Source organism: Streptomyces sp. NPDC027962 (assembly GCF_055566095.1).
The window spans coordinates 194,246-250,012 of sequence record NZ_JBVHTA010000007.1 but is presented as its reverse complement, the minus strand read 5'-3'; the positions used below and the strand labels follow the sequence as shown (position 1 = coordinate 250,012).

Below are 55,767 nucleotides of genomic sequence, written 5' to 3'. Positions count from 1 at the left end.
GCCAGGACGGTGGCATACGGGCGCGGCAGCCCCGCGTAGACGATGGCCGCCCGGCGGAACAGGTCCGCCGCCGTGCGATGGTCGCCCTGCGCCTCCGCGAGCAGTGCGCGGCACCAGCTCAGCGCTGCCGACGACGCGGGTGCCTGGCGTCCCTCGAGACCCGCCGCGTACTCGTCGGTCATCCTCCGCGCCGTGTCGGGCCGGCCCGCGCGCAGTGTCGCGTCGATCGCCCACGGCGCCAGCTCGGCCGCCCACACCCACACGCCCTTGTCACGCACCCGGTCCCAGGCCACCGACGCCTCGGCCACCGCGGACTCGATGTCGTCACGGACCAGCGCCATGCGGATCAGGGCGCCGGAGGCGGCGGCCACATGCGGGACGGCGGAGCCGTCCGTCTCCCGCGAGCCCTCGCCCGCCAGCCAGGCCGTCGCCTGCTGCCACTCGCCCCGGGACAGTGCCATCAGGCCGAGGACCGTACGGCCGTCGAGGCCCTGGCCCGGCATCGTCTCGGCCTCCGCCACGTACGCGCGGGCCCGCGAGGTCAAATCCGACCAGTTGCCCTCCGCCCAGTCGAGGAGCAGCGACGTGCCTCGCGCGCCCTGTTCGACGTACGAGGCGCCACTGCGCGTCGCCAGATCGATGCCCTCCGCGAGCAGCCCGCGGGCGGGGCCCAGCTGCCCCAGCCACAGCGCGCCGTCCGCCGCGTTGCACAGACCGCGGGCGACATGCTGACGGCAGGCGGGATCGTCGGTGTCCCTCGGCAGTTGCTCCAGCACCTGCCAGGCGGCCGGATCGCCGATGTACATCAGTGTTCCCGCGCGGTTGGCGGCGACCGCCGTGCAGGCCTCCTCGTCGCCGCTGTCCGCGCCTGCCTTCTCCGCGCGCTCCAGCCAGTACAGGTTCCGTTCCAGGGGGACCGTCGACAGCAGCGGCATCGCGAGTGCCGCCATGGCCCTGGCCGCCAGGAGCGGCCGCTCCTGAAGCTCCTCCACCGCCTGCTGGATCTCCAGCCAGCCCTGCATGCCGGCGACCGCCTGGTTGCAGAGCAACAGCCCCAGGTCGAGCCGGATCTGACCGCGCACGGCGGCTGGCAGGGCCTGCTCGGCGAGGATCTGCCGCAGCACCGACACCGTCTGGTCGCTGCGCAGCCCCAGCACCGCACTGTGCGCCAGCAGCGGCGCGAGTCGCGCGCGGGCGGCCGGCGGCACGGTCGGCCGGGACAGGGTGTGTTCCAGCAGGTCGACCGCGGCCTGATGGTCACCCGCCTCGGCGCACTGGAGCGCGCCCTGCTCCACCGCCCGCAGCCACGCCTTGACCTGGCCCCCATGGCGGCGGTGGCGGGCGAGCGGCACCCATGGCACCGGGTGCCGTCGGCCCAGAGCGGTCGCGGCCCGGCGGTGCATCTCGCGGCGCACCGGGCCGGGGACCTCCGCGTAGACCGCTGTCGCGGCCATGGGCACGAAGAATCCGTACCGGCCCTCGTCGACCTCCCGCAGGACACCCGTACGCAGCGCCTCCACCAGGGACCGGGTGCCCTCATCACCGTCCAGACCGGCCACTGCCGACAACTCCTCGGCCTCCACCGGCTCGTCGAGTACGGCGGCCGCCCACACGACGGGCCGCACGCGCTCCTTGAGCGCCGCGGTACGGGCGAGGGCCAGCTCGGCGAGACGAGGCGGTACGCCCGCCGCGTCCAGGTCCCTCAGCGAGTAGTGCTCCCGTCCGTTGCCGCACTCGCGCAACAGCCGCACCACATCGGTGACCACCTGAGGGACGCCACCGGAACGGACGACGAGCCGGGATATCAGCTCGGACGGACAGCTGCTCTCGCCCAGCCCCTCCTCCACGACACGGCGGACCTGCTGCGCGTCCAACGGGCCGAGCCGCACGCGGAGTACGGACAGGCAGGAGGGGAAGTGCGCGCCCCGGCCCAGCACGAGACCAGGTTCGCGCAGCTCCTCGGGGCAATACGTCAGAACGGCGGCGAGGCCGGCCGGCGGCCGGTCCAGGAGCCTGCGCAGCAGATCGAGAGCGGCGCGATCGGCGCGGTGCACGTCCTCCGCGACGAGCAGGAAGCGTTCTCCCCTTGCCAGGAGGGACGACACGGCACCGGGCAGATCGGCCTGGCCCGACGGCGGTGGCGGCGGCTCCGGCTTCGGCGGGGGCGTCGCGGGTGTCTGCGGCCTGCTGACGAACGTCCCGAACGCCGAGAACGAGACGATCATGCAACGTATCGATTCGGCGACCGCGGCGTCGGCGAGCCGCTTCGCGAGCCGGGTCTTCCCTGTTCCGGCCGGCCCCTCGAGCAACAGCAGAGAAGGGCGATCCGCCCGGAATCCATCGACGTCGGCCCCGGTGGACGCGTCCGAGACCACGCGTCCCAGCCATTGACCCGCTGTCGCGTCACTCAGCGTGTCCACCGAATCACACTCCTCGGTGTTTCCAGGGCATTTCGATTCTTTACGTATACGGGTTTCAGTGTCCCTGATTGAACACCAAGTGTCCGGATACGAGTGTTGAGGTGCCGCAGAACTTCTGCATGGCTTTCGACGGCCCGGTGAGGGAAGGACTCTCCCGGCCGCTGGACCTGAGTCAGGGCGACGCCGCCCGACCGAACAGGAGCCCAAGTGATCGCCATAGAACGTGCCCCGAGTCCTGCCCCGTATCGGGCCGGACCCACCTCCGATCTGCGAAGCCTGGCACACTGTGCCATGCCCGCTACGCCGGAGGCCGCGCGCACACTGCGGCGCTTCGCCCGCGCAGTCGCCCGCCGATGGCAACTGGCCGATCACTTCGACGAGGCGCTGTCGGTCATCGTCACCGAACTGGTCACCAACGTGATCCTGCACAGCGGGAGCCCCTGGGTGTCCACGGTGATCAGCGTCCGGGGCGAGGCGCTGACGGTCGAGGTCATGGACGGCGGCTGCTGGAAACACCGCGTGAACCGCAGACAGGAACCGCTGGACGCGGACGTGTCCTGCGGGAGGGGTCTACGTCTGGTCGACGCGTACGCGACGCGCACCATGGCGCACCGCATGGAGGTGGGCAGTGTCGTGCTGGCCGAGATGGCGCTGCACGGCACGCCGCCAGTCGTATGCAATCCGCTGCCGGGCTTCGACGCACACCTGTGAGGCCGCGCGTCCGAGGGGCGTGACGGGCCGCGCGTCCGCGGGCGCTCGCAAGCAGGACTCGGCACCCGCGGAGGTGCCCGCCAGGGAGCGAGCCCGATGCGCTTGGCCCGCCCCGCCCGGCGTGCGGACCGTCCTGGCCGAGGGCGGAACGCACGCGGAGAACGGGGGCCAAGAGCGTCCAAGAAGCCTCCGGCAAGCGTCAAGGGCTCAGCGGGCCGCGAGCAGGTGATCCATCGCCAGCTGGTCGAGCCGCTCGAAGGCCATGCCCCGCTCGGCGGCCGCGTCCACATCGAAGTCCTCGAACGCCGCCCGGTCCGCGAGCAGCGCCGCCAGTCCGTCCTCGGCCGTCGGACGTGCCAGCTCGTCCAGGCGTGAAGCCCTCAGCGCCTCCTGGACCTCCGGGTCGGCGCGGAACGCCGCGGCACGCTCCTTCAGGATCAGGTAGTTGCGCATGCAGCCCGCCGCCGACTCCCACACGCCGTCGAAGTCCTCCGTCCGCGGCGGCTTGAAGTCGAAATGCCGCGGGCCCTCGTACCCCGCCGTCTCCAGCAGGTCGACCAGCCAGAACGCCGACCGCAGATCGCCGGCGCCGAAGCGGAGGTCCTGGTCGTACTTGATGCCGTTCTGGCCGTTCAGGTCGATGTGGAAGAGCTTGCCCGCCCACAGGGCCTGTGCGACGGAGTGGGGGAAGTTGAGCCCGGCCATCTGCTCGTGGCCCACCTCCGGGTTCACGCCGTACAGCTCCGGCCGCTCCAGGCGCTCGATGAACGCCAGCGCGTGGCCGACCGTCGGCAGCAGGATGTCGCCGCGCGGCTCGTTCGGCTTGGGCTCGATCGCGAAGCGCAGGTCGTAGCCCTGCTCCGTGACGTACTCGCCCAGCAGGTCGAACGCTTCCTTCATCCGGTCCAGCGCGACGCGTACGTCCTTCGCCGCGCCGGATTCGGCGCCCTCGCGTCCGCCCCACGCGACATACGTCTGTGCCCCGAGCTCGGCGGCCAGGTCCATGTTGCGGATGGTCTTGCGCAGCGCGTAGCGACGCACGTCGCGGTCGTTGGCCGTGAAGCCGCCGTCCTTGAAGACCGGGTGCGTGAAGAGGTTCGTCGTGGCCATGGGGACGACGAGACCGGTGGCGTCGAGCGCCTGCCGGAAACGCTTGATGTGTCCGTCCCGTTCGGTCTCGCTCTCGCCGAAGGGGATCAGGTCGTCGTCGTGGAAGGTCACACCGTACGCGCCGAGTTCCGCGAGCCGCCGGAGGGACTCCGCGGGGTCCAGATGCGGGCGCGTCGCGTCGCCGAACGGGTCCCGGCCCTGCCAGCCGACCGTCCAGAGGCCGAAGCTGAACTTGTGCTCCGGGGTGGGGGTGAAGCGTTCCGTCATGGCCATGCCGCCTTGGATCTCCGTTTGTTTTCTGTCCTTACTAATCATGCATGCTTGCACCCGATCGTAGAAGGCCTCCGGTGTGATGTCCCTTCGATGCCTGTTGTCGCCGAGCGGTGTGGCGTAGCTTTGCCACGGCTCGATTTGTTCCAGGCTCGGCCAAATGGTCGGGACGTACGGACGGAGAGGTGTGGCAATGCCGGCGAACACGGTCGTCATCGGGGTGGACAGCTCCACCCAGTCCACAAAAGCGGCGTTCACCGACGCCGCGACCGGCCGGCTCATCGCCGTCGGCAGGGCGCCCCACCGGGTCACCGGCGAAGGCGGCGCACGGGAGAGCGACCCCGAGATGTGGTGGCACGCGCTGCGGGAGGCCGTCGCCGTCGGCCTCAAGGAACTGGGCGGGCTCGGTATCGGGGCCTCCGCCGTCACCGGCATCGCGGTGGCCGGACAGCAGCACGGGCTCGTCGTCCTCGACCGCACCGGCGCCCCCGTACGCCCTGCGCTGCTGTGGAACGACACCCGCTCCGCGCCCCAGGCCACGGCCCTCACCGAGGCGCTCGGCGGCCCCGACGCCTGGACCGCCCGCACCGGTTCGCTCCCCGTCGCCTCCATGACGGCCGCCAAGTGGCAGTGGCTGCGGGAGAACGACCCGGCGTCCGCAGCCGCCGCCGCAGCCGTGCGCCTCCCGCACGACTTCCTCACCGAACGCCTCGCGGGCGTCGCCGCCACCGACCCCGGGGACGCGTCCGGCACGTGCTGGTACTCCACGGCGACCGGCGCGTACGACCCCGAACTGCTCGACCTCGTCGGCCTGGACGCCGCGCTGCTGCCGCCCGTCGCGCCGACCGGCGGTACCCGCGTCGGCTCCCTCATCGCCTCGGCCGCCGCGGAACTCGGCCTGCCGGCAGGTATCGCGGTCGCGGCCGGAACGGGCGACAACATGGCCGCGGCGGTCGGGCTCGGCCTCGGCGGGGCGGGACTCCTGGACCACCCGGTGCTCAGTCTCGGCACGTCGGGCACCGTGTTCGCCGCGAGCCGCACCCGGCCCGCCACGCCGGCGCTCGCCGGGTTCGCGGCCGCGGACGGCACGTACCTGCCGCTGGCCTGCACCCTCAACTGCACACTCGCCGTCGACAAGGTCGCAACCCTGCTCGGGCTGGACCGGGAGGCTGCGGAAGCGGGTGGCGAGGTGGTCGTCCTGCCGTACCTCGACGGCGAACGCACCCCCGACCTGCCCGCCGCGTCCGGAACGCTGACGGGGCTGCGGCACACGACGACCCGTCAACAGATCCTGGGCGCGGCCTATGAGGGCGCGGTCGTGACCGTGCTGCGCGCCCTCGACGAGGTCATGCGCGCCTGCGGCCAGGACCCGGCCGCGCCGGAGACGGCCGCGCGCCCGCTGAGACTTGTGGGCGGCGGCGCCAAGGGCCGCCACTGGGTGGAGACCGTGCGTCGCCTCTCGGGCCGCCCGCTACTGATCCCGGCCGCCACGGAGCTCGTCGCCCTGGGCGCGTCGGCACTGGCTGCTGCTGCGGCGACGGGGGCGGCCGGGGCGGCAGCGGTGGAGCTGGCGGCCGGTTGGCAGAGCGGCTCCGGGCGCGAACTGGAGCCGGTGGAACGGGACACGGAGACGTGGGCGCGGGTTTCGTCGGTGCTGGCGGAGATGGCGGGGGAGCGGGCGGGGTGACGCGGGGCACCGCTGCGGTTGGGTGGGCGCTGGGGCAGTAGGTTCTGGGACTGGGTCGGGCGTCGCGGTGCCGGGTGAATGAACGCGAACGAACGAGCCAGAGCACTGGATCGCCCGTAGATTGGAAGTCCAGGCAGTCGCGCTCGCGGCCAGGGAGAGCGCGTGATGACAGCGGACATCGATTTCATGGCGTTCTTCGACGCCACACCAAGCCCATACCTGGTGTTGGATGCGGACCTGGTGATCCGCTACGTCAACCCGGCATGCCTGCGGACTGCAGGCCGGACCGAGGACGAGTTGATCGGGAAGTACTTCTTCGACGCCCTGCCGGAGAATCCCGGCTTCCGCGACGACGCGGAACGAAACCTGAAAGCCTCCCTGCACCGGCTTCTGGACACCGGGAAGCCGGAAACCGCGGTGCTCCAGCGGTACGACCTTCCCGCCCCCGATCAGCAGGACGGGTTCGAGGAGCGATGGTGGTCCGTGATCCGCACCCCCCTTTGCGGACCTGACGGCATGGTGAAGTGGATCGTCCAGCAGATGGAGGACGTCACGGCCTTCGTCGACTCACCCCAGGCACGTCAGCTCAGCAAGAAGTCGCCCGAACGAACGGAGGGCATGGCAGCCGAGCTGTACGCACGGGCCTGCGAGCTGCACCGGCTGAACCAGGAACTGCGCCAGGCCCACGCCCGTGAACAGCAGGTCGCCGTCACCCTGCAAGAAGCCATGCTCTCAGTTCCTGACCTTGACCGGCACCGCAACATCGCCGTGCGCTACCTGCCCGCGACTAAGTCACTGAACGTGTGCGGCGACTGGTACGACATCGTCGACCTGCCACCCGACCGCTACGCCGTGGCGGTCGGAGACGTCGTCGGCCACGGCCTGCACGCCGCCGCAGTCATGGGCATGCTCCGCAGCGCCCTGAGCGCCGTCATCCGCGCCATCCCCAGCCCCGCCCAGGCCCTGGAAGTCCTCGGCCTCTATGCCCGCTCAGTGGACGGCGCCATGGCCGCCACCGCGGTCAAGGTACTCATCGACACCCGCAGCAGGCTGATCATCTACAGCAACGCCGGGCACCCACCGCCGATCCTGCTCCACACCGACGGGACCTGCGACCTGCTGGACCAGGCCACCGACCCGCCACTCGGTACGCGCGAGCACCATGTCCCCCGCCCCCAGGCCGGCCTCCCTTACGGGCCGGAAGACACCCTCGTGCTGTACACCGACGGCCTCATCGAGCGCCGCGGCGAGGACATCGACGCCGGCTTGGAACGCCTGACCACTGCCCTGGCCCAGGACCGAACCCTCGCCCCTGACCTGCTGGCCGACGCACTGCTGACCCGGCTCGACGTCGCCGGGGGCGCTTCCGACGACACCGCTCTCGTCATCATCCGCCTATAACCTCGCGCGACTTCTTGATAGCGCCCGGAGATACTCCAGCCCGGATCAGGAACAGGCACGCACGCGGCGGAGTCCACCGCCTGACGCGGCGGACCTCCGGGTGACGGCATCACCCGGAGGTCCACCGGCGGGCCCCGGCCCGCGCGGTGTGCCGGACGGCTCGTCAGCCGGAGACGCGTTCGAAGACCGCGGCCAGGCCCTGCCCGCCGCCGATGCACATGGTTTCCAGCCCGTAGCGGGCTTCGCGGCGGCGCATCTCGTGGGCGAGCGTCGTCAGGATGCGGGCGCCGGTGGCGCCCACCGGGTGGCCGAGGGAGATGCCCGAGCCGTTGACGTTGATCCGCTCGTGGTCGGCGTCGGTCAGGCCGAGTTGCCGGGTGCAGGCCAGGACCTGCGCGGCGAAGGCCTCGTTCATCTCGATCAGGTCCAGGTCCGAGAGTTCGAGGCCCGCGCGTTCCAGGGCCGTGCGGGTGGCCGGGACCGGGCCGATGCCCATCGTCTGGGCCGGGACGCCCGCCCTGGCGAAGGAGATCAGCCGCACCAGCGGTGTCAGCCCCAGCCGGTGCGCCGTCTCCGCGCTCGTCACCAGGCAGACGGCGGCCGCGTCGTTCTGCCCGCTGGCGTTGCCCGCGGTGACCGTCGCGTCCGGATCGGACTTGATCGTCACGGGCCGCAGCGCGGCCAGCTTCTCCGCCGTCGTGTCGGGACGGGGATGTTCGTCCGCCGCGACCAGCGTCTCGCCCGTCTTGGAACGTACGGGCACGGGCACGATCTCCTCGGCGAACAGTCCCGTCTCGATGGCCCGCCCGGCCCGCTGCTGGGAGCGCAGGGCGAGGGCGTCCTGGTCCTGTCGGCTGACCGCGAACTCACGCCGCAGGTTCTCCGCGGTCTCGATCATGCCGCCGGCCACCGGGTGGTTGACGCCGCCCGCCGTCACCCGGCCGCGCGCGAGCGAGTCGTGGAGCTGAAGGCCCGGGCCCTTGATGCCCCAGCGGCCGTCATGGGTGTAGTACGGAGCCGCGCTCATCACCTCGACGCCGCCGGCGATCACCACGTCGCTGAAACCGGCGCGGACCTGCATGGCCGCATCCAGCACCGCCTGGAGCCCCGAGCCGCAGCGGCGGTCGACCTGGACGCCGGTCACGGACACCGGAAGCCCCGCGTCCAGTGCCGCCACCCGGCCGATCGCCGGGGCGTCCGAGGTCGGATAGGCATGGCCGAGGATCACCTCGTCGACCCGCTCGGGGTCGATGCCCGTCCGGCGGACGACCTCCGCGATCACATGCGCGGCAAGAGCGGCGGGCCGAAGACTCGACAGGCCACCGCCGAATCTTCCGATGGGGGTGCGGAGCGGTTCGCAGATGACGACATCGGGCTGACCGGACATGGAGGAGAGCCTTCCTGGGACGGGCGGGTGATGCTCTTCCCGACCTTTCCACCCGCCGACTCGTGCGGTCCAATATCTGATTCCGGATCGATTGAGACGGCGGTGCACTTAATCCCGGTGTGAGTCATCCCGGTGTTCGCCGTTCAGCCCCGCCGGGGTCGGCAGCGCCTCGGCGGCCACCGCCAGCACGCTGCGCAGCGCGGCCGAGGGATTGTCCGTACGCCAGGCGAGCGCGGCCTGGAGTCGGATCGGCGGGCCGGCCAGCGGCCGGTGCACCAGACCCGTCTGCTGGATGTGCAGACAAGAGGAGAGAGTGAGGGTCACGCCGACCCCGGCGGCCACCAGCGCAAGGATGGTGTACGAGTCGGGGGCCTCCTGCACGACCCGTGGATGGAAGCCGGCGTCCTCGCAGACCCGGAAGGTGGCGTCACGCAGCGTGGATCCGGCGTTGGCGGGGAAGCTGACGAACGGCTCGGCGGCCAGGTCCGCCACCGGGATCCGCTCGTTGCTCGCCAGGGGGTGATCCTGCGGCAGCGCGCACAGCAGCTCCTCCTCGCCGATCGCCCTTGTCTCGACACCGGGCCGGCCGGCGGGCAGCCGCACGAAGCCGAGGTCGAGAGAGCCGTCCGCGACCTTGGCGAGGGCGACGTCGGCGTATGTCTGGCCCTGCATCACCAGCTCCAGTCCGGGGTGGGCGGCCCGCACCGCCCGGGTGAGCAGCGGCAGCGTGTGGTGCGAGGAGGCGCCGGCGAAGCCGACGGTGACCCTCCCGTACTCTCCTCGGCCCGCGGCCTTCGCGACCCGTACGGCGATGTCCAGATCGTCCAGCACCCTCTGCACCGGCTCGAGGAACGACTGACCGGCGCTGGTGAGGCGCACGGAGCGGGTGTTGCGCTCGAAGAGCTGCACGCCCAGCTCCTTCTCCAGCTGGCGGATCTGCTGGCTCAGCGGCGGCTGCGCCATCTGGAGCCGCTTGGCGGCACGGCCGAAGTGCAGCTCCTCGGCCACCGCGAGGAAGGAGGTCAGGTAGCGCAGTTCCACGTTCGTCCTCGTCCCGTTCTGCCCGCCGGATGCCGCTGGACGCCGGGTCTTTTTCGTTCAGCGTCTCAATGCGACCTTATTTCGGTGTGGTGCGGTGATCAATGCTGCCGGCGTCCTCGCCCGCGCCGGTACGAGGGAAAACTGTGGCCCTGCCTGGCAAAGGGCATCGCCGCCGATGAATCGGGAGCCCGAGAAGGAAAGTGCCCGGCGGCCGGCGAGAGGACACGGATAGCCTGCGCGAATGGAGCGCATACAGAGGGCCGCCGGCACCGTCATCGGCTCAGCGGTGGGTGACGCCTTGGGCGGCCCCTTCGAGTTCGGCGCCCCGGGGGCGTTCTCCGCGCGGTTTCCGCTGCCGAGTGCCGGGGGCGAGATGTGTGGAGGCGGCGGCTGGGACCCGGGCGAGGCCACGGATGACACACAGATGGCCGTCCTGGTGGCGGAGTCCCTGTTGGAGCGGGGCGGACTGGATCTGCCGGACATCTTCGCGCGCTTCCAGCGGTGGGCGGCATCGGAACCCAAGGACATCGGCTTGCAGACCGAAGACGTCCTCACCAATGGCAGGAGCTGGGACCTCGCCGCCGAGACCCATTTCCAGGTCAACCAGCAAGCTGCTGGAAACGGCTCCTTGATGCGGGCATCATCATCCGCGGTCCACTTCGCTCCCGCCGGCCGAGAAGCCACCATGGGTGCGGCCCGCCGCATCGCTGCCCTCACCCACGGCGACCGGGCGGCATGGGAAGGCACTGCGATCTTCCACGAACTCATCCGCGTCACGTTCGAAGGTACCGACCCCCTCAGCGCCCTCCCGGACATCCTGGCTTTGGTCCACCCCGACCACCGCGGACGCTACGCCACAGTCCTCGCGCCCGACTGGCACCCAGATCGGGCGACCGAGTTCAACGGTGCCGTCTGGCCCTGCCTGGGCTCAGCCGTCTGGGCACTGCGCAGCACCAGCAGCTTCGAAGACGCGATACGCGCGGCGATCGACCTCGGCGGTGACACGGACACCGTCGCCGCGGTGACCGGAGGCCTCGCGGGGGCGTACTACGGGCTGGATGGGATCCCCGCCCGCTGGACCCGGCCGCTCCATGTCCCCCTCCCGGGATTCGACGGACGGGTCCTGCACCTGGCCGATCTGCTCCACCTTGCACACCGCCTCGGAGGATGAACGAGTCCTGCTCGGTACGGCCACGCGGGACCGGTGCGGGCACCGTCGGTGTGCTCATGCCTGCCCCGGGGCTTTCGGCTGGTGATGGCTGGGGCAAGGATGTACGTGCGCTGCGCGCTGCGCCGCAGGTGCGGCAGCGGTCAGTGCGGGGTGCGCGGTGCGTACGCCACCGGGTCGGCGAGGATGTCCTGGACGACGAGCGCCGCCGCGCCGCGGGCGGCGTCCGCGGCGGGGGAGGAGGCCCGCAGGCGGGTACCTGCGGCCCGCCACAGGCCGGAGACCACCCGGGTCCCGAGCTCCGCGTCCGCCGGTGGGGCCAGCCATGTCAGGAGCCGGCGGTAGATGCCGCCCAGTACGACAGCGTCCGGGTCGAAGAGATTCACCGCGCCTGACAGTACGCGGCCGAGCGCGGTGCCCGCCCCGGCGAGCGCCACGAGCGCCGCCTCGTCACCCGCGCGTGCGCGGCGTTCCAGCTCGGCGACGCCCGCGGCGCCGGCGTGTTCGTCGAGGCCGGCGGCGCGCAGCAGCGCCGACTGGCCCGCGTACTGCTCCAGGCAGCCGCGTGAACCACAGCGGCACAGGGGGCCTTCGTCCGAGACGCTGACGTGGCCGATCTCGCCGGCGAACCCGTTGGCCCCGCGCAGCAGTTCGCCGCCCAGCACCAGTGCGCCGCCGACGCCGATCTCGCCCGTCAGGTACAGGAAACTGCGCGCCTCACCGAGGCCGCCGAACCACAGCTCGGCCAGCGCCGCCAGATTCGCCTCGTTCTCCGAGCGGACCGCCAGCGCGGGCAGCCCGGGCCGCAGCGCGGCGAGGGCCTCGGCGAACGGCGCCTCCGCGGCCACCGCGGTCCACCCGAGGTTGGGCGCCTGGCGCACCGTGCCGTCGGCGACGAGACCCGGCAGGGCCAGCGCCGCGCCGACCGGCCGCAGGTCCTGTTCGGCGGCGGACGCGAGCGCCCGCGCGGCGATCCGCGCGGCGCGGCCGAAGACCTCCGCGGGTGCGGAGCCCCGATTGTCCAAGTGCTCCACGAGCCGCGCCCGGTCGGTGCCGGCGAGGTCGACGACGCAGACGGAGACGTAGTCGACGTTGATCTCGACCCCGATGCCGGCGAGGCCGGTGCGAGCGACCTTCAGTACCGTGCCCGGGCGTCCCGCCTGGCCGCTGAAGGTCTTGCCGGACTCGGACAGGAAGCCGCTCTCCAGCAGCTGTTCGACCAGCGAGGAGACGGCGGCGCGGGTGAGCCCCACACGCACGGAGACCCCGGCCCGGGTCGCCTCGCCCTGGTCGCGGACCGCCCGCAGGACCAGGCTGAGATTGTGCCGTCGCACCGTCTCCCGGTCCGCCTTCGGCTCGAGCGGTGTCCGGCGGGCCGTGTGGCCGCCGAGCCCGCGTGATGGATTGCCGTTCATATTGCCGCCGAGCCTAGGCGATGCGGGGGCGCCGCCGCCGGTTGATGCGCCGGAGGCTGCGCCCTCGGGGGCCTCGCGCCTCGAGGCGCCCCCTTGTCGGTGCTCCGTCCCGAGCCTTGCGCCTCGAACTCCCCCTACGGCCGGGCGGCCGTGGGAGGTACCCCCGGCGAGGGCCGGAGGTGCCGAGCCCCTCCGGAGGCCCCGTGCCTGCCTCGCAATGGCCGCCGGGCCGTAATGGAGCGCCCCCAGCTGGGCAGGGATGCGCCCCCTTGTCGGTGCTCCGTCCCGAGCCTTGCGCCTCGAACTCCCCCTACGGCCTGGCGGCCGTGGGAGGTGCCCCCGGCGAGGCCGGAGGTGCCGGGGCAGCCCCTCCGGGGACGTCGCGCGGAGCGCGGTACGCGGTCCGGGGTTTGCCCTCCACTCGGTGGAGCCGTACGTCGGTGCAGCGGGAAGCGGCCGGGCGGGGAAGCACTCCGCGCAGCGGGCCCGCCCACCCGAGCCTCACGCGTCCGCCGGGTCGGCCTCCCGCTCGCCTCGGCGCTCCTTCGTGACCCGCAGTTCGTCGTCGCTCAGCGGCGGACCCTGCAGCGGCGGCAGCTTCGGCCCGCGCAGCACCGCCAGCGCGACCTCCGGTCGCAGCAGCGAACTCGTCGGCGCGGACAGCGTCATCACGTCGAACAGCGCCTTGGCGACAAGGGGCCGGCCCGTCGCCGTCAGCATCAGCCGGTCGACGTAAGTCCTCAGCACCTTCGCCGCCACGCCGGGGTCCTTGCCGATCGCGCCGGGATAGAGGATGTCCTGGCCGGTGGCCAGGTCCCACGCCGTTCCGACCGGCCCTGCCAGCGACCGCTGCACTCGGCGGGCCAGCCCGGGGGAGGCCACGCCGTGCGCGGCCAGTGTCCGGCGCAGCGCGAGGACGCCCTGGGCGGCGACCGACATGCCGTGTCCGTAGACCGGGTTGTAGGTGGCCACCGCGTCGCCGATCGCCACGAAGCCCTCCGGCCAGTCGGCGGCCTTCTCGTAGTAGCGCCGCCGGTTGACGGTGCTGCGGGAGACGACGACGTCGGTCATTGACTCGGCGTGTGTGATGAGTTCGCCGACGACGGGATGCCGGACCGAGCGGGCGAAGTCCTCGAACTCGTCGGCGGCGTTCGTCGGCTGCCCACCGCGCGTGCCGGACAGCGTCACCAGCCAGCGCCGGCCCTCGAGGGGCACGATGGTGGCGGTGCAGCCCGGCCGTGGCTCGCGGGCGTCGGCCTGCACGTTGACGACCGGGTACTCGTCGGAGCCGTCGGGGGCGCGGAAGATCCTGCTCGCGTACGCGAGACCCGAGTCGACCTTCTCCTCGCGCACCTTGGGCAGCCCCAGCGACTGCAGCCATTCCGGGGCACGTGAGCCGCGGCCGCTCGCGTCGATGACGAGGTCCGCGGCGAGCACCCGCTCGTCGCCCGCCTCGCCTCGCACCCGGACGCCGTCGACGAGCCCCGCACTGCCCTGAAGGCCCAGCAGTTCGGTGTGCTCGAGCACGACGACCCGCGGATCGGAGACGACCTGTTCCCGAACGACCCAGTCGAGCAGGTCCCGGCTGCACGCGATGACGAACTGCATCTCCGGGAAGCGCCGGAACCAGCCCTGCGCCGACATCGACACCAGCCCGGTGGGCAGCGGGATCCGGCGGGCGCCCGCAGCGAGCCAGCGGTCGGTGGTGCCCGGCAGGAGCGACTCGATCGCCCGCGCGCCGCCGGACCACAGCAGGTGGGCGTGGTGGGCCTGCGGCAGGCTCCGGCGCGGGCGCGGCCCGTCGGGGAGGGTGTCGCGCTCGACGACCGTGACCTCGTCGACGTACTCGCGCAGCACACCGGCCGCCAGCACGCCGGCAAGGCCGCCGCCGATCACGACGGCTCTGCGGGCCGTGGACCGGCCATTTCTCGAAGGATCGCTGCTCAGAGGATCGCTGGTCATAGGGTGCCGCTCTCCGACCTTGCCGCACGCGTGCGCGCTGCTTCGACGACGGGTGAATGACGCAGCGCGAGGGACATGCGTACGAGATCGCGCGGTCCCTCGGCTGTCGCGGATGTGTAGGACTCTGCCGAATTCATGATCTGTCCTTCGGGGTCGGCGGCCCGGGCCCGCAGGGCGTCGGCGACCATCGCCGCGTCCGCCACCGCCTGGGCGTGCCGCGGGTCGGCTCCGGCGGCGACGGCCCGGTCGTAGGAGCGGGCCCGCAGCTCCCGGTCGAAGTACGGGTCGAGCTGCAGTATCCCGTCGTGGATGTCGGACTCCCGCTGGGTGACGCGCAGTTCGACGGGGGAGAACAGCGAGATCCGCACCGAGGGCGTGCCCTGCGGAGCTGCTGTGCGCAGCTCGTGCCAGAGCGTGCCCAGCCGGCGGTACGAGACCCAGGCGTGCCAGGTGTCCGACATGCGCTGGCCGAGGAGCGGCAGGATGAAGCCGAGGGCGCTCAGCAGCGCGCCGACCGAGGCGAGCGGCGGCGCTGCGAGGGTGGAGAGCGCGTCCCAGTCCAGGCCCGCCCAGCGGGCGAAGACGGCGGAGAACTTGCTCACCCCGTAGGCGAGGTTGAAGAGCGACCCGATGACGATGATCACCAGACCGCCGCGCAGCCAGCTGCTGACCTTCAGGGACCAGCGCCAGCACAGTGCGGTCATCCCCACGGCCGCGACGCTGTGGGCGACGAGGTAGAGCACGATCATCTCGCGGATGTACGGCGTCGTCGCGTAGTACGTGTCCAGGTCGCGCAGCCGCTCGACGGGGGCCTCGCCCAGCATGAACAGGACGAGCAGTGCCACGACCACCGCGCTGTAGGCGCCGACCCAGCGGCGGGAGATCCGCCGGGTCTCCTCCGGCGGCCCACCGCGCCAGTTGACGAGCAGCACCAGGCAGGACGCGCTGAACGCGGTCAGGATGCAGTAGACCAGCGGCGCGGAGAAGTTGGGGACGCCGGTGATGCGGTTGACGGCGGCGATGGTGGGCGGCGCGGCGAAGAAGAAGGTGGACGCGCCGAGGATCAGCAGGGCGCATACGGAGCGGAGCAGCGGGTCGCGCCAGTCGCGCCGCATCCCCGGGATTTTGAACGCGAGTGCGAATCCCAGGGCGGCAGCGGGTATGTAGTAGTCCGGACCTTCCACGCCTCAGCCCTGTGGCCCGCGATATCCCAAGGACGCCTCGATGCGGCCCGCGAGCCCGTCGCGCCGCACCGGCCCACGACCGTTCGAACCGGCGAGCCACGCACGGCACTTGCTGCCCAGCAGCAGCCCGAAACTCTCCGCCTGGTTCTCTTCCTCCTGGTCGAAGCGGGTACGCGCGGCGACCCTGAGGACGGTGGCCTGGAGATCGGCTTCGTCGGACAGCAGCCGTGCGGCGACGGCCGCGCCCTCGACGTGGTGGCTGCAGTGCCCGGCGTTCATGTGCCACAGCTCGTGGCCGAGGATGACCAACTGGTGGTCGGGGGCGGTGCGCTCCTCGATGACGACGAGGTCCTGTTCCGCCATGTCGAGCCACAGACCGCTGGCGGTGCCCGGAGGGAAGGAGGCCATGCGGTAACGGACGGGCCTGCCCCGCCGTTTGCTCATGCCCTCGCACAGGGCGGTGTAGAGGTCGGCCGGATCGGCCGGGGCAGGCAGATCGATTCCGCCGACCAACTCGCCGCACAGCCGGCGCATCTCCTTGCCTATGCTCACCGCTCTCCTCTCCCCGTCAGAACCTGTTGAGACACGTACAAAAGGAAATCTGTCCGGAAATCAGGGCTCTCCGGAGGTGCCCGGCCCCGGCTTCACGCTCTCCAGGAGCATGTCGAGCCACTCGGTCACCTTGTCCCGGTGCTTGTCGGTGGGCAGTTGGGCCGCGCGCCACGCGATCCCGCGCACGCCGTGGTCCTGCAGCAGCCGCTCGAGCGGGTCGCCGTCGCCGGCGAAGTCCTGGAGCATGCTCTGCTCGGTGCGCTGAAGGGCGCTGTCGAGCGCGTCGGCGTCGTCGGCGGTCAGGAAGCCGGCGTGCACCTTGAAGAAGCGCTGAATCGCGTCACAGTGCTCCATCGTCGGCCGGCGATCGCCGTTGATCAGGGCGCCGGCCTGCTGGCGGGACATACCCGCACCGTCGGCGATCTCCTGCTGGGTGTACCGGCGGCCGTTGGGCTTGAGCCGGGTGCTGCGCAGCAGGTCGAAGCGCTGCAGGAAGCGTGCCTGCAGGTCCGGTTCGCCCGCAGTCCGTCCGTCGAGGAGGGCGCGCACGACATCGGTGGGCACGCCCGAGGCCTCGGACAGGTTCTGGACGTCGAAGACCTCGTCATGGCTCATTCCGAGCTTGTCCGCAAGTTCGGCGACCCGGGCAATCGATGCCGCCAGAGGGCCTGTGGCCGTCGGACCCGGAACCGAGAAGCCGTCTGTCACCAGTAGGTCTCCTAGATCACGCGAGGTGGCCCCGCATCCTGAGGGGCTGCCCGGAGGTTAACCCTTTCGGGCCAAGGCAGCCAGGTCTTGCCACAGCTGTGGCGCGAACTGAGCGCTCAGCCGCATTGAATGCCACGATAGTTGACATCTTCTGGTTGGCGGTAGCAGGATCGCCACACGGGGTGAAGATCCAAAGGGCGTCGCCGCGGCGGGACTTGCAAGACTTGCGAGAAGCTTCGAGAAGGGTGGCGTTCTCGATGACACACGAGGCGGGCGTCGAACGCCCAGGTGTTCACGGACGTCTGAGCTGCGCCGGTGGCACACGCGCCGCGGCCCGTACGAAGCGGCTCGGCGACGCGCTCAAACGGCGCCGCGAGGAGCTGGGCCTGAGCCTCGAGGACGTGGCGGCCCGTCTCGGCATCTCCGCCTACGTGTACGCCACTTGGGAGCGCACGCCCGGCAGGGAGTGGTCGGAGGGCACCCTCTGCGCCCTGATCGACGCCCTGGAGTTGAACGACCAGCAGCGCGGGCGCCTGCTACGCCTCGCAGCCGACCGGGACACCCCGGCGGTGCAGCGCAGCGCGTCCGACTGGAACGCTCCCGTCAGGCCGTCCGGGCCGGTGCCGCCGTCGGGCCCGCCCCGTCGGCCCGCCCCCGCCCGGCCCGCCGCGCCCGGCCCGCCGCCGGTGCCCGTACGGCCGCCCGAGCCGCAACAGCCGGCACAGCCTGCCGACCCCGTCGACCCGGCGACGGCTGCCTACCTGCGGGACTACGCCGCGATGATGGACGCGGTGCCGCTGCCGTCCGTGCTCTTCGACCGGCGATGGGACGTCGCCCACACCAACCCGGCGTTCGACGCGCTGTTCCGTGGCATCGGACCGCACGCCACCGCCATGCCGGACCAGAACTTCCTGCGGTTCGCGCTGTTCCACCCCGACGCGCGCACGGTGCTCGTCGAGCACGAGACGAGCTGGTGCCTGCCGCTGATGGCGCAGCTCGCGGCGGCCCTCGACAAGCACGGTGACGACAGCGCGCTTCAAGCCATTCGTGACGACATCGCCGACGATCCGATCATGGACGCCGCCTACCGGTGCGGTCTGCCGCACTGGATGAGTGCGGTGGGCGCCCTCGCGATCCACCACGACGGGGCCGTGCGGCCGGTGAACCATCCCGACCCGCGCTGGGGCCGCACGGACTGCCGGATCATCGACGAGACGCCGACGACCCTGCAGGCCAAGGAATTCACCCGGATGACGCTGGTGCTGCGCGAGAACCACGCGGCCGCGGTGCCGGGCGGCGTCCGCGGCAAGTCCCACCTGCGAGCGGTCTCCAGCGGCTGACGCGGCGACGCGTCCGGTCCGATCCGCCCGGACAAGCCTTGTCCGCTTGGGTGGAACACCCTGGGGCCTGTCGTTTGGATCCTGCCGGGCCCGCGTGTCCTGGCACCGCGCCTCGCTGCGTGTCGTCGGTCGGCATGGCTCCGCCATGCCTGCTCCCCCTACGCCTTCGGCGTGGGAGGTGCCTCACCTCCGCCGTGCGATCCGTCCCCTGGGCCTTGGCGGGCCCGGGGAGCCCCCATGTATGGGCCCTGGCGGGCGCGGGGAGACCCCGTGCCTGGGCCTTGGCGGGCCCGGGGAGACCTCATGCATGGGCCTTGGCCGGCCCGGGGAGACCCCATCACCAGACCCTCCCCCTACGCCCTGCGGGCGTGGTAGGACCCCCGTTCACTGATCCGGCCTGGCCAAACGGCAGCCCCTAGCGCAGCGACGCCACCGCCCACTCCGCCACGACGGCCACCGCGACGCCCGCGCCCAGCACCAGCGTTGCCCACCGTGTGCGTCCCGCTCGGCTGAGGACCAGTGCGCTGCCGGACAGGATCAGCGCGATGCCGTAGAAGCCCACGGTGAGCACCGAGTGGGTACTGCCCAGTCGTAGCACCAGCGTTGCGGCCACAGCGATCATGATCGCGGCCGAGAGGGCTATGCGGACACGGCGGGCCTGGCGCGGTGTGAGGCCCTGCCGCTCGGGGCCCGTATTGGCTTCTGACATGCGCAGAAGCCTATCCGGCGGATCGTCGCGCGGCCCTGCTGACCCCGTGCTTCGACCGCTCACCGACGCGCCGCGCCCCCTGCGCCGGCCGGCCACAGCGGCGCAGTGCCGGTGAGCTGGCAGGCCATCAGATAAAGCGGAATCGGCGGCGTGTAGGGGCTCCGGCCCCCGGGCCGGAGGATGAGCCGGGCATCGCGGGTCGGCACCCGCGCGCCGCGTGCGTAATGGGAGGGGAGTGGCCAGGTCAAATCCATGTCCGAGCCCGCCGGAACGATCCACCACCACCAGTTGCTGTCGGCGAAGACGCAACCGTTGCTCGGCATGCGGCCCAGCAGGCGGAATCCGTAGCGCGCGGGGACGCCGACGGCGTCGAACCCCAGGGCGGCGCTGAGGCCGGCGGGCACGTCGAGCCGGGTGAGCCGGTCGGCGTGGTCGCGGCGTACCCCCCGTGAGAGGAGCGCCGTCATATTCCTCAGCACGGCCATTCCCGGGTCAACGGCCTTTCCTCCAGGCCGGGTCGGGAATCGCAGGGCCAGGGCAGCTCCGCCCAGACGACCCGGCCCGTGCCCGGCGTGGCGTCGTGCGTGCCCCAGGTGCAGCTGACCGCTTCGACGAGCAGCAGCCCGCGTCCGCGTTCGCCCTCCGCCCCGCGGCAGATCTGCGGTCCGGTCGGTGTGGAGCCCTGGTCCTGCACGGTGATGCGCAACCGGTCGGCGCCGGCGAGGAGTTCGCAGGCGACCAGGTGGCCGCCCGTGTGCACGATGGCGTTGGTGAACAACTCGGAGACCACGAGCAGCGCCGTGTCGTGCGGGTCGCCCTCGACGCCCCAGCTCTCCAGTCGTGCGGACACCAGCTTTCTGGCCCGTGAGACCTGTTCGACGCGCGCCGGCAACTCGAAGGCGTACCGGTGGGGTTCGGGCTCCGTGTGGGGGGCCGGGAGCTCGGTGGCGAGCGCGTCACGGTTCACACGACCACTCTCCCGCTGCAACAGCCACATTGGCAAGGCCCACTATGAATAATTCAGAGTGGGCATATTCATCGACCGGGGCCCGTGGCACACTGCTCGCAAACAGCACGTGGGGAGGTCTCGAAGTGAGTGAACCGCGGTCCGCCCCCACCGTGGGGCAGGTCGTCCTCGGCAAACGCCTGCAGCATCTGCGGGAGCAGGCAGGGCTCAAGCGCGAGGAAGCCGCGAAGGTGCTGCGCGTCGCCCCCGGCACCATCCGCAGGATGGAGACGGCCGAGGTCGCGCTGAAAATCCCCTATGTGCAGCTGCTGCTCGGCGCCTACGGGATCGCCGACGCGGAGGCCCGCGGTTTCGTGGAGCTGGCCGAGGAGGCCAACAGGCCCGGCTGGTGGCAGCGTTTCCACGACGTACTGCCGAACTGGTTCAGCATGTACGTCAGCCTGGAGGGTGCCGCAAGCCTCATCCGTGCGTATGAACCGCACTTCGTTCCCGGTCTGCTGCAGACCGAGGACTACGCCCGGGCCATCATGCTCGGCGGAGCCATCGGCCACACCGACCCCGCCGACATCGAACGACACGTGGCGCTGCGCATGGAGCGCCAGTCCCTGCTCACCCGGCCGGACGCCCCCAAGCTCTGGGTGATCATGGACGAGACGGTGCTGCGCCGTCCCGTCGGTGGACCGGGCGTGATGAAGGCCCAGATCGAGAAGCTGCTCGAGGGTGCGCGGCTGCCCAACGTCACCTTGCAGATCGCGGAGTTCGCAACTGGTCACCATCCCGGCACCTACGGGCCGTTCGTGCTCTTCCGGTTCGCCGTGCCCGAGCTTCCGGACATGGTCTACAGCGAGTACCTGACCGGAGCCGTCTATCTCGACGCGCGACCCGAGGTCGCCACGCACCTCGAGGTCATGGACCGCATGGCGGCCCATGCCGCGACGGTGCAACGCACGAAGGAGATCCTCGACGATCTCCGCAAGGAGCTTTGAATGGAACGCATATACAACGGCATGCCGGCCGCCGAGCTGGGTGAGGAGGGCTGGCACAAGCCCTGGAGCGGCGGCAACGGCGGCAACTGCTTCGAAGCCATGAAGCTGGCCGACGGCAGGGTCGCGGTGCGCCAGTCGGCCGACCCCGACGGGCCGGCCCTGATCTACACCTCCGGCGAGATCGAGGCGTTCATACAGGGAGCGAAGTCCGGGAAGGCGGATTTCCTGGTCAACTGACCTGCTACCGCGGGGGCAGCAGCGTCACCAGGAAGCGCTTCGCAGCGGACACGTTCCCTGCGGAGTCGACCGTCCGGTACTCGATCGTGTGGGTGCCGTAGTCCGGCGTCGCATCGTCCCAGGGCACCACCCTGGGCGTGCCGAGCTTGCCGTACACCAGGTCGTCGATCACCGTGCCGCCGGGCGTGAAGCGGTAGGGCGCGTCCGCGTCGGTCGGCCAGCCGTAGTAGGTCTGCCAGCCGTCGCCGTCTACCCGGAACTCGCTCACCACATGACCCTCGAGGTCGTCACGGGCGGTCAGCCTCATCGTGAACGGGCCGTCGTACACGTACTCCACGGGCCTGCCGGGCCGGTGGACCGTGCGCAGCGGCTCGGACAGTTCGTACGTCCCCTTCGCCGGGGAGGCGTCCACGGTCCAGACGAGCGCGGCCTTCGTGCCGGGGATACGTGCGGTCAGTTCATGGGCGCCTGGCCGCAGGTGCAGCGCGCCGAGGTCCAGGTCGCGGTCGTTGCCCGGGTTGGCGACAGGACGGCCGTCGACCGCCCAGCGCACTGCCACGCGGCGGTGGGCGGGATGGGTGGTGTCCGCGTGGACGACCGTGCCGGCGCCGACCGGTGCCCCGGTGTCCGTGTGCCAAGTGAACGCGGGGGCCACGTGGTCCGGGGGAGTGGAGACGGACGTGTCCACCGTCCAGGTCACGCTGCGGGTCAGCGCGGAGGAGGAGCGGATCGCCGGGTCGCGGACGAACGGCGTGGGATCGGTGACGGTCGCCGTCAGTGTGTGCGTGCCGGGCCGCAGCCGGAGCCGGCGCAGATCCACCGTGCGTGCGTCACCGGCTGCGCGCAGCCGGTTGCCGTCCAGCCGCCAGGCGACGTCGAGTTCGCCGCCGACGGGATGCAGTGTGTCCACCCACACGGTGCGGTCGCCGCCGATTGCGGCGGTGTTCGGCGTGTGGTCTGCGACCAGGTTCACCTTCGCGGAGATCTTCTGCACCATGATCTCGCGTTCGACCTGGTCGAAGGGGTAGCCGAGCGTCTTCATCATCGAGTGCCTGCTGGGCCGCCACACGCCCTTGGTGCTGTACATCCCGCCCTCATAACGCCCGATGACCCCACCGGACTCGCTCTCCTCGCCCAGCCAGCGCCACCACTTGGCATGCTGCTGCCGCATCTGGTCCTCGGTGAGCAGCGTGTGGTGCGCGGAGGCGGGTTCGCCGCCGGTGTACGTGCCGCCGGCGACACCGCGTGCGTAGTAGTCGTACTCGTCCTGGAGCTTGCCCAGCGAGTGGCCGAGCTCGTGCGGCGTGATCAGTGACGACAGTGCGTTGCCGCCCGACGCGGTGGCGTACGTGCCGCCGGCGCCGCCGTACGTGTCGCTGTTGGCGAGCGCGACGATCTGCCGGTTGGCGCTCGCCGTACCGGGCACCAGGTCCGCGAGCGCGGTCGCCGCGCCACTGTCGACGGTGAGCAGCCGCTGGACACTTTCGGCATTGCACCCGCCCCAGAAACCCATACCGAGCGGTGTGTCCCGGCGCGGGGCGTCGAGGCCGGGATCGCAGTCCACGCCGGACTCGGCCGAAGGCAGTTCGACCGCCCACACGTTGACGTACGAGCGGTAGGACGCGAACGGCTCCGTCGACCACAGCACGTTCAGATGCGTCTCGACGTCCGCCCGGAAGTCGGGCATCTCCTCCGCCGTGTAGCCGTCGCCGAGCACTACGAGGTTGAAGCGCTTGTCCGTGGGCCCCGTGGTCTGCACCGGCACAACGGTCGCCGCGTCGGTCGTGCGGACCTCCGCATGCGCGGGCGCGGTACCCGCACCGAGGACGAAGGCGGACAGGACGGCGCCCGCAGTGGCGAGCAGGGCCGCCCGGCGGCCCGGAGAACCGGCTGAGGTCATGGTGATGCAGCGTACGGTCGCCATCAACGGTGAGTAAAGATAAGGGAGTTGACCGGTTGGTCCGAGGGAGGACCCCCGGTCGGCTCGACGACGGCCGCGTCGGTCAGCGCGTTCGCGGGTCCCGTGTCGAACGCGACCGGGTCGCGCGGCCGCCGCCGTGACGTTGGCGATCCCGCCGAGATCGAGTGCCACGGGCAATTCCCGGCCGGCCGCGCAGCAAGAGCACGTCCACCAGGCTCACGAGAGGGGGCCCCGACCGCCGACCGCGATGTCGTGCGCCGGCCGATCCGGTCACTCACCACCCCCGCCGGCGGCCCGCCCGGATCCACGCACCGGCACGGCCACCACCGCTCCGGCCGGCGGCAGTGACGCGCGCGAGCGCCGCACCACACATCCCACGAAGACCGCCACCGCCGCGAGCGCGTACGCCGTCGTGCCCACCGTCCCGCCGTCCGCGTCCAGGTGGATCGTCACGTACTTCGCCGCGCCGGCCGCGGCCACCCCCAGCCACTCCCACCGCCCGTCGAGCGCGACCAGCGCCACCAGCAGCAGCGCGTACCAGGAGTAGCCCGGCGTCATCAGAAGGAACGCCGTTCCCGTCACCAGCAGCGCCCCGCTCCAGGGCCGCTCCGGATCGCCGCGCCTCAGCACGTACAGGGCGACCGCCGCCATGGCCGCCACAACCGCCGGCAGCGCCCACGCGTCGGGCAGCACCAGGCGAAGCAGGGCGTAGCGGTTGCGTGCGGACGGATCGGCGTAGCCCTCCTCCTGCGTGTAGCCGCCGAGATATCCGAGCACCGAACCGTTCGCGAAGAGCAGGTGCGACGCGTACGTCACCACCACGACGGCCGCGGCCGGCAGTAGCACGGCAGCGGCGTCCCGCCACCGGCGCACACCCGACAGAGCGCCCGGCAGCACCACTGCGGGCAGCAGCTTCGTCGCGACCGCCGCCCCAAGCAGCGCCCCGCCTCCGGCGCGCGCCCGTACCCCCAGCAGCGCCCCGCCTCCGGCGCGCGCCCGTGCCACCACCGCGAGGCCCGCGACCGCGAGCAGGACACCCAGCACATCGGCGTGCGCGTTGTTCACCGCCTCGATCGGGACGGCCGGGCACCACGCCCAGTACGCGGCCGCCCGGGGATCGCCGCGCCTGCGCAGGACGAGCACGAGCGTGACCGTGGTGCCGAGCGCGAGCAGCGCACCGCCCGTCTGCAGGGCCTTGTGCCGGGCGTCCTCGGGGGAGAGCGTGTGCACGAGCAGGAAGTAGCCCTGCGCCACCGGCGGGTAGATGGTGTGCGCCCGCGGCCGGTTGATCCGCGTGCAGTGCAGCTCGCCCTCGGGACCCGCGATACGCGCACGCTCGGGCACCTCGCAGGCCGCGCCGGTCGGAAAGAGCCAGTCGTCGCGCAGACCGGCGAGCGCGGGATCGGCGGGCGCATGGTCGTACGGCGAGATCCCGGTCGCCTGCACCCGGCCGTCCCATGCGTAGCGGTACGAGTCGGTGCTGGTACGCGGGGGTGCGAGCAGCCCGGTCGCCACGACAGCGACCCCGCCCGCCAGGATGAGCGCCACGGCATGGCGCACCGGTGCCCGGCGCACGGCGAAGGCCGCCGCGGCGAACAGGACCCAGCAGGCGGCGTACAGCCACGACAGGCCCGCGGGGTCGGTGACATAGCCGTCCTTGACGATCGTCACGGCGAGCACGGCCGTCAGGGCCGCCACGAGAACGCCGGCGGTCAGCGAGCGCATGTTGATCACTCGTTCAGCGTGGCAGCCGGCGCCGCCGGAACGGCGCAGACGCCCCCTGACGTCCGCATTCCGTAATGTGTCGGAACACCCCGCGCGGCGCCCGGCGGCGTTCTCATGGAGACATGAGGATTCGACCACCGATCACACTCCGACCGCCGAGGCTCCGAGGCCGGCTGCACGACGCCCGGACGGCCACCGCCATCGGCCGCCTGCTCGGCGCGGCGCTTGCCGTGTGCTTCGTGACCGGTGTGACCAGCCACTACCTGCAACGCCCGCCGGACTGGCTCGCCGACGCGCTCCCCAGCAGGCCCTACTGGGGCTACCGGGTCAGCCAGGGCCTGCACGTGGCGACCGGCATCGCGGCGATCCCCCTGCTGCTGGCCAAGCTGTGGACGGTGTACCCCCGGCTGTTCGTATGGCCCGCTCTGCGCTCGGTGCGGCACGCCCTCGAACGGCTCTCCGTGGCCGTGCTCGTCGCGGCGGCTGTCTTCCAGCTGACCACCGGGCTGCTCAACACCGTGCAGTGGTATCCGTGGCCGTTCTCCTTCGTCCCCGTGCACTTTGCCGTGGCCTGGCTGCTGCTGGGCGCCCTCGTCCTGCACATCGCCGTCAAGTATCCGCAGATCAAGGATCACTGGAGCCGGCGCTCCGCCGGGACGCTCGAGCTGCCCGCCGAGGACGGACCCGACCGCCGCTCCCTGCTCACCGGCGTGGCCGCGGCCGTCGGGGCGGTGACCCTGACGACCGTCGGACAGGCGTTCACACCGCTGCGCCGGCTCGACCTGCTCGCGCCCCGGCACCCCGACCACGGTCCGCAGGGGCTGCCCGTCAACCGGACCGCGGCCGCCGCCGGCGTGAGCGCGATGCCGCTGACCGACTGGCGGCTCACCGTCACCGGCCCACGGTCCTACGAGCTCAGCCTCGACGAGCTCGCCGCGCTGCCCCAGCACACCGTGACCCTGCCCATCGCCTGCGTCGAAGGCTGGAGCAAATCGGCCCGATGGACCGGTGTACGGGTCATGGACCTGCTGGAGCTGGCCGGTGCGCTGCCAGGGACACGCCTGCGGGTCGTGTCCCTGGAACGACGCGGCGCCTACCGCGTGATGGAAATGGGCGGCGGCTACACCGACGACCCGCTCACCCTCCTCGCACTGCGCCTCAACGGGCAGGTGCTCTCCCGCGACCACGGCTTCCCCGCCCGGATCATCGCCCCCAACCGCCCGGGCGTGTGGCAGACCAAGTGGGTCAGCGGAATGGAGGTGCTGTGATGCGTGTACTCGTCGGCGCGGCGGGCGTCGCTCTGATGGCCGTCGGTCTGTCCCTGCTCGTCGCCGGCGGACAGATCAAGGACGTCTCGCTGTGGCTGATCGGGTCGATCATCGTCCACGACGCCGTCATCGCCCCGCTGGTGATCGCCACCGGCCTGCTGATCGCCATGCTTCCGGCCCGCGGCCTGGTGCGAGGCGCGCTCGTCACCGCCGGCTGTCTGACCCTGATCGCCCTGCCGGTGCTGCTCGCCCCCGGCACTCCGCGCAACCCCTCGGTCCTGCCGCTGGACTACCCGCGCAACTGGCTCCTGTCGCTGGCCGCGGTGGCGGTCCTCGCCGCCGCCTTGCCGGTGGCGCGACGGCTGCGCGCGAGGCGGTGGCGGCGCCGCCACCGGGGCGGACGGCACCAGGGCTCGCCCGCCCCCGGCACGCCGGAGTAGTGACCCGCCGGGCGGTTGCACCTATGCGGCCACGAACGGACGCTCGCGCCGTGCGTCGTGCAGTACGGAGCCCCACCACAGCAGCTGGTCGAGCATCGTCTTCGCCGCGCCGTTCGGGCCCTCGGGGTCGAGCAGCGTGCCGTCGGCGCCGAAGAGCTCGTAGTAGCGGGGGAACGAGACCACGTCGCGGACCGTGTGCGCGTGCAGCTCACCGAAGACCTGCCGGAGCTGCTCGATGGCCAGCAGACCACCGCTGCCGCCGCTGTACCCGACAAAACCGATCGGCTTGGCCTGCCACTCGGTGTAGTGCCAGTCGATCGCCGCCTTGAGCGAGGCCGGGAAGCTGCGGTTGTAGTCCGGCGTCACCACCACGAACGCGTCGGCCGCGGCGAGCCGGCGCGTGAGGCCGCTCATCTCGTCGGGCCGGTCCAGGTCCGGCTGCATCGCGGGCGGCACCGGAGGCAGCGCAAGGGGCAGCGGCGTGTCCGCCAGGTCGATCAGGTCGACCGAGAACTGGCCGTGCTGCGCGCTCTGTTGAGCAAACCAATGGGCAACGGCAGGGCCGAAGCGGCCCTGCCGGACGCTTCCGACGATCACGGCCAGGTTGAGATTCTTGGCGGACATCACGGATTCCTCACTTGTCGTACGGACCGGCCCTGGGGCCCTTCTGCTCCCAACCTGGCGCCATGGACGACGACCAGGAAGGCCGGACCGGGACTGGTAGTGACAGGGCCACGATCCGAGCGGAGGCGCCTGTTACGTTCGGACGGTGAGCGACAACGAGCTGGGCCTGTTCCTCCGTACGCGCCGCGAGTCCGTCACCCCCGCCGAGGTGGGCATGCCGACCGGCGCACGCCGACGCACGCCGGGCCTGCGCCGCTCCGAGCTCGCGACGCTGGCCGGCGTGAGCGTCGAGTACGTGACCCGCCTCGAACAGGGCAGGGACCGGCGGCCCTCCCCGCCCGTGCTCTCCGCACTGGCCGACGCGCTGCGGCTCGCCCCGGGCGAACGTATCCATCTGCACCGGCTCACCAAGGCCGCCGACGGCGGCTTCACCTGCATGGGCGGCGCGACGCCGAACCGGGTCGTCCGTCCCACGGTGCGGGCGCTGCTCGACCGGCTGGAACCCACGCCCGCGGTGCTGCTCAACCGGCTCAGCGAACTGCTGGCCTGGACCCAGGGGTACGAGCGGCTGGCCGGCCCCGTCGGCCTCCTGGACGGCGACCCGCCCAACCTGGCTCGCTTCGTACTCACCGACGACCGGGCCCGCGCCGCTTACCCCGACTGGAACCTCGTCGCCGATGAACAGGTCGCCGCGCTCAAGCAGGGGCCGTTCCGCGCGGACCCGCACATCGCCGCGCTCGCGGACGAGCTGACCGTCACGGCGGGCGCTTCCTTCACCGACCGGGTGGCGACGCTGCCCGGGCTGCCGCGGGCGAATGGTGTGACGCGCCTGGTGCACCCGGAGGCGGGGGACCTTCGGCTCGACTACGAGACGCTCGACCTTGCGGTCGACGACGATCAGCGGCTGCTGGTCCACCTGCCGGCGGACGAATCGACCGCCGCGGCCCTCGACACCCTCACGGGCCGCCGCCCGGGCGCGCTGCGGGCGGTCTCCGGCTGAGGAGCGGGAAGCGCTGCGCGGGCCGATTCCCCACCCCGCCCCGTCGCCGTTGTACCGATGTGTGGCTCCGCCGCATGGCAGTGCAGGCCCCGGACCCGGGGCCGGGTTCCGCGCGGTGTGCGGCGGGGAAGGCCCCGGTTCCGGACCGAGCCCCGCACGGCGTCCTCGCACGCCGGGCCGGCCGGCGAAGTCAGCCCGCTGGGGGGCACCCCTACGTCTGGCGGCGTGGCAGGTACCCCCGCCCACGGCCGTCAGGCCGTGGGCGGAACTCGAGGCGCAGGGGTCCCGGGGGGACAGGGCCCGCAGCCGGCGTCACGCGACCGTCGTCACGTCGCCGCCTCCCGCCGCAGCGCCACGAAGTGGCGTCCCGCCGCCTCCCATGTGTCCCGGAGGGTCCACCCCACCTCCCGGCCGTACTGCAGGAGCGCCGGTGCGCCCACCCGGGCCCAGGGGAAGGCCGTGCCCTGGGTGTCGACGCCGTCGAAGACGCGGACCTGGACGCGTTCGTCGACGTCCAGCGGCGCGGTCTCCGCGATCAACTGACCTCCACCGTGAACGAGTTCGGCAACGCGGCGCAGCAGCGCCCGCGGATCGCCGCCGATGCCCACATTGCCGTCGATCAGCAGTGCCGTGTCCCAGCTGCCCTCCTTCGGCAGTGGATCGAACACGGACCGGTGCAGTGCACTGCCCCCGCCGCGTACCGTGCGCGCCACCGCCTCGCGGCTCACGTCGATGCCGAGTACCGTCCGGCCCCGCTCGGCGAGTGCCGCGACGAGGCGGCCGGGGCCGCAGCCGATGTCCAGGACCGAGCCGCCGGTGCGGGACAGGACGGTGGTGTCGGCGATGTCCGGTTCCGCGCACCAGCGTTCCACCTCCAGCGGCAGCAGCCAGCCGTCGGGGCGCCGCAGGAACAGTGGGCCGCGGCCGGTGCGGAGGGCGTCGGTGTACGGGTCCGCCTGCCAGGCCGGCGCGGTCATCGCGCCCCGGCCCCGGCCGTCGCGGCCAGCGCGGCGGCGAACCGGGTGTGCGGGGCGGCGGCGGCCACGGCACGGGCGTCGTCCGGCGTGTCCACGTCCCGCAGCCGTGGCAGTTCCCGCACCGCGAGCCCGGCCCCCAGGAGGCGCTGACGCTGCACGGCGCCCGTGTCCGGCACGGACATGGGTACGCCGTGCAGCAGCCGGCCGTCCGGCTCGGCCAGTCCCAGCGCCCAGAACCCTCCGTCGTCCGCGGGACCGAAAGCGGCCTCACCCGGAGCCAACTCGAGCCCCAGAGAAAGAAGTTCGGCTGACGCCTGCGGCGTGTCCATGCCGATCAGCAGGGCCGGCCCCTCGCACAGCCCGAACGCCGCGGCCAGTCGCGCGTCCAGCCCGCCGCAGCACTGGGGCACCACGTCGATGCCCGGCGGCAGCCACGCCCCCGGCTCGCCGTCGAGCACAAGGACCCGTCGCCGTGCGGGCGTGGCGAGCACCGCGTCGAGGGTGTCCCGCAGCGCGGCCTCCGCCAGAGCCGCGGCCTCCCGCGGCGAATACACGGGTGTCAGGCGCGTCTTGACCCGGCCCGGCACCGGGGCCTTGGCGATGACGAGCAGCGTTCCGTTCACCGCACGCCTCCCGCCGTTCACCGCACACCTCCGGTTGCCAGGGAACCCGGCTGTTCCGCGAGCACCGCACTCATGTCCCGTACCGCCTGCCAGGTGCCCCGCCATGTACCGGTGACCTTCGACTTGCCCGCTCGCGGGAGGTAGGGCACGTCCACCTCGGTGATCCGCAGGCCGGCGTCACTGGCGCGGACCACCATCTGGAGCGGGTAGCCACTGCGGCGGTCCGTCAGGTCGAGCGCCAGCAGGTCCGTGCGGCGCGCCGCACGCAGCGGGCCGAGGTCGTGCAGCCGCAAGCCGGTGCGCCGGCGCAGCATGCGGGCGAGCGCGAGATTCCCGGCGCGGGCGTGCGCGGGCCATGCGCGGCGCGCCTGGGGGCGGCGCCGCCCGAGCACCAAGTCGCTGTCCCCCTCGGCGACGTGTTGAACGAATCGGGTCAGCAGCCCGGGGTCCAGCGATGCGTCGCAGTCGCAGAAGCACACGTACTCCGCCTCGCAGGCCATCAGCCCGGCGTGGCACGCGGCACCGAAGCCCCGCCTCGGCTCGTGGACGACGCGCGCGCCCAGCGTCCGCGCGATCTCGGCCGAGCCGTCCGTGGAACCGTTGTCGACGACGATGGCCCGCCAGCCGGCCGGGATCCGCGACAGCACCCACGGCAGGGCCTCTGCCTCGTCCAGACAGGGCAGGACGATCTCCGCGCTCAGCACGCCGCACCCCGCAGTCCGTTGGTCGCGAACTCGGCCATGCCCTCGGAGAAGCCGACACGCGCCTTCCAGCCGAGATCGGCGGCCAGCCGCCGCGAGTCCGCGGTGATGTGCCGTACGTCGCCGAGCCGGTACTCGCCGGTGACGACCGGCGCCGGCCCGCCGTGTGCCGCGGCCAGTGCCAACGCCATCTCGCCGACGGTGTGCGGTGTGCCGCTGCCGGTGTTGTACGCGGACAGCGTCCCCGGCTCCCGGCCGTGGACGGCCTCGAGCGCGACCGCGTTCGCCTCCGCGACGTCCCGTACGTGGACGAAGTCCCTGCGCTGGCCGCCGTCCTCGAAGACGCGCGGCGCCTCGCCCCGTTCGAGCGCGGACCGGAAGAAGGAGGCGACACCGGCGTAGGGGGTGTCGCGCGGCATGCCCTGCCCGTACACGTTGTGGTAGCGCAGGGCGATGGCGCGGCCGCCCGTCGACCGTGCCCACGCGGCCGCCAGGTGCTCCTGCGCCAGCTTCGTCGTGGCGTACACGTTGCGCGGGTCGACGGGAGCGTCCTCGTCGACGAGACCGGGCGACAGCTCCTCGCCGCACTGGGGGCATCGGGGCTCGAAGCGCCCGGCCGCGAGGTCCGCGGCGGCGCGCGGCCCAGGGCGCACCCGGCCGTGGCGGGGGCAGTCGTAGCGGCCCTCGCCGTAGACGACCATCGATCCGGCGAGGACGAGGTCGGACACGGCGGCCTCCGCCATGGCGGCGAGCAGAACGGCCGTGCCGTGGTCGTTGCAGCTCACGTAGTCGGGCGCGTCCGAGAAGCCCGTGCCGAGGCCGACCATCGCCGCCTGATGGCACACGGCGTCCACACCGCGCAGCGCACTCCCCACCGCCGCCCGGTCCCGCACGTCCGCGTGGAGGCACTCGGCGTCGGGCAGTTGCGGGGGGCCGGGATGGGCAGCGGGAAGCAGGGCGTCGAGCACGACCGGATCGTGGCCGTGCGCGGAGAGCGCCGTGACGATCTGCGAGCCGATGAAGCCCGCGCCACCTGTGACTAGTACACGCATGACTGCGACGCTACGGCGGGAGAGCCCGCGGATCGCCGGTCCGCGCCGTGGCGTCACAGGTACGTAAGGAGTGCGCTGCTCCGAACGGGTACTCGACGGCTGCCGCCCGGTACGTCCGGGCTCCTACGGCCGGTTCAGGTAGCCGAGGCCCGGATGCTCGGCCCGGTAGCCGTCGACGAGCCGGCGGGCGACGCTCACGGAGTCGACCAGGGGGTGCAGTGCGAAGGCCTTCACGGCGGCCGCCCGCGAACCGCTCTCCGCCGCGGCCAGCACCTCGCGTTCCACCGCCTTGACCGCGGTCACGAGTCCGACGGCGTGGTGGGGCAGGGGGTCGACCGTGACCGGATGCGCGCCGTTGGCGTCGACGAAGCAAGGAACCTCGACGACGGCGTCCGCGTCCAGCACGGAAAGGGTGCCGCGGTTGCGGACGTCGAGGATCAGCGTGGTGCGCTCGTCGCGGGCGACGGCCCGCATCAGGGCGAGCGCCACCTTCTCGTACCCGCCGGACTCCAGGTCGTCCTCGTCGCGTTCGCCGATTCCCGCGGCCTCGCGGCTGGCCGCCATGTAGGTGGCCTCGCGCTCGGCGAGCGTACGCCGCCAGGTGGCCAGGGCAGGCGTGCCGGGCTGGCGCATCTCCTCGTAGAAGCGGGCCTGCTGGGTGTGCAGGAAGGCACCCCGGGTCTGCTTCGCCTCCTGGTAGGCGCGCACGGTCTCACGGTTGAAGTAGTAGTAGTGCAGATACTCGTTGGGGATCGCGCCGAGTGTCCGCAGCCACTCGGGGCCGAAGAGCCGACCTTCCTCGAAGGAGGCCAGCGCCTCGGTGTCGGCGAGCAGCCGGGGCAGTCGGTCGTGTCCGCCGACGCGCAGCCCCCGCAGCCAGCCGAGGTGGTTGAGGCCCACGTAGTCGATCCACGCGGTCGCCGGGTCGGCGCCCAGCGTCTTCGCCACCCGGCGTCCGAGACCCACCGGCGAGTCGCAGATGCCGATGACGCGGTCACCGAGGACGCGGCTCATCGCCTCGGTGACCAGGCCCGCCGGGTTGGTGAAGTTGATGACCCAGGCGTCGGGGGCGAGCTCGGCGACCCGGCGCGCGATGTCCACGGCCACCGGGACCGTGCGGAGACCGTAGGCGATGCCGCCCGCGCCGACTGTCTCCTGGCCGAGGACTCCTTCGGCGAGCGCGAGCCGTTCGTCGGCGGCGCGGCCCTCCAGCCCGCCGACCCTGATCGCGGAGAAGACGAAGTCGGCTCCCCGCAGGGCCTCGTCCAGGTCCGTGGTCGCCACGACCTCCGGCGCGTCGTGGTGTGCGGTCGCCTGTTCCGCGAGCACTCCGGCGACGGCGTCCAGCCGGGCGGCGTCCACGTCGTGCAGCGCGACCCGCGTGACCCGGCCCTCCGCGTGGTCGCCGAGCAACGCCCCGTACACGAGGGGCACACGGAAGCCGCCGCCGCCGAGAATGGTGAGCTTCATGCCAATACGCTACTCGGCTGCCCCGTCGGCCCCGGCTGCCCCGGCGGGCCGGCTCAGCCGAGGTCGAAGGCGTTGGGCAGGCCGAGACGGTAGCGGGTGCGGTCGTGGCGTCGGAGGGGTTCGATCTCCGGGGCGCGGAACAGGGGCGTGATCGTGCAGCGTGGCGCCGGGGAGCCGGTGCGGTCCAGCAGGGCGTTGACCGCCGCGCGGGCGGAGGCGTTGGCGCCTTCCATGGTCGCCAGGTCGATGTCGACACTGACGTAGTCGCCGGCCAGGTAGAAGTTCGGTATCCGGGTCGCGGCCTGCGGGCGGTTGTGGAACGTGCCGACGGGGTGGATGAGGAGTTCGTCGTCGTTGGTGGGGTTCGGGGTGCCGAGGCCGTCGACGCCGGGGTCGAGGAACCAGGAGTGCAGGGAGCTGTCCTTGAGTACCACCTTGCCGGTGTCGTTCAGCGCCGCCTTCAGCTGCGCCCACACTTCTCTGGCGACCTCGGCGCGGGTGCACTGCTTCGCGGTCCTGCCGTACAGGATGCCCGGCCGGTCCCATTCGGAGATGTCCACGGACACACAGTCCACGGCCACACCGTCGCCGAAGTCGGCGGGGAAGTCGCGATCCGGCCAGTGCGCCGCCTGCTGGATGGCCGTCAGGGACCAGGGTGAGTCGATGCAGTTGAGATGGCCGTGCAGCAGCGGGGCGCTCTCGGTCAGATAGAACTGGATGCCCGTCATCCAGTCGGTCTGCAGCTTGTCGCAGCGGGCGAGCTGCGGATCCGCGGCACGCAGCTCGGGGCCCCAGGTCCGCCGCGCGTGCTCCACCGGCATCGCGGAGATGTAGTGGTCGGCCGTCACCGACTCCCGCGCGCCCTGCGGATTCTCGACGACGGCGGACCTCACGCGCCCGGAGGCGTACTTCACCTCCCGTACGGTCCAGCCGACGCGGAAGTCCACGCCCAGTGACTCGAGATGCGCCACCCACGGGTCTATCCAGGCCTCGTTGGTGGGTGCGTCGAGGATCCGGTCGAGCGGTCCGTCGGCGCCGCGCCCGAGCGCGTTGAAGAGGAAGGCCTCCATCAGGGTGGCGACCGTGCGGGTGCTGGCCTCCTCCGCCTTGGTGGCCACGATGTTACGGGTGAGTCCGACGGCGAGGATGCGCTGGTAGTCGTTGCTCATTTCCCCGGCCCTGATGAACTCCCACCAGGGTGTGCGTTCCCACGTACGGTCGCGGCGCTCGTCGCAGCTGGTGAGGAAGACCAGCAGACGGTTCACGAAGTACGCGGTCTCGTGGAACGGGATGCCGAGGGCCGTGTCGAGCATGGCGGTCAGAGCGCGGCGGATGTCGTCGAGGGTGAGGTCGGGTGGACGGTGACCGGGCCAGGGGAGGGGGATGCGCAGATCCTCGCGACCGGTGCGGGTGAACGACATCTCGGACGGCGCGACCAGGTTGTCCCAGACGCCGCGCGGGTTTCCGGGGAAGGGGATGCGGCGCATCGTGTCGGGGAGGTTGTGGTAGATGCCGGGGATGAATCGGAAGCCGTGCTCGCCGGGCAGGGGTTTGCGCCCACCCTTCGCGCTGTCGGGTACGTCCATGCTTCTGGCCTTGCCGCCGAGCGCCCGGCGCTCGTACACGGTGACCCGTAAGCCGCGCTCCGCGAGTTCGTGAGCGGCCGTCAGCCCGGCGACGCCACCGCCGAGGACGGCGACGGAAAGGGGTGGCGAGACGTCCGGGGCGGCTGCCGCCGCGCTGGGGGCGACCCCCACGGTGCCGAGAGCCGCGGTGCCGCCGACGCCGGCGGCGCCTGCCATGAAGGTGCGCCGTGAAGTATGGCGTGAGGTGTGTCCTGAATTGCGTCGGGAGGTGCCAGAACGATCCATCCGAGCCCCTTTACCGGCGGTAACTGTCGCGTCCGGCGCGTGAGCATACGGAGATCCCTCACGACTCGGAAGCCACGCGGGAGCCCCGGTCGCGCAATGGCTGGAAAATGGAGCCATGGCCAGACGCACCAAACGCACCAAAGGCACCACGCCTCCCGCTCTCACCGCAGACTCGCCCTGCCCCTGCGGCCTGCCTGACACCTACGCCCGGTGCTGCGGCCGGTTCCACAGCGGAGAGGAATCCGCCCCCACCGCGGAACTCCTGATGCGCTCGCGCTACAGCGCGTTCGTCGCCCACGACGCCGCGTATCTGCTGCGCACCTGGCACTCGTCGACCAGGCCCCCGCACCTCGAACCGGACCCCGGCATGCAGTGGACGGCGCTCGAGATCGTCGACACCACGGACGGCAGCGCGTTCCACAGGACCGGCACGGTCACCTTCCGCGCCCGCTACCGCCACCACGGCAAGCGGGGTGAGCTGCATGAGCGCAGCAACTTCGAACGGGAGCAGGGCGCGTGGGTGTACGTGGACGGCACCTTCCTGGAGTGAGCCGACGAGCCCGCCGCTCGGCCCGGCAGGAACTGGTTCAATGCACGCGTGATCGAACTGATCGAAGTACTGGTGGCGGCAGCGTGCGCCGCTCTCGTCGGCAGGCTGGTGCTCCGCAGACGCCGGCAGCGAGCGGTCTCCGTCGACGCGGGGGAAGAGCCGGGCATCCCGTGCATGCTCAAGCGCTCGACGGGCGGTAGGCGTTGGCGGCCGGGCCGTCTGCTGATCGGCGCGGGGCCGCTCGTGTGGCAGGCATCCTGGGGCGGCCGTAAGTCCGCCCTCCCCGCCGACCTGCACCGCACCGGCGTGCGCGGGCCCTCGGTGCGCGAGGCGCTGGGCATCAACCCGCGATCCCGGATCGTGGAGTGCGAGGCGGCGGACGGGATCATCCTGATCGCGGTCATGCCGGAAGAACTGGACCTCGTCCTGAAGGCGGTCGACACCACCTGACGCGCGCGGCGGTATGCCCCCGCGGCCGCGGGCGGACGTATGGGCCGCCCGCGCGATGCCGAGCGCCTGCGCGCCGACGGCCGGGCGGCTGACCTCGAAGGTGGCCATGGCCCGCGTGCCCTCGCGGGGGCCGCGAAGCCGTGGACCCGGTCCCGGAGGCCCCGCTGCTCCTCGGTGAGCTGAAGGGGGTAAGGGCGCCATGGCGATCAGGCCTTCGGGATGTCGAAGCAGCGGGTCAGACCCGACGCCGGGACGACGTCGCCGGCGACCTTGAGCCTGCGGGTCATGAACATGATCACGGGGTGGTGTTTCCGGAGACCAGCTTGAGGAACTCGGCGTCGGCCATCACCAGCGTGGTCCGCGGCTCGGCTTCGGAGCGGCCCTCCGTGACCGTGCGGGTCCCGTCGGCGATGACGGTCTCGAAGGTCTCGTCGCTCTCGCCGGTGATCTTCCAGCGGATGAGGGCGGTCAGGGGGCCGGCGCTCTCGGGGCGGAACTGCTGCCGCATCCGCCCGGAGACCTCGGGGAGCACCCGCTGCCGCAGCTCACCTTGCATGACCTGGCCGATCTCCTTGCCGGACAGGCCCTTCACGATCTTGGCGAAATCCTGGGGGAGACCGCGGAGAAGTCGAGGTCGCCCAGCTCGCCGCCGATGTCGTCTGCCACAGCGCTTTCTTGCTCCGGAGTGAGCCTACTTTTGAGTAAGGCGCGAAAGGCCGCCCCTCGAACAAGAGGGGCGGCCTGAAGTGAAGAAGTGTGGAACCGGGACGATCAGCGACCGCGGCGCGGCCCGACCGTGAGCCGGGGGTCATACGCGGCCAGCACCTTGTTGGCCCGTGCCAGTGTGGACAGTGCGTGCTCCCTGTCCGCCCGGTCCTCCGTGCACAGCGGCCCGCGGAACAGGCCCACCTCGCGCGCGGCGCACTCGGCGTCGACCTCCGCCTGCAGGATGTGGACCGGCATGCAGGAGCCGATCATCACTGCGACTCGGTCGGGGATCGGCACCGGGACGAGGGGAGAGGCGATCACGTGAAGTCCTTCTTTACCATGACGGGTCGCCCCGCTGATTTCTCTTTACGCGGGAGCAACTCGCCCCGCGAGTAAGTGCCGAGGTCCCGTCAACTCGCCGCCCGCGAACTGCGAACCCGCGAACTGGAGCCGACCATGGGCCTGCACAAGGATCTGAAGAGGGCGAAAAAGCACAGCGATCTCGCCAATCACGTCCCGGTCGAGCTGGTCAGGCAGGACGGTGTCGTACGAGAGGCGCGCACAGCGTTCCTCGTCCGGCCGTCCGTCTCCGGCAGTACCGCCGACATACCTTACGCGAACGACGCCGAAGTACCCGAATCGGTGGTGCTGCCGCCGCAAGGGTGACGACGGCCGCCGGCAACCGGTCACCGCCGCTGAGTTCGCACGTCAAGTGACCACTACGGCCGAGGGGTTGATCGCCGCAGGCCTCACGCCGGGTGGCCGTGTCGCCGTGATGTCCCGCACACGGTACGAATGGACTGTGCTCGACTTCGCGGTCTGGGCGGCCGGCGGACAGAGCGTGCCGATCTACGCCACCTCCTCTGCGGAGCAGGTCGCATGGATCCTGCGGGACAGCGGCGCCGCCCAAGTCGTCGCCGAGACACGGAGACATGCCGAGCTCGTGGGCGAAGCAGTCCACGGATTGGACGCACCGCCGCTCGGCTGGACCCTCGACGGCCATGCGATGGTCACACTGGCCACACTCGGCAGGGAGATTGCCGACGAGGAGATCGTCGCCCGGCACCGCGATCCGGATCGCGGACGACGGGGAGGTGCTGGATCAAGGGCGGCATCGTCTTCGGCTCGTACTGGAACAGCGGCGACCGGCGAGGTGCTCGACGACGGATGGTTCGCCACCGGCGATCTCGGCGCCCTGGACGACGGCGGGTATCTGACGATCACCGGCCGGAAGAAGGACATGCTCGTCACCTCGGGCGGCAAGAACGTCTCGCCCGCCGTACCCGAGGACCGGTTGCGCAGCCGCCGACCGGTTGGCCAGTGTCGTCGTCGGGGACAACCGCCCCTGCGTGGCGGCGCTCATCACCCTGGAGCCGGAAGCGATGGAACACTGGCCGGCCGTACGCAAGCGCCCGAAGGGCACCCCGCTCGCCGAGCTCCGCGAGGACCCGAGCTGGTCGCCGACGTGCAGCGGGCCATGGATCACGCGAACGGCGGACGGGTCACCCGCCCCGCCCCCCTCACCCGGCGAGAGCGAGGATCCGGCACCCGGCGACGAGCCGTGCTCAGCGTCCCGAGGGTGACAGCACCTCGGCCAGGTCGTAGCTCACCGGCTCTTCCAGCTGTGCGTACGTGCAGCCGGCGGGCTCCCGGTCGGGTCGCCAGCGCCGGAACTGCGCCGTGTGCCGGAAGCGGTCGCCCTCCATGTGGTCGTAGGCGACCTCGACCACCCGCTCGGGCCGCAGCGCCACCCACGACAGGTCCTTCTTGCCGGACCAGCGGCTCGGCGCACCGGGCAGCCGGGAGCTCTCGTGGGCGCTCTCCTCCGCCCAGGCCGCCCACGGATGACCGCCCACCGGGTCCATGCGCAGCGGCTCGAGCTCCTCCACCAGCTCCTCGCGCCGCTTCATCGAGAACGCGGCGCAGACACCGACGTGCTGCAACGCGCCGGAGTCGTCGTACAGGCCGAGCAGCAGCGATCCGACGACCGGCCCGGACTTGTGGAGGCGGTAACCGGCGACGACGACGTCGGCGGTCCGCTCGTGCTTGACCTTGTACATCACCCGGGTGTCCGGCCGGTAGGGCAGGTCCAGCGGCTTGGCGACGACCCCGTCGAGACCGGCGCCCTCGTAGTGCTCGAACCACTCCTGTGCGACCTCCGTGTCGGTGGTCGCGGGCGCGACGTGCACGGGCGGCCGCGCGTCGGCGAGGGCCTCGGTGAGCATCGTGCGCCGCGCCTTGAGGGGCGCGTCCAACAGCGACTCGTCCCCGAGTGCGAGCAGGTCGAAGGCGACGAAGCTGGCGGGCGTCCGTTCGGCGAGCATTCGTACGCGGGAGTCCGCGGGGTGGATGCGCTCGGTGAGCCGGTCGAAGTCCAGCCGCCCCTGGTGCGCGATGACGATCTCGCCGTCGACGACGCAGCGGGTCGGCAGATTGGCCGACAGCTCGACGACAAGCTCGGGGAAGTACCTGGTGAGCGGCTTGCCGGTACGGGAGCCGATCACCATCTCGTCGCCGTCGCGGTGCACGATCGCCCGGAATCCGTCCCACTTCGCCTCGTACTGCATCCCCGGCGGGATCTTCTTGACGGCCTTGGCCAGCATCGGCTTCACGGGTGGCATCACAGGCAGATCCATGCGTCGATTCTGCCCGATATGCGGCATAACACCCCTCGGCCTACCGTGGCCCACATGGGTGCAGCGGGTGCAGCGGTCGAACTGGAAGCCGGCGGGCGGACCGTACGCGTGTCCAATCCGGACAAGATCTACTTCCCGGAGCGGGGGTTCACCAAGCTGGACGTGGCGCAGTACTACCTGGCCGTCGGGCCGGGGATCGTCCGGGCGCTCCGCGACCGGCCTACGACGCTCGAACGCTACCCCGACGGCGTGGAGGGCGAGTCCTTCTTCCAGAAGCGCGTCCCCAAGTACCTCCCCGACTGGATCCCGACCGCGCACATCTCCTTCCCGAGCGGGCGCACCGCCGACGAGATGTGCCCCAACGAGGTCGCCGCCGTGATCTGGGCGGCCAACCTCGGCACTCTGCCGTTCCACCCCTGGCCGGTGCGCAGAGGAGCCGTCGACCATCCCGACGAGCTGCGCATCGATCTCGACCCGCAGCCGGGCACCGACTTCAAGGACGCCGTCGCCGCCGCCCACGAACTGCGCGCCCTGCTGGACGAGTACGGTCTGCGCGGCTGGCCCAAGACCTCCGGCGGTCGCGGCGTGCACGTCTTCGTGCCGATCGAGCCCAACTGGGAGTTCACCGGGGTGCGCCGTGCCGCGATCGCGGTGGGCCGGGAGCTCGAGCGGCGGATGCCGGGCCGGGTGACCACGGCGTGGTGGAAGGAGGAGCGCGGCGAGCGGATCTTCGTGGACTACAACCAGACCGCCCGCGACCGCACGATCGCCTCGGCCTACTCCGTACGTCCCCGCGCTCATGCCCCCGTCTCCGCCCCGCTGCGGTGGGAGGAGCTCGACGACGTGTCGCCTTTCGACTTCGACCTCGCCACGATGCCCGGCCGGTTCGCGGAACTCGGCGATGTGCACGCCGACATGGACGACCACGCCTTCTCGCTGGAGGGCCTGCTCGAGCTGTCGCGCGAGGACGAACGTGACCACGGCATGGGCGACCTGCCGTACCCGCCCGACTACCCGAAGATGCCGGGGGAGCCGAAGCGCGTCCAGCCGAGCCGCGCGAAAAAGCCGCCGAGCTGAGCGACGGCCGTACGGGCCGCTGCAGGCGTGGGCCCCCTCCCTGGGGGCCTGGGGGGAGGGGGCCCATCGCATGCGAGTGGGTGGGAGAAGTCAGAGCTCCTTGATCCTGATGTCACGGTATGAGATGACGTCCGTGGTGCCGTGGACCTGGAGGCCGATGTAGCCGGAGGCGTACCGGCGGCCGTCCGTGCCCGGGTCGTCGGAGCGCGGGGGCTCGAAGACCTGGCCGCCGGTGTTGTCGAACTCGTTGATGAGCTTGCCGTTGCGGAGGATCGAGTAGTGCTGACCCTCCACCCGGATCTCGTAGTCGTTCCAGGTGCCCTTCGGTGTCACTCCCGCACCGGCGAGGCCGACGCGGTCGAAGCCGTAGATCGAGCCGGACTTGTACATGTCGCCGCCCGGGCGGTCCAGGACCTGGACCTCATGGCCGTACTTGATCGCGACCCACTCCGGACGGGACTCCTCCGGGTTGTCGTGGACGTACGGGAAGCGGACGAAGACACCGCCGTTGGCATTGCCCGGGCCCGGTGCGTCGTCGCGCCACTGGAGCTTCAGCGAGAAGTCGCCGTACTGCCGCTGCGGGAACCACAGCATGCCCATTCCGGGCACGGTCGTGCTGCTGGTCATGGCCTCGTCCGCGCTCAGCGAGAACTTGCCGCCGCCGACGTGCTGCCACTTGGCGAAGGTCTCCTCGGTGCCGTCGAAGAGCTTGCGGTAGCCGTCGGTCCGGCCCGGCTCGCCGATGCCGGACTTCTTGGCCGCACGGTAGATCTGCCGGTGTTCGCGGGCGTCGATGACCCCCTCGTCGAGCAGCGCGTCGATCACCTTGTCGACGTGCTTGAGGAACAGGGCGTGCGAGGACCAGTCCTTCTCGTCCTCGATCAGCTCGTTGACGGTGCAGCGGCTGCGCGTCATGCGGTTGGGGACGCCGGTGTCGATCGTGCCGACGATCACGGTGGCCCGCTCGTCGTACTCGGGGCAGTCGGGCGCGGGGACGCCGCCTCCCTCCGCGACGGTGAAGGACAGGCTCTTGGCCTCCGAGGTGTTGCCCGCCTTGTCCGCGGCCCGGTACAGGACCGTGTGGAAGCCGACCCGGTCGACCAGCACGGGCAGGGTGTACGCGAGGTAAGGACCGCCGTCGAGCGAGTACTCGACCCGGTCGACACCCGAGCCTCCGGAGTCCACCGCGACGACGGTCACCGTGGCGCTGGTGATGTACGCGCCGTCGGAGTTCTGCTTGCCGGAGACGCCGGCGGTGGTCTGCGGCGGTTCCTTGTCCTCGGCCGGCGGCGCGACGACCGTGAAGTCGACGGACTTCTCCGCGGCGGCGTTGCCCGCCTTGTCGGTCGCCTTGTAACGGACCTTGTGCGCACCCGCCTCATTGACCATCACCGGTCCGGTGTAGGGCTGCCAGGCGCCGTCACCGAGCGCGTACTCGATGGTGTTGACACCCGAACCGGCGTCGGACGCGGCGACCGTGACCGTGGCCATGCCCAGATAGCGGCCCTGCTCGTCCTTGTCGCCGCTGACCGTCGCCGAGGTCTCCGGCGCGGTCGTGTCGTCCGTCGGCGGTGCGGCGACGGCGAAGTCGACCGCCTTCTCCGCCTCGACGTTGCCCGCCTTGTCGTACGCGCGGTAGCGGATCGTGTGTGTGCCGACCTTGTCGACGACGACGGGCGCCGTGTACGGCTGCCACGGACCGTCCGCGCCGACCGCGTACTCGATCTTGTCGACGCCCGCGCCCTCGTCGGTCGCCGCCAGGGTGACGGTGGCCTGGCCGACGTAGGCGCCGTCGGCGTTCTTGTCGCCGTCCACCTTCGCCGTCGTGACGGGTGCGGTGGTGTCCTCGCCGCTGCCCGCGGTGACGGTCAGGATGCCCTGCATCGAGCCGTGGCCCGGGATGGTGCAGTGGTAGAAGTAGCGGCCCTCCGTGAGGTTGACCTCGGCGGTGTGCTTGCCGCCCATGTCGTCGTTCGGATTGGCCAGGATGTTGAGAGGCACGTCGTTGTTGAACTCGACGTCCGAGACGGAGAACGTCAGCGTGTGCGGCATTCCCGTGGTGTTGCCGGTGGCCGTGCTGTTCTCGAAGACGATCGTCGCGGGGCCCGCCACCGCCGTGGCCGGGAAGGAGAGGTACGTGTCGATCGGGTCGCCGGCCTTCCAGGTCAGCACCTGGGCGGCCGCCGCCTGCCCGCCACCGGCCCGCGTGGCGTCGGTCCTTCCGTACGCGACCGCGGACGTCAGTCCGACAATCGTCGCCACGGCGGCCAGCAGGGCCGTCCAGAAGCCCGCGGTTCTGTGTCCGAAGGTCACCGGGCCGCCTTCCTCGCCAGTTGGTCCGCGGCCGGGGTCGCCCCGCCGCCCTTGTAGGTCACGCGCCACAGCGCGGAGTTGGAGTCGGAGGTGAAGAACCCCCGCCCGTAGTCCAGGACGTACAGCGACCCGTCGGGCGCGAACTTCCAGTCCATGAGGTTGCGGATACCGCCGGAGCCCACCGGGACGATCTTCTTGAGGGACTCGGCGTGCACGGGCAGACCGCCCTTGCCGACGGTCTTCGGGTCGGTGAGCACCGCGTGCCGCGGCTGGTCCCCGTCGTAGAAGTCGCCGACGAACCACTTGCCGTCCCAGTACGCAGGCCACTTGACCGCCGAGTCACTTGCGGCGTCGAAGCGGTAGACCGGGCCGTTCATGGTGGCCTGGCCGCCGCCCTTGAGCCACGGCAGCAGCAGTTTCTGCTCCTCCTGCTGGTAGCTCGGGATGCCGTTCGCGTCGCGCGGGTAGTCCACGCCGCCGCCCTGCGGCGAGTACCAGATGGTGTTGGGCGTGACGGGCGGCAGGTTCACCAGACCGTCGTTGTTCGGGGACTCGTTCTTCGGGGCGTCGCAGTCGTACCAGCCGAGCGGCTTGCTCGGGTCGGGCAGATTGCGGTCGCGATAGGGCTGGTTGTTGCCCATGCAGTACGGCCAGCCGTGGTTGCCGGCCTTGGTGATGGCGGCGAAGGTGTCGTACTTGGCGGGACCCCAGGTCGTCGAGGGGGAACCCGCGTCCGGGCCGACCCAGCCCGCGTAAAGGACGTCAGTGGTCTTGTCGACGGAGATACGCGCCGGGTTGCGCACGCCCATCACATAGATCTCGCCGCGGGTCCTGCCGCCGCCCTCAGCTGTCTCCTCGCCGGTGAACAGGTTCCCCGCGGGCAGCGTGTAGGTGCCGTCGTCCTCGGGGTGGATCCGCAGGATCTTGCCGTTGAGGTTGTTGGTGTTGCCCGCGGTGCGGCGCGCGTCGGCGAAGGAGACGCCCTTGAAGTCCGGCTCCGGATTGTTGCCCGAGTAACCGCCGCTGAAGCCGGACGAGTTGTTGTCACCGGTGGCGATGTAGAGGTTCTCCTCGGAGTCCCAGGCCATCCCGCCGCCCGAGTGGCAGCAGCTGTGGATCTGCACCGGCCAGTGCAGCAGCACCTGCTCGCTGGACAGATCGAGCTTGTCGGTCGCGAGGTCCAGGGTGAAGCGGGATACCCGGCGCTCGGCCATGTGCGTGTCCCGGTTGATCTGCGAGTGGGGCGTGTAGTGCAGATACACCCAGCCGTTGGTCATGAAGTCGGGGTCCAGCTCGATGCCGAGCAGACCTTCCTCGTTCTTGACCAGCTCGCCGCCGCCACCCTTGTTGCCGAAGACCGTCAGCGCGCCCGCCTTGGTGACCTTCTTGGTCTTCGGGTCGTAGACGTGGATCTCGCCCTGGCCCTTTCCGATGTCCGGGTCGTTCCAGTCGGTCACGACCGGCTGGGACGAGTCGGCGCCGCCGCGCCCGATGTACAACACCCGCCCGTCGGGGGCGGTGACCAGTCCGTGCGGCTCCCCGATCTGGTCGTTCCGGCCGGGCTGGTTGGGCTGGGTGACCCGCTCGGCGGTGTAGTTGGCGTCGATGGTGGCCTTGCAGTCGGCCTGCGAGAGTCGCGTCGTCCAGGCGAGCGCGCCGCGCAGATGGTCGCGGAAGTCCGTCTCCGCGTAACTGTCGACCGTGCCGCCCATGCCGGTGTAGAAGGAGCGGCCGCCGTCGTAGTCACGGCACCAGGAGACAGGGTGGTCCCAGCCGTTGCCCTTGGCGGCCGGTGTGAAGGAGCTCTCCTTCAGCCGTGCCACGGTGTGCACCTTGCCGGAGGGGTTCTCCGCCCAGTTGAACCACTTGTCGGGCCGCTTCCACTGCAGGGGAAGCGACTTCGTGGCCGGATGTGTGCGGTCGCCCACCTCGACGACAGCCCGCTGGGTGCTGCTCGGGGCCCCCGTCGGCCGGGCGCCGATCAGACCGGTGAACCAGTCCGAGTACGGCTCGGTGCGGGCCGCTTCATGGAGGCCGACGAACCCGCCGCCCGCCTCCAGATACGACTCGAGGCCGGCCTCCTGCTCGGGGTCGAGCACATCGCCGCCGCCGGTCAGGAACACCACGGCATTGAACCGGCCGAGCCGCTTGGCATCGGTGAAGACCGCGGGGTCGTCGGTGGCCTCCGTCTTGAAGCGGCCTGCTGACGGGCCGGTCAGCCCGATCGTCTCGATCGCGGAGATGCCGGCGTTGACGGTCGGCGACTCCGCCGTGGCGGAGCCGTGGAAGACGAGGACCCGCACATTCGCGCCGCCCGGCGGTGATGGCAGGGACAACGTTGTCGCACTGGGCTCCGGCGGATAGGGCGCGGCGCTTGCGGCACCGCCGCCGCCGAGCAGGGAAGCGGTCAGGGCGCCGACTCCAAGTGCCGCAGCCAGAAGGCGTGTTCGGGATCTTGGACTTCCGGACCTGTGATGTGGTGCGTGCTGCATGTGGTCACCCACCCCTCTTTGGTCACAACAACAGCCGTTGAAGCTAGACCTCTTTTCGCGGCTCGCCAATAGATATGACCGCATCACGACGAACTTTGTCCTGGCTGTGGATAAACGAAGATCACCCGGCTACCGTGTGGCCGTCCCCGGGGGCAGTTGCGCCCCGTCAATCTCTGCCGACGACTGGAGAGTTCGACATGGACAGACGGAGCTTCAACCGACGCCTGCTCGCGGGTGGCGCGGCCGCGGCGGCCACGGGCGTGACATCGTTGTCGGTTGCTTCCGCCTCCAATGCTGCCCCCACTGCGGCCACGGTCGCCCCCAAGACTGCCCAGGCGGGCGGGGAGATACGCCATCTCAAGCTGTACGCCGAGAAGATGGCGAACGGATCGATGGGCTACGGCCCGGAGAAGGGCAAGCCGACGATCCCCGGCCCGCTGATCGAACTCGTCGAAGGCGACACCCTGCACATCGAGTTCGAGAACCTGATGGACGTGCCGGTGAGCCTGCACCCCCATGGGGTCGACTACGACATCGCCAACGACGGCACGAGGATGAGCCGCAGCCATGTCGAACCGGGCGCCACCCGCACCTACACCTGGCGCACGCACGCCCCCGGCAAACGCTCCGACGGCACGTGGCGGCCGGGCAGCGCGGGCTACTGGCACTACCACGACCATGTCGTCGGCACGGACCACGGCACCGGCGGCATCCGCAAGGGCCTGTACGGGCCGCTGGTGGTGCGCAGGAAGGGCGACATCCTCCCCGACAAGCAGTTCACCATCGTCTTCAACGACATGACGATCAACAACCGGCCCGCCGCCGACCCGCCCAACTTCCAGGCCACGGTGGGCGACCGCGTCGAAGTCATCATGATCACGCATGGCGAGTACTACCACACCTTCCATATGCACGGTCACCGCTGGGCGGACAACAGAACCGGCCTGCTCTCGGGAGCCGACGACGTCAGCAGGGTCATCGACAACAAGATCACGGGTCCCGCGGACTCGTTCGGCTTCCAGGTGATCGCCGGCGAACGCGTGGGCGCCGGGGCGTGGATGTACCACTGCCACGTCCAGAGCCACTCCGACATGGGCATGGCCGGCCTGTTCCTCGTGGCCAAGCCGGACGGCACGATCCCGGGCTACGAGCCGCACCATCCGGGATCCGGCGGGGAGCATCACTAGGGCGTGTTTCGAAAGTGGCGCCGTCCGCCCGCAGGGCGGGGCTCGCGGCGTCTGGTGCGTGCAATCGCAAGGCGGAGGATCATCCTCGTACTGGACGTACTTGGATGACTCCGACAACGCAGCGAGTGTGCGTGCCAGGCGTCGTGGGCCAGGCGGGACTTTCGAAACACGCCCTAGTGCTCAGGTCCCACACCACCCACGCGGTGCTCGGCTCGGGCTCCACGTGGATGCGAGGCCCCCGGCCGACGATCCGGCGGCGCCCGACGGAGGCGCCGACGGGCCGGACGAGGGTCGTGGTCGCATACGGCTCGGCGGTGGTGCCGGTGAGCGTGCACAGGACGAGACGGTCGACATCGTCCTCGTACCCGCCGAAGAGGGCGGCACCGCCGCCGAGCACCCCGAAGGCCGCGGCGCCGGCCACCGGCGTCGGCCGTACGGGGCGGCGCGCCGGGCTGCGTTCGGGCGGGGCGGGGAGCAGACTGGGGACGGTCATTCGGGGGACCGGCCCGAGGAGGGAACCATGCTCAGCACCGCGTATGTCACAGGCTCCCCGAACTGGATCGACCTCGGCACACCCGACCTCGAGGCGGCGAAGGCCTTCTACGGCGGGGTGTTCGGCTGGACTTTCGAGTCGGCCGGACCGGAAGCGGGCGGCTACGGGATGTTCCAGCTCGACGGCAGAACGGTCGCGGCCGGCATGACCGTGCCCCCGGAGCAGGGCCCACCCGGCTGGAGCGTCTACTTCCGGACACCGGACGCCGACACCACCGTCAAAGCGGTCGAACAGCGCGGCGGCTCGGTGGTGTTCCAGCCGATGGCCGTCTTCGACCAGGGACGAATGGTGATCTGCCTCGACCCCGCGGGAGCGGGCTTCGCCGGCTGGGAGCCCGGCCGGAACAAGGGCCTCGACCGGGTTGACGACCCGGGGGCGCTGTGCTGGCTCGAGCTCTACACGCCCGAGCCCGACTCGGCCCTCGCGTTCTACGGCGATGTCTTCGGGTGGGAGACCTCGTCCATGCCCATGCCGGACGGCAGCGGCACCTACACCATGGTCAACCCGGGTGGCGCGGGCCAGGACGCCGTGTTCGGCGGTGTCGTACCGCTGAGCGCCGACCCGCTCGAGGCCGCCGGCGGGCCCTACTGGCTGCCCTATTTCGGCGTCACCGACTGCGATGCCACCGTCGCCACGGCCCAGGAGCTCGGCGCCGGCATCAGGATGGCACCGGTCGACCTGGAGGGCGTCGGCCGCTTCGCCAAGCTCGCCGACCCGGCGGGCGCCCGGTTCGCCGTACTGCAGAGCTTCCGGTCGGCGCGCTGAGACACAGTCAAAGGCAGGGGCGGGAATCGTTGATGCTTCATTGACCGGGTGTTTATCAGCTCGCGGCAACGTGTCACACATGCCGATCAACACCACCACCGAGCAGGAACTCGCCTGGCAGGAGAGCGCTTTGTGCGCCCAGGCGGGCCCCGAGTTCTTCTTTCCGGCCCCAGGCTCCTCCACCCGCGAGGCCAAGCAGCTGTGCGGAGCGTGCGAGGGCAGAGTGGCCTGCCTGGAGTACGCGCTGACGCACGACGAGAGGTTCGGCGTCTGGGGCGGACTCTCGGAGAAGGAACGCCACCGCCTCAAGCGCACCGGCCGCTGAGTACGAACGGGCGGGCTCAAGCCCCGCCGACGGCCCGGCGGCTCACGAGGTGACGCGGAAGGTCTCGCCGTAGACGGCCCACTCCAGCGGCACGTCCAGCTCCATGTTCCCGTTCCGCAGGAACACCCGCTGAGCTGTGTCGATGCGCGAGGGGTCCCTGGTCTGTTCGGTCCGCTGGCGGCCGATCACGGCCCGGCCGGCGTCGAGGAAGGCGTTCAGGTAGGCCTTCTCGTCGCCGCCCTCCGCCGCCGTGTCGGCCTTCGCCATCGCCGCCTCGCGGATGCCGTAGAAGCCCTGGGGGCCGAGCCCCGGGCCGTGCAGCACCATCGCGTCGTAGTAGATGAACTGGCCGAGCGTGGACAGGCCGTCCATCTTGGCGAGCCGCACCGCCGGGTCGAAGTAGATCCGGTCACGCAGCGCGTCCTGCGCCGCGCGGAAGGCGGGACCCTCCGCGGCTTCGGCCCAGGCCGCCTCGAAGGGGGCGCCCAGGCCCTCGTGCGAGTCGCTGCCGTCGACCTTGCGCAGGGCAGGGAGGTAGCGGGCCAGCGGGTTGTCCGGGTGCCGCTCGGTGAAGTACTCGACGAGCTGGAGCATGTCGTTCGTGCCCGAGCAGAAGCCGACGATCCCGGCCGTGTAGCCGTTGCCGTCGCCGATGTCCTCGATGGCGCCGTACTGGCCGCGCCAGTCCAGCGTCGAGTTCTCCGCGCTCGCCACCAGCTTGGCGGCCAGCTCCTTCTTCGCGGGAGCGGCGAGCCCCGCCGGCATCGCGTCGATGCGGTCGTCCAGCTCCTGCTGCTCGCCGGGGCTGCCCGCCTTCAGGGGGTTGGGCGCGGTCGTCCGGCTGATGCGCAGGCTCGGGTCGTCCTTGGGGCGCTGCGGCTCGCCGCCCCCGCCGAAGTAGACGGAGACGGCGATGGCTATCGGAGCGCCGACCAAGGCGATGCGCGTCAGGGGTTTCACGCGGGACAGCGTACGGCGGCGTCCCGCGGGCCCCAAGGGAGGGGCTCAGCCCTGCGCGCGCGCCGCCATCCGGGCCTTGCGGGCCGCGAGCTTCTCGTCGAACTTGGCCGCCTCCGAATTGAGCCCGCCCATGTACAGGCCGAGCTCCTCCTGCGCCTTGCGGCCCTCCGGGCCCAGGCCGTCGATGTCCATGACCTTCAGGAAGCGCAGCACCGGCTGGAGCACGTCGTCGTGGTGGATGCGCATGTTGTAGATCTCGCCGATCGCCATCTGCGCGGCGGCCCGCTCGAAGCCCGGCATGCCGTGCCCCGGCATACGGAAGTTCACGACCACGTCGCGCACGGCCTGCATCGTCAGGTCGGGGGCGAGCTCGAAAGCCGCGCCCAGCAGGTTGCGGTAGAAGACCATGTGGAGGTTCTCGTCGGTGGCGATACGCGCCAGCATCCGGTCGCAGACCGGGTCGCCCGACTGGTGTCCGGTGTTGCGGTGCGAGACGCGGGTCGCGAGCTCCTGGAAGGCGACGTACGCCACCGAGTGGAGCATCGAGTGCCGGTTGTCGGACTCGAAGCCCTCCGCCATGTGCGCCATCCGGAACTGCTCGAGCTGGTCCGGGTCGACGGCGCGCGAGGTGAGCAGGTAGTCACGCATCACGATGCCGTGCCGGCCCTCCTCGGCGGTCCAGCGGTGCACCCAGGTGCCCCACGCGCCGTCACGGCCGAAGAGGCTGGCGATCTCGTGGTGGTAGCTGGGGAGGTTGTCCTCGGTGAGCAGGTTCACCACCAGCGCGATCTTGCCGATGTCCGTGACCTTGGACTGCTGGGGCTCCCAGCCCTCGCCGTCCTCGAAGATGCCGGGGAAGTTGCGGCCGTCGGAGAACGGAACGTACTCGTGCGGCATCCAGTCCTTGGCGACCTTGAGATGGCGGTTGAGTTCCGTCTCCACCACCTCTTCCAGCGCGTACAGCAGCCGGGCGTCGGTCCACGCTTCCGAACTGCCGAGGTGGGGAGAAGTGAGGGTCACGGGTGCTCCTGGGGGACGGGGAGAGTTACCTACGTACTCGTAGGTTACGAAACCGTAGGTTAAGCACGCGATAAGCCTCCGGCCAAGCCGCCGAGAGCGATGTCCGCTTACGTACCGTTATGCGTGCAGGTCGCGCAGGCGTACGGAGAGACAGGTCACGCATCCTTCGAGCTTCTCGAATTCGGAAATGTCGACCAGCACCGGCTCGTAGCCGAGATCCGCGAACAGCTCCGCAGTCTTCGGCGCACTCGCCGCCATCAGCAGTTTCGCGCCACCGAGCAGCACGACATGGGACCCCGCCTCCTCCGGGACCGGCAGATGGCGGGGGAAGACCGTCGGTGAATCGACCAGCGGCGGGTAGCCGACGACCGTCGAGTCGGGCAGCGCCGTGACCGCCGACTTCAGATGGAGCACCTTGCTGACGGGCACGGCCACGACCCGCGCCCCCAGCGGTTCGAAGGCGGCACGCAGCTGCCGCACGCCGTCGGCGTTGGTCCGGCCGCCGCGGCCCACGTAGACCGTGTCGCCGACCTTGAGGACGTCCCCGCCCTCGAGCGTGCCCGGCTCCCACACCCAGTTCACCGAGCAGCCGAGCGCCGCCAGGGTCTCCTCGACCGCGGTGGTCTCCGGCCTGCGGGACTCGGCCCCGGGGCGGGCGATCAGCGCGACGTTGCGGAACATCACCACGGTGTCCTCGACGAAGACACTGTCCGGACAGTCGTCGGCGGGTGCCACCTCGATCGTGTCCCAGCCATGCGCGCGGAGCGCCGTCGCGTAGGCCTCCCACTGGGCTCGGGCCAGGTCCGCATCCACCGGGGTGCGCTCGATGTGGGTGACCAGCCCCTCGGCGAGGCGAGGGCCGGGGCGGCGGATCAGTGCTTTTCTGCTGGGCACGGAGGATTCTCCAGACGCGCGCTGACGGTGGCCGGTCGCGCCCATCATGACCCGCCGTCCCCGCGCGACGGAATCCCCCGTCGGCCTGATCGCCGCCCCGCCCCTGCTCCTACCGCTGTCATCCCATCGGGAACACTCCCTCCCGCAGTTCTTCCGCGGAGACGTCCCGCAGCTCGCCGTCGAGCAGCAGTCGCCGGGTGATGCCGATCGACTCCAGGAACGCCGGATCGTGACTCGCCACGATCAAGGCCCCCTGGTACGACTCCAGAGCCGCGGTGAGGCTGCGCACGCTCGCCATGTCCAGGTTGTTCGTCGGCTCGTCGAGCATGAGCAGCTGCGGCGCCGGTTCCGCGAGCAGCAGGGCGGCGAGAGCCGCGCGGAACCGCTCACCGCCCGACAGCGTCCCGGCCGGCTGGTCGGCCAGCGCCCCACGGAACAGGAATCGCGCCAGCCGCGCCCTGATCTGGTTGTTCGAGGCGCCGGGGGCGAACCGGGCCACGTTCTCCACGACGCTCAGCTCGTCGTCGAGGAGGTCGAGGCGCTGTGGCAGGAAACGCAGCGGTACGTCGGGCACGGCCTCGCCGGCGACCGGTTCCAGCTCGCCGGCGATGGTGCGCAGCAGCGTCGTCTTGCCGGCGCCGTTGCGTCCCACGAGTGCGATCCGCTCCGGCCCGCGTACCTCGAACTCCCCTTTCGCCTCTGCCCCGTACTGCAGCCGCAGCTCGCTCAGGCGCAGTACGCCACGTCCGGGATGGACCTGGGTGCTGGGCAGTTCGATACGGATCTCGTCGTCGTCGCGGACCGCCTCGACCGCCTCGTCGAGCCGCTCCTTCGCCTCCGCGAGTTTCTCCGTGTGCATGATGCGGTGCTTGCCCGCGGACTCCTGCGCCGCGCGCTTGCGGGACCGCATCACGATCCTGGGCTCCCGCTTGGTGTCGTACATCTTCTGTCCGTACCGCTTGCGGCGGGACAACTTGATGTGGGCGTCGGCGAGTTCGCGCTTCTGGCGCTGCACGTCTGCCTCCGCGACGCGCACCATCCTTTCCGCCGCCTCCTGTTCGACCGCGAGGGCCTCCTCGTAGGCGGAGTAGTTGCCGCCGTACCAGGCCACCTCGCCGTCGCGCAGGTCGGCGATCTGGTCGACCAGTTCGAGCAGTTGGCGGTCGTGGCTGACCACGACCAGCACCCCGGACCAGCGCGCCACGGCGTCGTACAGGCGCCGGCGCGCGAACAGGTCCAGGTTGTTGGTCGGCTCGTCGAGCAGCAGCACGCCGGGCCTGGCCAGCAGTAGTGCCGCCAGCCGCAGCAGGACGCCCTCGCCGCCCGAGACCTCGCCGATGGTGCGGTCGAGACCGATGTGCCCGAGACCCAGCTGGTTCAAGGTGGCATGTGCGCGCTCCTCGACGTCCCAGTCGTCGCCGACCGCGGTGAAGTTGTCCTCGCTCGGGTCCCCGGCCTCGATGGCGTGCAGCGCGGCACGGGTCGTCGCGATGCCGAGGACCTCGTCCACCCGCAGAGCGGTGTCCAGGACCACGTTCTGCGGCAGGTAGCCGACCTCGCCCATGGTGCGGACGGATCCGGCGGACGGGGTGAGAAGACCGGCGATCAGGCGCAACAGGGTTGATTTTCCTGACCCGTTGAGTCCGATCAGGCCGGTGCGGCCAGGACCGATGGCGAGGTGGAAGTCCTCGAACACGGTGGTGCCGTCCGGCCAGGTGAAGCCGAGCGCGGAGCAGGTGACATACGTGGGGGAAGTAGACACAGGGGCCTCCCGGTTGCTTGGTACGGGGTGGGGCAACGGGTGGAGACACCAAGGGGCGGGTGCGACAGCCGCCGGGAAAAGGAAGAGGTCCCGGTCGGGAGAGTGGACGGCACGGGTCGCCGAGGTCGCACACGATGCACCCACGGGCAGTGGCCGGTGGTGCGCGGTGTCTCAAGACCTCAGACGAGCAACGTCCTACTCCGATCGACGACAACAGAACCGCTGTACACTGTAGAAGACGCCGGGTCGGCTGTCAACGCCGGTCCGTCGCGGCGCGCGGCCCGGCTTCCGGGAGCCGCGTTGATGCCGGAAAACCGCCAGCGCCCGCCGTGCTCGGACTGATTGCATGCGGGGCATGACGAAGCTTTCCGAACTCGCCCGCCGTTTCCGTTCCCTGCACACCGCGGAGCGCCCGCTGGTCCTCCCGAACGCCTGGGACATCGCCAGCGCCCGGATCGTCGCCGGGGCCGGTGCGCCCGCGATCGCCACCACGAGCGCGGGCGTCGCCTGGGACCTGGGTGCGGCGGACGGGGAGCGGCTGGACCGCGCTGCCGCTCTCGAACGGGCCTCACGTATCGCCGCCGCCGTCGACGTACCCGTCACCGCCGACATCGAGGGCGGCTACGCCGACGACGCCGACGGCGTCGCGGTGACGGTCCGCCGGCTGCTCGAGGCGGGAATCGTCGGCGTGAACATCGAGGACGGTGACCGCCCCGCCGCCGAGCACGTACTGCGGGTGGCCGCGGCGCGTGCGGCCGCCGACGGCACGGGCGTGCCGCTCTTCGTCAACGCCCGTATCGACGTGTATCTGGCGGGCGTCGGTGCTGAGCAGGACCGGCTGGAGGAGACATTGAAGCGGGCCGTGGCCTGCCTCGCGGCCGGTGCGGACGGCATCTTTGTGCCGGGTGTCGTCGACCCGCGCACCGTGGAGGCTCTCGCGCAGGGAATCGACGCACCGCTCAACGTGATGGCGGGCCCGGGGGCGCCGAGCGTGTCCGAACTGGGCCGGCTCGGCGCGGCGCGCGTCAGTGTCGGGGCCGGCGTCGCCCAGGCCGCGCACGCGCTCGTACGGGCCGCTGCGCGGGAGCTGCTCACCGAGGGCACGTACGGCTCACTGGCTGGCGGGTACGACTACGCGGAGCTCAACACGCTGCTGGGCGAGTGAGGGCACCGAGGGTCTCGCCGTCCGACTGCCGGCGCGCAGCAGCTCAGGCGGCGTCGCGCAGCAGTTCGGCCAGGTCGTGGTCGAGCCCCAGATAGAGATGCTCGTTCCCCTCGGGAACTGCCTCCTCCACGCGTTCGAGGAAGCGGCGCAGCTCGCCGGTGCGGATGTGCACCACCGCCATCCCCTCGGGGGCGTGGAACTCCAGGACCGTCCGGTCGTACCCGTACGGCCGGACCCGCACGTCTCCGAGTCCGGCCGGCTCGAGGACCCCGTCCGCCAGGAGCTCCCGCGAGAACGTCCAGGACACATCGGTGCCCTCCAGCGTCGCGGGGCCGGGGAAGTCGATGCGGACGGCAAAGGGATCCCGGCGGTCGTAGTGCAGCGTCGCGGGCACGGACTCCATCTGGGGAGCAGAGGCGACGAGGCGGGCCTGGACGGCCTGCTCGATGACGGTGGACAAAGGCCCGCTCCTTCGTGTGCGGCTCGTGGGGTCCCGGTGACGGAGGTTTCCCTGTGCACAGAAGAAGACGTCGGAATGATTGATTCCGTGCACCGGAACGGGCAGTGACATGTGTCACCGCGCACGGGTCTCCCCTGAGCGCGGGCCGCGCACGCACCCTGGACGGGCATGTGCCCGTGGGCTAGCTTCCAGCGCCATGACGTCCATGGGGAAGACGAGACGAACGGTGTCGGTGGGTCTGTGCGCGGCTGCGGTGGCCGCTGTGTTGGCCGCGCCGGCGCAGGCGGTGGACGGGCCGGCGCAGGCGGACCGGCCGGCGCAGCGCGACGCCGCCGGATGGAGCCTGAAGGACACCGGAACCGACGTGCGGTTCCGCGGCCTTGCGCCCGTCAGCAGGAAGACCGCCTGGGTGGCCGGCTCGAAGGGCACCGTGCTGCGCACGGCCGACGGCGGCCGCAGCTGGCTCGACGTCTCTCCGCCCGGCGCGGAGGGACTGGAGTTCCGCGACGTCGAGGCGTTCGACGGCCGGCGCGCGGTCGTCCTCGCCATCGGCGGGGGAGAGGCGTCCCGGGTGCTGCGCACGGAGGACGGCGGGGCGAGCTGGACCGAGTCGTTCCGCAACACCGACCCCAAGGCGTTCTACGACTGCATGACCTTCTTCGACCGCCGGCACGGGCTGGCGATGAGCGATCCCGTGGACGGCAGGTACCGCATCCTGTCCACCGGCGACGGCGGCCGTTCCTGGACGGTGCTGCCGAACACGGGGATGCCGGCTGCCCTGCCCGGCGAGGCGGGATTCGCCGCGAGCGGCCAGTGTCTCGTCAGTTCCGGCCCCAAGGACGTGTGGCTGGCCACCGGCGGCGGCGCCACGGCACGGGTGCTGCACTCCGCCGACCGTGGCCTGAACTGGACCGTCGCCGAGTCGACGATCCCCGCCGGGGACCCGGCCCGTGGCGTCTTCGCGCTCGCGTTCCGCGACCGTGCGCACGGCCTCGCGGTCGGCGGCGACTACCGCGCCGACCAGGCGTCGCCGCAGTCCGCGGCCGTCACCGGGAACGGCGGCCGCAGCTGGCGGCAGGCCGGGACGGCGCCGCCCGCATACCGCTCGGGCGTGACCTGGCTGCCGCACAGCTCATCCGCCGCACTTGCCGTCGGACCCACCGGAACGGACCTGACGACCGACGGCGGGCGCACCTGGCGCACGGTCGACAGCGGTTCGTTCGACACCGTCGACTGCACGCCGGACTTCGGCTGCTGGGCCTCGGGGGAGAAGGGCCGGGTGGCCCGCCTGGAGTTCTGACGGCCTTCAGCGGCCGTCAGGAGGACAACTGCTGGCGGTAGGGGGCGAGTTCGGGCGCGGTCTTGGTCGCGATGAACTCGGTGATCCGGTACGTGCACACCGCGCCCTCGACGAAGGGGTCGGTCGCCGCGATCCTCTCGATCCCCGCGCGATCGTCCCCGACGGCGAGGATGATCCCGCCGTCGCGCGGCTTCTTGCGGCCCGACGCGACGACGACGCCCTC

50 protein-coding genes and 2 pseudogenes (2 of these 52 only partly in view) are annotated in these 55,767 nt (G+C 71.3%); 19 read left to right on the top strand and 33 right to left on the bottom strand.

The genetic code is table 11. The features are described from left to right. Nucleotides 1-2,420, bottom strand: partial view of a LuxR C-terminal-related transcriptional regulator gene (locus ACZ4SA_RS09825; RefSeq protein ID WP_468271782.1) — the 5' portion only. The gene continues 379 nt to the left of window position 1, outside the view; 2,420 of the gene's 2,799 nt are visible here — the first part of the coding sequence; the start codon lies at nt 2,418-2,420; the stop codon falls past the left edge of the window. 291 nt (nt 2,421-2,711) lie between these two features. Here ACZ4SA_RS09825 and ACZ4SA_RS09820 point away from each other — a divergent pair, with 291 nt between their 5' ends. Beyond that, entirely contained in the window at nt 2,712-3,131 is a 420-nt protein-coding gene (locus ACZ4SA_RS09820; RefSeq protein WP_468271779.1) for an ATP-binding protein, read from the top strand. Nucleotides 3,132-3,338: 207 nt separating this feature from the next. Here the strand turns inward: ACZ4SA_RS09820 and xylA are convergent, their stop codons facing one another. Next, nucleotides 3,339-4,508, bottom strand: coding sequence for a xylose isomerase (xylA, locus tag ACZ4SA_RS09815; protein ID WP_468271776.1), 1,170 nt, complete (start codon nt 4,506-4,508; stop codon nt 3,339-3,341). Nucleotides 4,509-4,704: 196 nt separating this feature from the next. On the opposite strand from xylA, the gene xylB reads away from it, so the two are divergent. Both xylB and ACZ4SA_RS09805 read left to right on the top strand, forming a co-directional pair. After that, nucleotides 4,705-6,198, top strand: coding sequence for a xylulokinase (gene xylB, locus ACZ4SA_RS09810; RefSeq protein WP_468271775.1), 1,494 nt, complete (start codon nt 4,705-4,707; stop codon nt 6,196-6,198). Between the two features lie 165 nt (nt 6,199-6,363). After that, on the top strand, nt 6,364-7,599 hold the full coding sequence (locus ACZ4SA_RS09805; protein WP_468271773.1) for a SpoIIE family protein phosphatase: 1,236 nt from the start codon (nt 6,364-6,366) through the stop codon (nt 7,597-7,599). A gap of 163 nt (nt 7,600-7,762) precedes the next feature. On the opposite strand, the gene ACZ4SA_RS09800 is transcribed toward ACZ4SA_RS09805, so the two are convergent. Together ACZ4SA_RS09800 and ACZ4SA_RS09795 are read right to left on the bottom strand one after the other, a co-directional pair. Beyond that, nucleotides 7,763-8,986, bottom strand: a complete 1,224-nt coding sequence (locus ACZ4SA_RS09800) for an acetyl-CoA C-acetyltransferase (protein ID WP_468271770.1) — start codon at nt 8,984-8,986, stop codon at nt 7,763-7,765. Nucleotides 8,987-9,094: 108 nt separating this feature from the next. Further along, nucleotides 9,095-10,027: a LysR substrate-binding domain-containing protein gene (locus ACZ4SA_RS09795; RefSeq protein ID WP_468271767.1), complete on the bottom strand. Its 933-nt coding sequence runs from the start codon at nt 10,025-10,027 to the stop codon at nt 9,095-9,097. 241 nt (nt 10,028-10,268) lie between these two features. On the opposite strand from ACZ4SA_RS09795, the gene ACZ4SA_RS09790 reads away from it, so the two are divergent. Continuing rightward, a complete protein-coding gene (locus ACZ4SA_RS09790) occupies nt 10,269-11,198 on the top strand; it encodes an ADP-ribosylglycohydrolase family protein (protein ID WP_468271764.1) in 930 nt (309 codons plus the stop codon). Between the two features lie 140 nt (nt 11,199-11,338). On the opposite strand, the gene ACZ4SA_RS09785 is transcribed toward ACZ4SA_RS09790, so the two are convergent. The 5 genes from ACZ4SA_RS09785 to ACZ4SA_RS09765 all read right to left on the bottom strand — a co-directional run bounded on the left by ACZ4SA_RS09785 (nt 11,339) and on the right by ACZ4SA_RS09765 (nt 17,016). After that, nucleotides 11,339-12,610, bottom strand: coding sequence for an ROK family protein (locus ACZ4SA_RS09785; RefSeq protein WP_468271762.1), 1,272 nt, complete (start codon nt 12,608-12,610; stop codon nt 11,339-11,341). A gap of 501 nt (nt 12,611-13,111) precedes the next feature. Beyond that, nucleotides 13,112-14,572, bottom strand: coding sequence for an FAD-dependent oxidoreductase (locus tag ACZ4SA_RS09780; protein WP_468271759.1), 1,461 nt, complete (start codon nt 14,570-14,572; stop codon nt 13,112-13,114). Beyond that, nucleotides 14,569-15,756 carry an MAB_1171c family putative transporter gene (locus tag ACZ4SA_RS09775; protein ID WP_468271756.1) on the bottom strand — a complete coding sequence of 396 codons (1,188 nt, stop codon included), beginning with the start codon at nt 15,754-15,756 and terminating at the stop codon, nt 14,569-14,571. The genes ACZ4SA_RS09780 and ACZ4SA_RS09775 overlap by 4 nt, the downstream gene beginning before the upstream one ends. Before the next feature lie 3 nt (nt 15,757-15,759). Beyond that, nucleotides 15,760-16,290: a toxin-antitoxin system, toxin component gene (locus tag ACZ4SA_RS09770; RefSeq protein ID WP_468271864.1), complete on the bottom strand. Its 531-nt coding sequence runs from the start codon at nt 16,288-16,290 to the stop codon at nt 15,760-15,762. Between the two features lie 78 nt (nt 16,291-16,368). Continuing rightward, the gene (locus tag ACZ4SA_RS09765) at nt 16,369-17,016 is read right to left on the bottom strand and encodes a helix-turn-helix domain-containing protein (RefSeq protein ID WP_468271753.1); all 648 of its coding nucleotides are present in this window, start codon (nt 17,014-17,016) and stop codon (nt 16,369-16,371) included. Between the two features lie 257 nt (nt 17,017-17,273). On the opposite strand from ACZ4SA_RS09765, the gene ACZ4SA_RS09760 reads away from it, so the two are divergent. Then, on the top strand, nt 17,274-18,356 hold the full coding sequence (locus ACZ4SA_RS09760; protein WP_468271750.1) for an MmyB family transcriptional regulator: 1,083 nt from the start codon (nt 17,274-17,276) through the stop codon (nt 18,354-18,356). A 415-nt stretch (nt 18,357-18,771) separates the two neighbouring features. Here ACZ4SA_RS09760 and ACZ4SA_RS09755 read toward each other — a convergent pair whose 3' ends face one another. Genes ACZ4SA_RS09755 through ACZ4SA_RS09745 form a run of 3 tightly spaced genes read right to left on the bottom strand, consistent with a single transcriptional unit; the run spans nt 18,772 to nt 20,032 of the window. Next, the gene (locus ACZ4SA_RS09755) at nt 18,772-19,065 is read right to left on the bottom strand and encodes a hypothetical protein (protein ID WP_468271747.1); all 294 of its coding nucleotides are present in this window, start codon (nt 19,063-19,065) and stop codon (nt 18,772-18,774) included. 59 nt (nt 19,066-19,124) lie between these two features. After that, nucleotides 19,125-19,532, bottom strand: a complete 408-nt coding sequence (locus ACZ4SA_RS09750) for a hypothetical protein (protein WP_468271744.1) — start codon at nt 19,530-19,532, stop codon at nt 19,125-19,127. A 5-nt stretch (nt 19,533-19,537) separates the two neighbouring features. After that, nucleotides 19,538-20,032 (bottom strand): ATP-binding protein, encoded by a 495-nt coding sequence (locus ACZ4SA_RS09745; protein ID WP_468271741.1) that lies wholly within the window; start codon nt 20,030-20,032, stop codon nt 19,538-19,540. A gap of 125 nt (nt 20,033-20,157) precedes the next feature. Here ACZ4SA_RS09745 and ACZ4SA_RS09740 point away from each other — a divergent pair, with 125 nt between their 5' ends. Further along, the gene (locus ACZ4SA_RS09740) at nt 20,158-21,018 is read left to right on the top strand and encodes a helix-turn-helix domain-containing protein (protein WP_468271739.1); all 861 of its coding nucleotides are present in this window, start codon (nt 20,158-20,160) and stop codon (nt 21,016-21,018) included. Continuing rightward, nucleotides 21,019-21,255 (top strand): DUF397 domain-containing protein, encoded by a 237-nt coding sequence (locus tag ACZ4SA_RS09735; RefSeq protein WP_468271736.1) that lies wholly within the window; start codon nt 21,019-21,021, stop codon nt 21,253-21,255. 4 nt (nt 21,256-21,259) lie between these two features. Here ACZ4SA_RS09735 and ACZ4SA_RS09730 read toward each other — a convergent pair whose 3' ends face one another. After that, nucleotides 21,260-23,155 carry a M64 family metallopeptidase gene (locus tag ACZ4SA_RS09730; RefSeq protein ID WP_468271733.1) on the bottom strand — a complete coding sequence of 632 codons (1,896 nt, stop codon included), beginning with the start codon at nt 23,153-23,155 and terminating at the stop codon, nt 21,260-21,262. Between the two features lie 291 nt (nt 23,156-23,446). After that, nucleotides 23,447-24,901, bottom strand: coding sequence for a glycosyltransferase 87 family protein (locus tag ACZ4SA_RS09725; RefSeq protein WP_468271862.1), 1,455 nt, complete (start codon nt 24,899-24,901; stop codon nt 23,447-23,449). 122 nt (nt 24,902-25,023) lie between these two features. Between ACZ4SA_RS09725 and ACZ4SA_RS09720 the strand changes: the two genes are divergently transcribed. Together ACZ4SA_RS09720 and ACZ4SA_RS09715 are read left to right on the top strand one after the other, a co-directional pair. Continuing rightward, entirely contained in the window at nt 25,024-26,169 is a 1,146-nt protein-coding gene (locus tag ACZ4SA_RS09720; RefSeq protein ID WP_468271730.1) for a molybdopterin-dependent oxidoreductase, read from the top strand. Next, on the top strand, nt 26,169-26,609 hold the full coding sequence (locus ACZ4SA_RS09715) for a hypothetical protein (RefSeq protein WP_468271728.1): 441 nt from the start codon (nt 26,169-26,171) through the stop codon (nt 26,607-26,609). Before ACZ4SA_RS09720 ends, ACZ4SA_RS09715 begins: the two co-directional genes overlap by 1 nt. Nucleotides 26,610-26,630: 21 nt before the next feature. Here ACZ4SA_RS09715 and ACZ4SA_RS09710 read toward each other — a convergent pair whose 3' ends face one another. Further along, nucleotides 26,631-27,233, bottom strand: a complete 603-nt coding sequence (locus ACZ4SA_RS09710; RefSeq protein WP_468271725.1) for an NADPH-dependent FMN reductase — start codon at nt 27,231-27,233, stop codon at nt 26,631-26,633. 145 nt (nt 27,234-27,378) lie between these two features. Between ACZ4SA_RS09710 and ACZ4SA_RS09705 the strand changes: the two genes are divergently transcribed. After that, nucleotides 27,379-28,233 carry a helix-turn-helix domain-containing protein gene (locus ACZ4SA_RS09705; RefSeq protein ID WP_468271723.1) on the top strand — a complete coding sequence of 285 codons (855 nt, stop codon included), beginning with the start codon at nt 27,379-27,381 and terminating at the stop codon, nt 28,231-28,233. A 326-nt stretch (nt 28,234-28,559) separates the two neighbouring features. Here the strand turns inward: ACZ4SA_RS09705 and ACZ4SA_RS09700 are convergent, their stop codons facing one another. The 6 genes from ACZ4SA_RS09700 to ACZ4SA_RS09675 form a co-directional block, all read right to left on the bottom strand. Further along, entirely contained in the window at nt 28,560-29,210 is a 651-nt protein-coding gene (locus ACZ4SA_RS09700) for a class I SAM-dependent methyltransferase (RefSeq protein ID WP_468271720.1), read from the bottom strand. Then, nucleotides 29,207-29,833, bottom strand: a complete 627-nt coding sequence (locus ACZ4SA_RS09695; RefSeq protein WP_468271717.1) for a TIGR04282 family arsenosugar biosynthesis glycosyltransferase — start codon at nt 29,831-29,833, stop codon at nt 29,207-29,209. The genes ACZ4SA_RS09700 and ACZ4SA_RS09695 overlap by 4 nt, the downstream gene beginning before the upstream one ends. 17 nt (nt 29,834-29,850) lie before the next feature. Continuing rightward, nucleotides 29,851-30,537: a glycosyltransferase family 2 protein gene (locus ACZ4SA_RS09690; protein WP_468271714.1), complete on the bottom strand. Its 687-nt coding sequence runs from the start codon at nt 30,535-30,537 to the stop codon at nt 29,851-29,853. Further along, nucleotides 30,531-31,586 carry an NAD-dependent epimerase/dehydratase family protein gene (locus tag ACZ4SA_RS09685; RefSeq protein ID WP_468271712.1) on the bottom strand — a complete coding sequence of 352 codons (1,056 nt, stop codon included), beginning with the start codon at nt 31,584-31,586 and terminating at the stop codon, nt 30,531-30,533. The genes ACZ4SA_RS09690 and ACZ4SA_RS09685 overlap by 7 nt, the downstream gene beginning before the upstream one ends. 123 nt (nt 31,587-31,709) lie before the next feature. Continuing rightward, nucleotides 31,710-33,056 carry a 6-phospho-beta-glucosidase gene (locus ACZ4SA_RS09680; protein WP_468271709.1) on the bottom strand — a complete coding sequence of 449 codons (1,347 nt, stop codon included), beginning with the start codon at nt 33,054-33,056 and terminating at the stop codon, nt 31,710-31,712. A 53-nt stretch (nt 33,057-33,109) separates the two neighbouring features. Beyond that, on the bottom strand, nt 33,110-34,858 hold the full coding sequence (locus ACZ4SA_RS09675) for a hydroxysqualene dehydroxylase (RefSeq protein WP_468271706.1): 1,749 nt from the start codon (nt 34,856-34,858) through the stop codon (nt 33,110-33,112). Between the two features lie 184 nt (nt 34,859-35,042). Between ACZ4SA_RS09675 and ACZ4SA_RS09670 the strand changes: the two genes are divergently transcribed. Both ACZ4SA_RS09670 and ACZ4SA_RS09665 read left to right on the top strand, forming a co-directional pair. Further along, nucleotides 35,043-35,477: a YchJ family protein gene (locus tag ACZ4SA_RS09670; RefSeq protein WP_468271703.1), complete on the top strand. Its 435-nt coding sequence runs from the start codon at nt 35,043-35,045 to the stop codon at nt 35,475-35,477. A 48-nt stretch (nt 35,478-35,525) separates the two neighbouring features. Further along, entirely contained in the window at nt 35,526-35,927 is a 402-nt protein-coding gene (locus tag ACZ4SA_RS09665) for a hypothetical protein (RefSeq protein WP_468271700.1), read from the top strand. A gap of 206 nt (nt 35,928-36,133) precedes the next feature. Here ACZ4SA_RS09665 and ACZ4SA_RS09660 read toward each other — a convergent pair. Beyond that, nucleotides 36,134-36,593, bottom strand: a pseudogene (locus ACZ4SA_RS09660) (SCP2 sterol-binding domain-containing protein). 105 nt (nt 36,594-36,698) lie between these two features. Continuing rightward, complete coding sequence (locus ACZ4SA_RS09655; RefSeq protein ID WP_468271860.1) at nt 36,699-36,905, bottom strand: hypothetical protein; 207 nt, start codon at nt 36,903-36,905, stop codon at nt 36,699-36,701. A gap of 186 nt (nt 36,906-37,091) precedes the next feature. Here ACZ4SA_RS09655 and ACZ4SA_RS09650 point away from each other — a divergent pair. Further along, a pseudogene (locus ACZ4SA_RS09650) lies at nt 37,092-38,127 on the top strand (AMP-binding protein); the annotation flags it as partial. 73 nt (nt 38,128-38,200) lie between these two features. On the opposite strand, the gene ACZ4SA_RS09645 reads toward ACZ4SA_RS09650, so the two are convergent. Then, entirely contained in the window at nt 38,201-39,271 is a 1,071-nt protein-coding gene (locus ACZ4SA_RS09645; protein ID WP_468271697.1) for an ATP-dependent DNA ligase, read from the bottom strand. A gap of 54 nt (nt 39,272-39,325) precedes the next feature. Between ACZ4SA_RS09645 and ligD the strand changes: the two genes are divergently transcribed. Continuing rightward, a complete protein-coding gene (gene ligD, locus ACZ4SA_RS09640; protein WP_468271694.1) occupies nt 39,326-40,348 on the top strand; it encodes a non-homologous end-joining DNA ligase in 1,023 nt (340 codons plus the stop codon). A gap of 90 nt (nt 40,349-40,438) precedes the next feature. Here ligD and ACZ4SA_RS09635 read toward each other — a convergent pair whose 3' ends face one another. Together ACZ4SA_RS09635 and ACZ4SA_RS09630 are read right to left on the bottom strand one after the other, a co-directional pair. Further along, the gene (locus tag ACZ4SA_RS09635) at nt 40,439-42,661 is read right to left on the bottom strand and encodes an OmpL47-type beta-barrel domain-containing protein (RefSeq protein WP_468271691.1); all 2,223 of its coding nucleotides are present in this window, start codon (nt 42,659-42,661) and stop codon (nt 40,439-40,441) included. Next, nucleotides 42,658-45,153: a ThuA domain-containing protein gene (locus tag ACZ4SA_RS09630; protein ID WP_468271688.1), complete on the bottom strand. Its 2,496-nt coding sequence runs from the start codon at nt 45,151-45,153 to the stop codon at nt 42,658-42,660. The genes ACZ4SA_RS09635 and ACZ4SA_RS09630 overlap by 4 nt, the downstream gene beginning before the upstream one ends. A gap of 197 nt (nt 45,154-45,350) precedes the next feature. Here ACZ4SA_RS09630 and ACZ4SA_RS09625 point away from each other — a divergent pair, with 197 nt between their 5' ends. Continuing rightward, nucleotides 45,351-46,340, top strand: coding sequence for a multicopper oxidase domain-containing protein (locus ACZ4SA_RS09625; RefSeq protein ID WP_468271685.1), 990 nt, complete (start codon nt 45,351-45,353; stop codon nt 46,338-46,340). 79 nt (nt 46,341-46,419) lie between these two features. On the opposite strand, the gene ACZ4SA_RS09620 is transcribed toward ACZ4SA_RS09625, so the two are convergent. After that, complete coding sequence (locus tag ACZ4SA_RS09620; protein ID WP_468271682.1) at nt 46,420-46,833, bottom strand: hypothetical protein; 414 nt, start codon at nt 46,831-46,833, stop codon at nt 46,420-46,422. Between the two features lie 27 nt (nt 46,834-46,860). On the opposite strand from ACZ4SA_RS09620, the gene ACZ4SA_RS09615 reads away from it, so the two are divergent. Both ACZ4SA_RS09615 and ACZ4SA_RS09610 read left to right on the top strand, forming a co-directional pair. After that, nucleotides 46,861-47,658 (top strand): VOC family protein, encoded by a 798-nt coding sequence (locus tag ACZ4SA_RS09615; RefSeq protein ID WP_468271679.1) that lies wholly within the window; start codon nt 46,861-46,863, stop codon nt 47,656-47,658. A gap of 79 nt (nt 47,659-47,737) precedes the next feature. Continuing rightward, complete coding sequence (locus ACZ4SA_RS09610; RefSeq protein ID WP_356633148.1) at nt 47,738-47,983, top strand: WhiB family transcriptional regulator; 246 nt, start codon at nt 47,738-47,740, stop codon at nt 47,981-47,983. 42 nt (nt 47,984-48,025) lie between these two features. On the opposite strand, the gene ACZ4SA_RS09605 is transcribed toward ACZ4SA_RS09610, so the two are convergent. From ACZ4SA_RS09605 to ACZ4SA_RS09590, 4 genes are all read right to left on the bottom strand, one after another. After that, entirely contained in the window at nt 48,026-48,934 is a 909-nt protein-coding gene (locus tag ACZ4SA_RS09605; protein ID WP_468271858.1) for a chitosanase, read from the bottom strand. 54 nt (nt 48,935-48,988) lie between these two features. Continuing rightward, nucleotides 48,989-49,963, bottom strand: coding sequence for an acyl-ACP desaturase (locus ACZ4SA_RS09600; RefSeq protein WP_468271676.1), 975 nt, complete (start codon nt 49,961-49,963; stop codon nt 48,989-48,991). Between the two features lie 117 nt (nt 49,964-50,080). After that, nucleotides 50,081-50,857: a dimethylargininase gene (gene ddaH, locus ACZ4SA_RS09595; RefSeq protein WP_468271673.1), complete on the bottom strand. Its 777-nt coding sequence runs from the start codon at nt 50,855-50,857 to the stop codon at nt 50,081-50,083. A gap of 118 nt (nt 50,858-50,975) precedes the next feature. Continuing rightward, nucleotides 50,976-52,619, bottom strand: coding sequence for an ABC-F family ATP-binding cassette domain-containing protein (locus tag ACZ4SA_RS09590; protein WP_468271670.1), 1,644 nt, complete (start codon nt 52,617-52,619; stop codon nt 50,976-50,978). Between the two features lie 355 nt (nt 52,620-52,974). Here ACZ4SA_RS09590 and ACZ4SA_RS09585 point away from each other — a divergent pair, with 355 nt between their 5' ends. After that, entirely contained in the window at nt 52,975-53,784 is an 810-nt protein-coding gene (locus ACZ4SA_RS09585) for an isocitrate lyase/PEP mutase family protein (protein ID WP_468271667.1), read from the top strand. A gap of 43 nt (nt 53,785-53,827) precedes the next feature. On the opposite strand, the gene ssgD is transcribed toward ACZ4SA_RS09585, so the two are convergent. Beyond that, nucleotides 53,828-54,244, bottom strand: a complete 417-nt coding sequence (gene ssgD, locus ACZ4SA_RS09580) for a spore wall synthesis regulator SsgD (protein ID WP_468271664.1) — start codon at nt 54,242-54,244, stop codon at nt 53,828-53,830. 196 nt (nt 54,245-54,440) lie between these two features. Here ssgD and ACZ4SA_RS09575 point away from each other — a divergent pair, with 196 nt between their 5' ends. After that, entirely contained in the window at nt 54,441-55,544 is a 1,104-nt protein-coding gene (locus ACZ4SA_RS09575; protein ID WP_468271661.1) for a WD40/YVTN/BNR-like repeat-containing protein, read from the top strand. Between the two features lie 16 nt (nt 55,545-55,560). Here the strand turns inward: ACZ4SA_RS09575 and ACZ4SA_RS09570 are convergent, their stop codons facing one another. Next, a protein-coding gene (locus tag ACZ4SA_RS09570) for a YciI family protein (RefSeq protein ID WP_468271658.1) crosses the window boundary here: on the bottom strand, nt 55,561-55,767 show its 3' portion. It continues 93 nt past the right edge of the window; the window shows 207 of its 300 coding nt (coding positions 94-300); the start codon falls outside the window, past its right edge; it ends in the stop codon at nt 55,561-55,563.

Bases quoted from the DNA above. Each gene is read 5' to 3' on its own strand.
- ACZ4SA_RS09630 (WP_468271688.1), bottom strand. From the start codon at position 45,153: ATGCAGCACGCACCACATCACAGGTCCGGAAGTCCAAGATCCCGAACA.
- xylB (WP_468271775.1), top strand. From the start codon at position 4,705: ATGCCGGCGAACACGGTCGTCATCGGGGTGGACAGCTCCACCCAGTCC.
- ACZ4SA_RS09685 (WP_468271712.1), bottom strand. From the start codon at position 31,586: ATGCGTGTACTAGTCACAGGTGGCGCGGGCTTCATCGGCTCGCAGATC.
- ACZ4SA_RS09655 (WP_468271860.1), bottom strand. From the start codon at position 36,905: ATGATCGGCTCCTGCATGCCGGTCCACATCCTGCAGGCGGAGGTCGAC.
- ACZ4SA_RS09625 (WP_468271685.1), top strand. From the start codon at position 45,351: ATGGACAGACGGAGCTTCAACCGACGCCTGCTCGCGGGTGGCGCGGCC.
- ACZ4SA_RS09615 (WP_468271679.1), top strand. From the start codon at position 46,861: ATGCTCAGCACCGCGTATGTCACAGGCTCCCCGAACTGGATCGACCTC.
- ACZ4SA_RS09670 (WP_468271703.1), top strand. From the start codon at position 35,043: ATGGCCAGACGCACCAAACGCACCAAAGGCACCACGCCTCCCGCTCTC.
- ACZ4SA_RS09790 (WP_468271764.1), top strand. From the start codon at position 10,269: ATGGAGCGCATACAGAGGGCCGCCGGCACCGTCATCGGCTCAGCGGTG.
- ACZ4SA_RS09760 (WP_468271750.1), top strand. From the start codon at position 17,274: ATGACACACGAGGCGGGCGTCGAACGCCCAGGTGTTCACGGACGTCTG.
- ACZ4SA_RS09725 (WP_468271862.1), bottom strand. From the start codon at position 24,901: ATGCGCTCGCTGACCGCCGGCGTTCTCGTGGCGGCCCTGACGGCCGTG.
- ACZ4SA_RS09585 (WP_468271667.1), top strand. From the start codon at position 52,975: ATGACGAAGCTTTCCGAACTCGCCCGCCGTTTCCGTTCCCTGCACACC.
- ACZ4SA_RS09645 (WP_468271697.1), bottom strand. From the start codon at position 39,271: ATGGATCTGCCTGTGATGCCACCCGTGAAGCCGATGCTGGCCAAGGCC.
- ligD (WP_468271694.1), top strand. From the start codon at position 39,326: ATGGGTGCAGCGGGTGCAGCGGTCGAACTGGAAGCCGGCGGGCGGACC.
- ACZ4SA_RS09805 (WP_468271773.1), top strand. From the start codon at position 6,364: ATGACAGCGGACATCGATTTCATGGCGTTCTTCGACGCCACACCAAGC.
- ACZ4SA_RS09715 (WP_468271728.1), top strand. From the start codon at position 26,169: ATGCGTGTACTCGTCGGCGCGGCGGGCGTCGCTCTGATGGCCGTCGGT.
- ACZ4SA_RS09710 (WP_468271725.1), bottom strand. From the start codon at position 27,233: ATGTCCGCCAAGAATCTCAACCTGGCCGTGATCGTCGGAAGCGTCCGG.
- ACZ4SA_RS09770 (WP_468271864.1), bottom strand. From the start codon at position 16,290: ATGCGCCGGCTGTGCGGCGAGTTGGTCGGCGGAATCGATCTGCCTGCC.
- ACZ4SA_RS09720 (WP_468271730.1), top strand. From the start codon at position 25,024: ATGAGGATTCGACCACCGATCACACTCCGACCGCCGAGGCTCCGAGGC.
- ACZ4SA_RS09780 (WP_468271759.1), bottom strand. From the start codon at position 14,572: ATGACCAGCGATCCTCTGAGCAGCGATCCTTCGAGAAATGGCCGGTCC.
- ACZ4SA_RS09785 (WP_468271762.1), bottom strand. From the start codon at position 12,610: ATGAACGGCAATCCATCACGCGGGCTCGGCGGCCACACGGCCCGCCGG.
- ACZ4SA_RS09675 (WP_468271706.1), bottom strand. From the start codon at position 34,858: ATGGCAGGCGCCGCCGGCGTCGGCGGCACCGCGGCTCTCGGCACCGTG.
- ACZ4SA_RS09700 (WP_468271720.1), bottom strand. From the start codon at position 29,210: ATGACCGCGCCGGCCTGGCAGGCGGACCCGTACACCGACGCCCTCCGC.
- ACZ4SA_RS09755 (WP_468271747.1), bottom strand. From the start codon at position 19,065: ATGTCAGAAGCCAATACGGGCCCCGAGCGGCAGGGCCTCACACCGCGC.
- ACZ4SA_RS09820 (WP_468271779.1), top strand. From the start codon at position 2,712: ATGCCCGCTACGCCGGAGGCCGCGCGCACACTGCGGCGCTTCGCCCGC.
- ACZ4SA_RS09730 (WP_468271733.1), bottom strand. From the start codon at position 23,155: ATGACCTCAGCCGGTTCTCCGGGCCGCCGGGCGGCCCTGCTCGCCACT.
- ACZ4SA_RS09800 (WP_468271770.1), bottom strand. From the start codon at position 8,986: ATGTCCGGTCAGCCCGATGTCGTCATCTGCGAACCGCTCCGCACCCCC.
- ACZ4SA_RS09735 (WP_468271736.1), top strand. From the start codon at position 21,019: ATGGAACGCATATACAACGGCATGCCGGCCGCCGAGCTGGGTGAGGAG.
- ACZ4SA_RS09575 (WP_468271661.1), top strand. From the start codon at position 54,441: ATGACGTCCATGGGGAAGACGAGACGAACGGTGTCGGTGGGTCTGTGC.
- xylA (WP_468271776.1), bottom strand. From the start codon at position 4,508: ATGACGGAACGCTTCACCCCCACCCCGGAGCACAAGTTCAGCTTCGGC.
- ACZ4SA_RS09610 (WP_356633148.1), top strand. From the start codon at position 47,738: ATGCCGATCAACACCACCACCGAGCAGGAACTCGCCTGGCAGGAGAGC.
- ACZ4SA_RS09750 (WP_468271744.1), bottom strand. From the start codon at position 19,532: ATGACGGCGCTCCTCTCACGGGGGGTACGCCGCGACCACGCCGACCGG.
- ACZ4SA_RS09680 (WP_468271709.1), bottom strand. From the start codon at position 33,056: ATGAAGCTCACCATTCTCGGCGGCGGCGGCTTCCGTGTGCCCCTCGTG.
- ACZ4SA_RS09620 (WP_468271682.1), bottom strand. From the start codon at position 46,833: ATGACCGTCCCCAGTCTGCTCCCCGCCCCGCCCGAACGCAGCCCGGCG.